Origin of the sequence: Streptomyces sp. NPDC127129 (assembly GCF_042671585.1) — a bacterium.
Classification (GTDB): Bacteria; Actinomycetota; Actinomycetes; order Streptomycetales; family Streptomycetaceae; genus Streptomyces.
In genome coordinates, this window is the sequence record NZ_JBHXTV010000011.1 from 171,498 (window position 1) to 225,467 (window position 53,970).

Consider the following 53,970-nt stretch of genomic DNA (forward strand, 5'->3'; position numbering starts at 1 on the left):
TCATCGCCCGCGAGCGCGGGTTGGAGGTGTGGAAGGTGGCGACGATCGGCCCCGACGCCGCCCAGCAGCTCAGCAGGCCGAGCGAGGGCGACGCCGGCTCGTGGATGTGGATGACGTCGAAGGTGCCGTCGTGCAGCCAGCGCCGTACCCGGGCCGCCGACAGGAAGCCGAAGTTCAGCCGGGCCACCGAGCCGTTGTACGGGACCGGCACGGCGCGGCCCGCCGAGACGACGTACGGCGGTAGGGGCGTCTCGTCGTCGGCGGGGGCGAGCACCGAGACCTCGTGCCCGAGCCGGATGAGGTGCTCGGCGAGGTCGCGGATGTGGAACTGGACGCCGCCGGGCACGTCCCACGAGTAGGGGCAGACGATGCCGATCTTCACGACTGCCGCTCCTCGCCGAGCGGCGGGCGCTCCTCCAGGTCCTTCAGCCACAGTCGCTGCAGCATGTGCCAGTCCTCCGGGTGGTCCGCGATTCCGCCGGCGAAGGCATCGGCCAGCGCCTGTGTCATCACGGACGTCTTCTCGGCCCGCGTACCTGACTCGGGTACGTCGACGGGCGGGTGAACGCGGCCCTTCATGACCGGGGTCTCGTCGTACCAGAGGGTCACCGGCAGCAGCAGCGCGCCCGTCTGCTGGGCGAGCAGCGCGGGCCCGGCCGGCATCCGCGCCGTCTCCCCGAAGAAGGTGACCTCGGTGCCGGAGGCGGACAGGTCGCGGTCGGCGACCAGGCAGATCAGACCGCCGTCGCGCAGCCGTCGCGCGAGCGTCCCGAAGGCGGAGCCGCCGGAGTGCGGGAGGACCTCCATGCCCAGCGACTCGCGGTAGGCGACGAACCGGTCGTACAGCGTCTCGGGATTGAGCCGTTCGGCGACCGTGGTGAACGGCACGCCGAGGGAGCGGGTCACCCACACGCCGGCGAGGTCCCAGTTGGCCAGGTGCGGCAGGGCGAGTATCACCCCTCGGCCGGAGGCGAGGCCGTCCTTCAGGTAGTGGACGTCCTTGATGTCGAAGCCGCTGTCCACCCGCTCCTGGCTCCAGGTCGGCAGCCGGAAGGACTCCATCCAGTACCGCATGTACGAGCGCATGCCGGCCTTCGACAGCTCGCGGAGCCGCTCGGGGCCCGCGTCGGGCACCACGCGCGCGAGGTTGGACTCCAGCCGCAGCACGCTCTTGCCGCGCCGCTTCCAGGCGGTGTCGGCGATCCGCCGGCCGAGCCCGGCCGCCACCGGCTCCGGCAGCCTCTTCACGGTCGCCCAGCCGAGCCCGTACAGGGTGTCGGTCAGCCGGTCCTGCAGCCCGCTCATGACGTCGCCTCGTTCCCCCGCGCACCGGGCGCGTCCGCACCGGGCGCGTCCGCGGCCGCGTCGGCCTCCGCCGATTCCCGCCGTACCGTGACCACCCGCTGGCCGAGGGTCACCGCACTGCCCACCGCCACGATCCAGAGCGCGATCGGCAGCAGGACGTCGACGCCCGGCACACCGAAGCCGTGCAGGCCGGCGAGGCCTGCGGCGACCAGCGAGATCACGAGCCGCTCGGCCCTCTCGACCAGACCGTTGACCGCGACCGGCAGGCCAATCGATTCGCCTCGCGCCTTGGTGTACGAGACGACCTGACCGCTGGCCAGGCAGAAGATCGAGACGGCGCACATCACGTTGTCGTTGCCGCTGCCCGCGTACCAGAGCGCGAAGCCGCCGAAGATGGCGCCGTCGGCGACCCGGTCGAGGGTCGAGTCGAGGAACGCGCCCCAGCGGCTGGAGATCCCCGCCTGCCGGGCCATGTTCCCGTCGACGAGGTCGGAGAAGACGAAGAGGGTGATGACGATCGTGCCCCAGAAGAACTCTCCGCGAGGGAAGAAGACCAGGGCTCCCGCCATCACTCCGGCCGTGCCGATGAGCGTGACCGCGTCGGGGCTGACGCCCCGCCGGAGCAGAAACGCGGCGAACGGTGTGAGGACACGCGTGAAGAATGCACGCGCGTACTTGTTCAGCATGGCCTTCCCGAGGTTCGGTGGGCCGCGCGGCCCCAATGACCACCGGCCCGCCCATCGTAGCCAGCGACGCTGCCGCCGAACCGCCGGGCACCCGCCCGCCGCGTCGCGTACGACGTATGGACGCACCATGACGTCGGTGCAAAGCTCGAAGGACAACCGCGGGCACCGCCGGAGCTGCCCAGCGTCTCCCCCTGCGCCCGCGTCCCGCCTCACCGTGCGAGCGAGCGGTGCAAGCGATCGGGAGGACCCCTCATGGGAGACAAGGCGAACGCACACTCCGGAGCCGCCGGCAGGGCTCCAACGGCCGACCGGCCCTCGGCCGTACGGAACGTGGTGCTGGTCGGCCACAGCGGATCGGGAAAGACGACACTCGTCGAGGCGCTCGCGCTGACGGCGGGGGCGGTCAACCGGGCGGGGCGCGTCGAGGACGGCGGCACGCTCTCCGACCACGACGAGATCGAGCACCGCCAGCAACGTTCCGTACAGCTCTCCCTCGTCCCCCTGGAATGGGACGGGGTCAAGATCAATCTCCTCGACACCCCCGGGTACGCCGACTTCGTCGGGGAGCTGAGGGCCGGTCTGCGCGCGGCGGACGCGGCCCTCTTCGTCGTCTCGGCCGCCCAGGAGGCCGACGCGGTCGCCGGATCGACCCGCATGGTGTGGGAGGAGTGCGCGGCCGTCGGCATGCCCCGCGCCATCGTCGTCACGCATCTGGACACCGCCCGCACCGGCTTCGACGAGCTGACCTCGGTCTGCTCCGCCATCTTCGGCGGCGACGACCCCGACGCCGTACTCCCCCTCTACCTGCCGCTGTCCGGCCCGGAGGCACCGGACGGGCACGCCCCGACGACGGGCCTGGTGGGGCTCCTCTCGGAGCGGATCTTCGACTACTCCACGGGCGCCCGGCAGGAGAACCCGCCGGACGAGAGCCAGCGGCCGCTGCTCGCGGAGGCCCGGAACAGGCTGATCGAGGGGATCATCGCCGAGAGCGAGGACGAGACCCTCATGGACCGCTATCTCGGCGGTGAGGACATCGACATCAAGTCCCTGATCGACGATCTGGAGAAGGCCGTCGCCCGGGGCACCTTCCATCCGGTACTGGCCGCCGCGCCCGCCTCCGACGGCGGCAGGCAGGGGCTCGGCACCGTCGAGCTGCTCGAACTGATCACCCGCGGCTTCCCGACCCCGCTGGAGCGGGAGGCGCCCGCGGTGACCACGCCCGACGGCGTCCCGCGGCCCCCGGTCACCTGTGATCCCGAGGGGCCGCTCGTCGCCGAGGTGGTCAAGACCGCCTCCGACCCCTACGTCGGCCGGATCTCGCTGGTCCGGGTCTTCTCCGGCACCCTGCGGCCGGACGTGACGGTCCATGTCTCCGGCCACGGGCTGACCGACCGCGGGCACGAGGACCACGACGTCGACGAGCGGGTCGGCGCCCTGACCTCGCCCTTCGGCAAGCAGCAGCGCCAGCTGAGCCAGTGCGTCGCGGGCGACCTGGCGTGCGTGGCCAAGCTCGCCCGGGCGGAGACCGGCGACACCCTCTCCAGCAAGGACGATCCGCTCCTGATGGAGCCGTGGACGATGCCCGACCCCCTGCTCCCCCTGGCGATCGAGGCCCACAGCAAGGCCGACGAGGACAGGCTCTCGCAGGGTCTGTCGCGGCTGGTCGCCGAGGACCCGACCATGCGTCTGGAGCAGAACCAGGACACCCATCAGGTCGTCCTGTGGTGTCTGGGCGAGGCGCACATGGACGTGGCGCTCGAGCGGCTGCGCAGCCGGTACGGGGTACAGGTCGACGCGGTCCCGCACAAGGTGGCGCTCCGCGAGACCTTCGGCGGGCCCTCGGCCGGGCGGGGCCGGCACGTCAAGCAGTCCGGCGGCCACGGGCAGTACGCGATCTGTGAGATCGACGTCGAGCCGCTGCCGCCGGGGAGCGGGATCGAGTTCGTCGACAAGGTGGTGGGCGGGGCGGTTCCGCGCCAGTTCATCCCCTCCGTCGAGAAGGGCGTGCGCGCCCAGGCCGCGCGCGGGGTGGCCGCCGGGCATCCGCTGGTGGACGTGCGGATCACCCTGCGCGACGGCAAGGCCCACTCGGTCGACTCCTCCGACGCCGCGTTCCAGACCGCGGGCGCCCTGGCGCTGCGCGAGGCGGCGGCCGAGGCGAGCATCCGGCTCCTGGAGCCGGTCGCCGAGGTCCAGGTCCTCGTCCCGGACGAGTACGTGGGGCCGGTGATGAGCGATCTCTCCGGGCGCCGCGGCCGGGTCGTCGGCACCGAACAGGCCGGTCCCGGGCGGACGTTGGTGCGCGCCGAGGTCCCCGAGATCGAGATCGGACGGTACGCGGTCGAGCTCCGCTCCATCTCGCACGGCACCGGTCGCTTCGACCGCTCGTACGCCCGTCACGAGCCGATGCCGCATCAACTCGCCGAGAAGCTCCGCGAGCAGTCGGGGAAGGGTTCCTAGCCACCCGCACACGGCCGGATGCCGTCCGTCCAACTCCCCTCCGGCGGACGGCATTCGGCCGACCCGTGACGCATCCGCCGGTACCCGGTTACGCTGTGGTGCCCAGCTCAGCAGGTGTGCGGGGCGCGGCAGTCGGGAACAGGCCGCAGTGGGACACGCGGTGAACCACACGGGCGCGCGGCGATGGGGGCATCAGTGACGATCGGCAGTTTCGGACCCGGGGCGCAGGTTCCGCTGCAGGGCTCGGACGGACAGACGGCGGCGACGCATGCCCTGGCCTCCGCCGCGTACCGCGACAGCCCGGTGGAAGCGATCCTGGACGCCAACAACGACTGGCACCAGTCCAAGGTCACCGACGGCAGATGGGCCCGGCTCTTCCGCCCCGACCTGGGTGAGGCCTTCTCCCGCGCGGTCCAGGTGCGGATGCTCGGCGGCGCCCGCAAGGCGCTCATCCAGTCCTTCGGCACCGACCCGCAGCCCGTGGTCGAGCACTGCCTGGCCGCCACCGGCATCCGCAAGCAGCGTGACGTCAGGCTGACCCTGGTCACGTTCGTCTTCGGCGTCCTGTTCCTGCCCGGCCTGCTGCTCTGGCTCGGCGTGATCCAGCTGCGCCGCATGGTCGCCGGATCGGAGAACAGGCGCACCAGCGCGGTGGGCACGGTGATCCTGCTGGTGGCGGCGCTGATCGCGGTGGGCTTCATGATCAAGCTGCCGTTCGGCGGCTTCCTGGGGATCTATCTCCGGGCGATGATCGTCGCGCCGGTCATCGGCTGGTTCCTCGCCAAGCGGATCTGCGAGTCCACGGCCAGGGACCTGCGGGAACGCTGGACCGCGCTGCTGAGCGGCGGCGGCATCGGCGCCAAGATCCCCGAGGCGGTCCCCGGAGACCCCGCCGAGAAGTCCGCCGAGGAGCTCCGCCAGAACCTGGAGAAGCTCTCCGCCGAGCAGCAGTCCAACATCGTCTTCTACGCGGGCCCCAAGGGAATACTGGGCATGGGTACGCGCTGGGGCAGCTGGACGCTCGCCGAGGAGCTGGTCCCCAAGGACGGCCGCGAGATCCACGACTTCCGCGCCTGGGACGTCGTACGGAAGATCCACGACCAGCTCACGATGCTGGAGCGGGGTTCCCTGAAGACCGGCTTCCCCAAGCCGACCGTCAAGCACTGGATCGTCTCGCCGGTGGGCGAGGGGGCCGACGAGGTCGCCCGGCCCGACGGCGACAACATCGTCCACTTCCAGGTCAAGCCGCACGAGATACAGCGCATCTGCAACGACCAGCAGTTCGGCGCCGGCAACCGGCACTACCTCGGTGTGCAGTTCACGCTCTGGGACGGCCAGCTCGTCCTGACGATGATGATCACGGTGACCTCGCTCCACCGCACGCTGCGCGTGGAGGTCACCGGACACGCGCTCGGCCCGGTCCACTCGCTCTTCACCACCAAGCCCAAGGCGAAGACGAAGGAGGTCTCCAAGACGGTCCGCTTCTGGGAGACCAGGGAGGTCCAGCTGCCGCTCCTGGCGACGGACGAGATCGTCCGCAAGGCGGTCCGTGCCCCGTTGACCTGGTTCCCGGCGATCCTGGACTTCCTCGGCGGCAAGCTCGTCCTGCCGGAGCCCTTCGGACTGCGCCACGCGTGGGCCGCCCAGCCGTGGCGGCACCGCTTCATGGCCGACGACGCGATCCGCGCCGCGACGCCGGTGATGCGCGCGGTCCACGCGGCGACCATCGAGGTGCTCGACGATCACGGCGTGGACACGGAGCGCTTCACCAACCGCTCGCTGATCCTGAGCGGCGCCGTCCAGGACCCGGGCCCGAAGAAGGCGGACGCGTACGACGCGTAGGGGTCAGGCGAGTTCCGACGTGGCCGGCCAGGCGGCGGCGAGCATCGCACGGGTGTCGGCGAGGAGCTGCGGCAGCACCTTCGTGTGGCCGACGACCGGCATGAAGTTGGTGTCGCCGCCCCAGCGGGGCACGATGTGCTGGTGCAGGTGGGCGGCGATGCCGGCACCCGCGACCGCGCCCTGGTTCATGCCGATGTTGAAGCCGTGCGCTCCGGACGCGGTGCGCAGGGCGATCATGGCCCGCTTGGTGAACTCGCCGAGTTCGGCGGTCTCCGGCGCGTCCAGATCCGTGTAGTCGGCGACGTGACGGTACGGGACCACCATCAGGTGCCCGCCGTTGTACGGGTAGAGATTGAGCACGGCGTAGACGTTCTCGCCCCGTGCTATCACGAGGCCGTCCTCGTCCGACTTCGACGGGATCACGCAGAACGGACAGCCGTCCTCGGCCCCCGGCCCGGTCGGCTTGTTCTCGCCCTGGATGTACGCCATCCGGTGAGGCGTCCACAGGCGCTGGAACGCGTCCTGCGTCCCGACTCCGATCTGCTGCTCCGGCTCAATCGTCATGCTGTGCAGCATATTGCTTCGCCCGTTCGGAACGTGTCGCCGGGGCGCTCGTCCTCGACTCCCGGAGATGCTGATCCGATGGACGAGAGGCCGGAGAATCAACAACGCTGGGACCGCCGCATGGAGACACCGCTCGCCGTGGCGTCCGTGCTCTACCTCACCGGGTACGCGGTGCGGGTGCTGGCCCACGGCATGGACCAGATCTGGCTGGACCTCTGTCTCGCGGTCACGCTGTCGGCCTGGTCCGTCTTCATCGTCGACTACGCGGTGCGGGTCCGCCTCAGCGGTCTCAAGCCGCTGCGCTTCGTCCGCGCGCACCTGCTGGGCACGGTGGTCCTGATCCTTCCGCTGCTGCGGCCGCTGCAGATGGTGAAGATCTACGAGCAGATCCAGCGCCGCCGTGACCAGCCGCGCCTCACCCTGTACGCCCGGGTCATGGCGTACTCCAGCCTCACGGTCGCGCTGCTGGGTTTCGCGGGCGCGCTCGCCGTCCTCCAGCACGAGCGCGGGGCGCCGGACGCCACGATCCGTACCTTCGGCGACTCCCTCTGGTGGGCGGCGGAGACCCTGACGACGGTCGGGTACGGGGACGTGACCCCGGTGACGCCGACCGGGAGGGTCATCGCGGTGGGCATGATGGCGTGCGGAGTCGCCCTGCTCGGCGCCGTCACCGGTTCGTTCTCGTCCTGGCTGATCCAGACGTTCACGCGGGAGGACGAGAAGGGGCCCCCGGGAAACTCCCCGGGGGCCCCTTGAGCACCTGTGCCGCCAGGGTCAGACCTGGACGCGCTCCTCGACGACCTTGGCGATCTTGGCGATGGCCTCGTCGACGGGGATGCCGTTCTCCTGCGAACCATCGCGGTAGCGGAAGGAGACGGCGCCGTTGGCCATGTCCTCGTCGCCCGCGATGATCATGAACGGGACCTTCTGCTTCTGAGCGTTGCGGATCTTCTTCTGCATCCGGTCCGAGGAGGCGTCGACCTCGACCCGCAGCCCCTGCTTCTTCGCCTTGGCGGCGAACTCCTGGAGGTACGGGATGTGCGCGTCGCCGATCGGGATGCCGGTCGCCTGGACGGGGGCCAGCCACGGCGGCATGGCGCCCGCGTAGTGCTCCAGGAGCACGGCGAAGAAGCGCTCGATCGAGCCGAACAGCGCGCGGTGGATCATGACCGGACGCTGCTTGGTGCCGTCGGGACCGGTGTACTCCAGGTCGAAGCGCTCCGGCAGGTTGAAGTCCAGCTGCACGGTCGACATCTGCCAGGTACGGCCGATGGCGTCCCGCGCCTGCACGGAGATCTTCGGGCCGTAGAACGCGGCGCCGCCCGGGTCGGGGGTGAGCGGGAGGCCCTGCTTCTCGGCCACCTGCTGGAGGACCGCGGTGGCCTCCTCCCAGACCTCGTCCGAGCCGACGAACTTCTCCGGGTCCTTGGTGGACAGCTCCAGGTAGAAGTCGGTCAGACCGTAGTCGCGCAGCAGGTTGAGGACGAAGGTGAGCGTCTTGTCGAGCTCCTCCGCCATCTGCTCGCGGGTGCAGTAGATGTGCGCGTCGTCCTGGGTGAAGCCCCGGGCTCGGGTCAGGCCGTGCACGACGCCCGACTTCTCGTACCGGTACACGGTGCCGAACTCGAAGAGACGGAGCGGAAGTTCACGGTAGGAACGTCCGCGCGCGTCGAAGATCAGGTTGTGCATCGGGCAGTTCATGGGCTTGAGGTAGTAGTCCACGCCCTCGTCGAGCTGCATGGGGGGGTACATGCCCTCGGCGTACCAGTCGAGGTGGCCCGACTTCTCGAACAGCTTGCCCTTGGTGGCGTGCGGCGAGTAGACGAACTCGTAGCCCTCCTCCTCGTGGCGCTTGCGCGAGTAGTCCTCCATGACCCGGCGGATGATGCCGCCCTTGGGGTGGAAGACGGCGAGGCCGGAGCCGATCTCGTCCGGAACGGAGAAGAGGTCGAGCTCGTTGCCGAGCTTGCGGTGGTCGCGCTTCTCGGCCTCGGCGAGGAAGTCGAGGTGGGCCTTCAGCTCGTCCTTCGACGGCCAGGCGGTGCCGTAGATGCGCTGGAGCATCGGGTTCTTCTCGCTGCCGCGCCAGTAGGCGGCGGCGTTCCGCATCAGCTTGAACGCGGGGATGTTCCGGGTGGTGGGCAGGTGGGGGCCTCGGCAGAGGTCCTTCCAGCACAGGTCGCCGGTCTTGGCGTCCAGGTTGTCGTAGATGGTCAGCTCGCCGCCGCCGACCTCGACGCTGGCGCCGTCGTCGGTCGACGCGGAGCCCTTGATGCCGATGAGCTCCAGCTTGTACGGCTCGTCCGCGAGCTCCTCGCGGGCGGCCTCGTCGGTCACGACGCGACGGGAGAAGCGCTGCCCGCGCTTCTGGATCTCCTGCATCTTCTTCTCGACGGCCTTGAGATCCTCGGGCGTGAACGGCTTCTCGACGTCGAAGTCGTAGTAGAAGCCGTCCCGGACCGGCGGGCCGATGCCGAGCTTCGCCTCGGGGAAGAGCTCCTGCACGGCCTGGGCCATGACGTGCGCGGTGGAGTGGCGCAGGATGTCGAGACCGTCCGGGGAGGAGATCTCGACCGGCTCGACGACGTCGCCCTCGGCGACGACGTAGGTGAGGTCCTTCAGCTCACCGCCGACGCGGGCGGCGATCACGGACCGGTCGTCGGCGAACAGCGCGCCGGCGGTCGTGCCCGCGCTCACCGCCCGATCCTCGGCTCCTGAGGCGGACTGGACGGTCACACGGACATCAGACACGGATGCTCTTTCCATAAGGGCGCAGGCAGACACGATGTGCCGGCGTCGACGGCGCGCGACAGAGACGAGGTGCCGCACCCCTGAATCCTACGGGCTCGGTTCGCCTCCGCACGCTTCGCGCCTCACTCGCCCGGGCCGCAGGCCTCCTCGAAGAAGTCGAGGTTCTCGTGGAGCGACTTCATGAGACGGTCCCGCTCCGCCTCGTCCACCTGGACCGGTACGACGCCCGAGGCGTCCGTCAGCCGGCGGAAGCCGCCGCGGCTCTCCAGCCGGCCCACCACCCGGATCGGCAGCCCGACCAGATGCGCGTGGCCGGCCGTGCGGTACGACTCCTCGTCCAGGGTCACCCGGACGTGCGGCACCTCGGCGCCGCCGAGCACCCGCAGCCGTACGGTTCCCTCGCCGCGCGGACCGGAGCGGCGCATGCGGACGACGGCGCCCGTGATCCGTACCGGTACGGACGGCTCGTCCGTCATGTAGCGCGCGCTCGCCTCGCGCAGGGCGGGCAGGTCGCCCGCCGAGAACTCGACGGGCTCGGGCCGGGCCGCGCACCCGGCGGGCGTTCCGGCGGCGGGGGCCCACTCCAGCGCGATCCTGGCCCCCTCCGTGCCGCGCACCAGCGCGACGAGCGCCTCGGTCAGCTCGCGGCTCACCCCCGCCTCGACCGCCGCGTCGAAGGCCTCCATCCCGCCCGTGGCGCGCTGGTAGTCGGTGGCCTCACGCGCCGCGTACAGCGCGTGGTACAGCCGTACGGCGATGGCCCGGCCCGAGTCGACGGGGACGAACGCGGTCAGGCCCCGGCCGCCCGGTGCCGCGCCCACGACCACCGCCTCCAGGGACGCCTGGGCCTGGCGCCGGTGCCGGGCACCGTAGTACCCGGCGCGCCCGCGCACGGCCAGCGCCCCGGCGAGGAGCAGCTGGCGTGCGGCCGACCTCAGCTGTTCCTGGACGGTCCAGGGAACCGTGCCCGCGGGGCCGGGCGGCACATCGCGCCACCAGCGGATCTCGTCGCTCGGCACGGTCAGGCCGACCAGGACCTCCCGTGCCGACGGCGCCGCGCTGTGCTGGAGGGCGGTGAGCGCCTCCCCCAGCAGGTCCTCGCAGTCGGGAAATGCCCGGCTCTCGGGTACGAGCAGGCTCGTACCCGAGACGGTGCCGGATCCCGGCGGTGTCCAGCGGCTGTAGCGGCCCGCGGCGCCGCCGCGGCGCCGCCAGCCGTGCCGGGCGAGCAGCGCGCCGAGGACCAGCGGATCGACGCGTCCGGGGTCGGGCGAACCCTCGGCGTCGGCCCAGGGGCCGCCGGGGAGGTCGCCGTGCGGGGGATGGGGGCGGAACGGTGGCAGAACGGGGCCGTAGCCGGCCCCGTCCTCCTGTTCGCCGATCGGCCGGTGCATCAAGGTCTCCCTCCCACGCCGACCCGGGTCATGATCTCGCACAGAGCCCGGTCGTCGAAGATCCGCGCCGTCGGTATGCGCACGGTCGTCCGCCGTCGCCCCGTCACCGGGTGGCCGGCCAGGTTGATCCAGTAGCAGCAGTGCCGCAGGTCCAGTCGGTCGTGCCCGGCCCGCAGCCAGTCCTCCTGATCGCGCGGCACGATCATCACGACCAGGATCTTGTGCACCGAGACCGGGGTCCGCGCCAGCTTCACCAGATGGTCGTTGTCCAGGGTGAAGGAGAACGCGGGGCCCGGCGGTCGCGGCGGCAGCTGGTAGGTGCACTTCAGCTGCACCTTGATGGTCACTTCGTCGTCGACGGTATGGCCGGGAGCGCTGTGGCTCACATGCCAGTCGATGCCGTTGTCCGGAAACGGCTGCGACAGCGAACAGCCCGCCGCCGCCGCGACCGCGTGGAGATATCCCACCTGGAGCGTCTCCATGCAGGCGGTGGTGGCGAGTGAGCCGCGCAACGGTGCTGCCCGCTGAGGCGGCAGCCCTCCCGATTCGGGCTGGGCGAGCGCCATGTCAATTCCCTTCCCCGTCATCTGTGTTGTCACCGGTCCGCGTACGGGGCAAACAGCCCGGGTATCACCGATTCGGGCAGGGGGATAGCCATCTGCCGCATATGTGCGAGGAGTTCGGGGATGACGCACTGGTATGAGGGGCCCCTGGCCGCATTCGACACGGAAACCACGGGAGTTGACGTCGAGCAGGACCGAATCGTCTCGGCCGCGCTCGTCGTCCAGGACACGGCCGGCGGGCGTCCGCGGGTCACGCGCTGGCTGGTCAACCCCGGGATTCCGGTGCCCTCTGCGGCCACGGAGGTCCATGGCCTGACGGACGATCATCTGCAGCGGAACGGGCGCTGGCCCGCGCCCGTGATGGAGGAGTTGGGGCGGGCGCTGGCCGAGCAGTGTGCCGCCGGCCGGCCGCTGGTGGTGATGAACGCGCCCTTCGATCTGACGATCCTGGACCGCGAGCTGCGCCGCCACCGCGCTTCCTCGCTGGGCCGCTATCTGGAGAGCACGCCGCTGTGCGTGCTGGATCCGCGGGTGCTGGACAAGCACCTGGACCGCTACCGGAAGGGCCGCCGGACGCTGACGGATCTCTGCGCGCAGTACGGCGTGGAGCTGGACGGCGCGCACGACGCGGCGGCGGACGCGACGGCGGCTCTGGACGTCGTACGGGCGGTGGCGCGGCGATTCGCGGCACGGCTCGAACGACTGTCGCCCGCGGAGCTGCACACCCTGCAGGCGGTCTGGCACGCGGCGCAGGCGCGCGGGCTGCAGGCGTGGTTCACCCGCAACGGGACGCCGGAGACGGTGGATCCGGCGTGGCCGCTCCGCCCGGAACTGCGGACCGCCGCCTGAGGCGGGCGGCACGAGGCCGGAGCGGGCCGGGAATGCGGAAGGCCGGTCCGTCTTTCGACGGACCGGCCTCTCCCGGTGGGCGATACTGGGATCGAACCAGTGACCCCTTCGGTGTGAACGAAGTGCTCTCCCGCTGAGCTAATCGCCCGGGAACGGGTTGAACCATACAGGTTTCCGCGGGCTTCCTTCAAACCGCGCGCAGATGGGCCCTGAGTCCTCGTCGTCCCGCGCGCATCATGAGGGCGTGGTTGGCGCGGAAGACGGGCCGCCCGGGTATGGCGAGCCGGCGCATCAGAGGGCTGGTCACCTCGACCTCCTGGTCGTAGACCGCGCGGGTGCCTGAGCCCGCGACCGGGGCGAGGGTCCAGCGCGCCCAGCCCTCCAGGTCGCCGTGGAGCGCGATCTCCAGGACGTGGGCGACGGGGTCACGGCGCCTGGCCTCGGCGGTGACGACGAGGTCGTACGGGAGGAAGGAACGGAACCGGGCGGTGCCGGTCACGTCGTCGACGGGGACGACCTCCCGGACCTGGGGCCACCAGCTCGGGTACTCCTCGGCGCGTTCGAGCACGGCGTAGACGGCGTCGGGCGGGGCGGCGAGCTGCCAGACGCTGCGGAAGCGGTAGCGACACCAGTCCATGACCCCAGTGTGTACGTACTCAGGCCCGGAGATGAGTACCCGCGCGCATGGTTCCGGACTGTGGTCCGGAGCACACTCCGGGCATGGACAACGCACTCCCGCCCGCCGACGAGCTGGTGCTCGTCGACCGCGAGCTGGCCCGACTCGACGCCCGCCGGTCCCAGTTGCTGACCCGCCGGGCCTGGCTGTTGCACGTACTGCGCGCTGCGGAGGCGTTCCCGGCCCCGCCGCGGGCCGCGGCCGCCGGGCCGGTCGGGGACTCGACGCCGCGCAGCGCGCAGAACGTGCTGCTCACCCTGGGCGGGGTGCTGCTGACGATCGCCGCGCTGGCCTTCACCCTGGTCAGCTGGGGTTCGATGGGGATCGGCGGCCGTGCGGCGGTGCTCGCCGTGGTGACGTCCGCCGCGCTGGTGGTGCCGGTGGTGCTGCTGCGCCGCGGGCTCGGCTCGACGGCGGAGGCGGTCGCCGCCCTGGGGCTCGTACTGATGGTCCTGGACGCGTACGCCCTGCACAGGGTGGCGCTCGCGGACACGGACGGAGCGGCCTTCGCGGCCGTGGCGTCGGCGGTGCTCGCGGGGGCGTGGACGGCGTACGGTGCGGCGCTCGGGAGACTGCGGATCCCCCTGCCGGCGGCGGTGGTGACGGCCCAACTCCCGCTGCCTCTGGCCGTCCTGGCCACGGACGGCGGTCCGCTCGCGCTGGGCTGGGCCGCGCTGGCGACGGCGGCCCTGGATCTGGCCGTGGTGCTCCGGGCGAAGCCGGCGGCGGTACGGGTGACGGCGGCCGTGGGGGCGGGCGTCCTGGGCGCCTGGGCGCTGCTCGCGGGCGGCGGGCTGTCGCTCTCCTCGCCGGTGCCCGCGGGCGCGCTGCTGGTCGCCGGTTCGGCGGTGGCGCTGGCCGTGGCGTGGAAGGCACCCCGTGCGGCGGTGGCCGCGTCGGTGGTGGCGGGGCTCGCGGTGGTCGCGGCGGCGGGCGGTGTGCTGCGCCCGGTGCTTCCGGGCGACTGGGAGGTCCCGGGATACGTGCTGTGTGCGGTGGCGCTGGCGGGCGCACTGCGGTCGGCGGCCCCGCGCGGGGTACGGACGGGGCTGGCCGGGGCGGGCTCCGGGGTGCTGGCCCTGGGCGTGCTCTGGGCCCTCCCGCCCGTCGCCGCGGCGCTGCTCGGTCCCATGGCGCGGACGGCTCCGGTCTGGTCGGGTGCCCACGCGGACCGTGTTCTCGCCTGGTACCCGTCGACCGCGCCGGTGGTCCTGCTCGTCGCGGCCGCTGCCTTCGCCGCGCTGCCGCGCCTCTGGTCCCGTTGCGCGGCGCTCTTCCTGGCCTGGGCGGCCCTGACCGCGCTCCCGCTCTCCCTGGAACTCCCGTACGGGACCACACTGGCTCTCCAGCTCGTGACGACCACGGCGGCCCTCGCCCTGGCGTACCGCCCGGCGCCCCTCACCCGCGGCCTGCCGACACCGGCCCGGGGCGCCGCGCGACCGGACGGCGAAGCCGCCGGGGCCACCGCCCCGACGTCCGGCGACGCCGAGCAGGCCGGGGAGCGCCCGGACGCGGTCGGCCCCGAGGTCCCGTGGCCCGGGTGGGGGCCGGTGCGCCCGGTGGCCGTCCCCGCGGCCGTGCCGCCCGGTGAGGTGCTCGGGTGGAGTGCGTTCGGGTGTGCGCTCGCCTCCGCCCTGAGCGCGGTCGCCGTGGCCCTGGACACGCGGGGAGCGACCTTCGGGGCGCTCGGCGTGCTCCTCGGACTCTTCGTGGCGGGGGCGTTCCTCTCCGAGGGCGCCCGGCGAGCCGTCGCCGCCTGCGCGGCGGTCGTCGTGGCGACGGGCCTGGTCTCCGCCGGCTCCGCCGCGGCGGAGCTCCCGGCTCCGGAGACCGCCCTGGCCCTGCTCCTGGTCCCCACCGCGACCGCCCTGCTCGGGGCGCGCCTCCGGCGCCATCCGCTCGCACCGCCGGTGGAGCTCACCGGTGCCGCCGTGGCGCTGCTCGCGGTCACCACGGCGGCGGCCTCCCGGCCGGCCGTCCTCGCGCTCGTCCTCGCCCTCGTCGGGGTGATCGCCGCCGGTACGGCCGTCAGGCCCGAGCGCCGTCCGCTCGCCTCGTGGATCGCAGGGGCCCTGTTCCTGCTGGCGACCTGGGTGCGTCTGGCCGCCTGGGACGTGACGACACCGGAGGCGTACACGCTGCCCGTCACCGTGCCCGCCCTCGTCGTCGGTGCGCTCCGCCGGCGCCGCGACCCGGAGGCCTCGTCCTGGGTGGCGTACGGTCCCGGTCTCGCCGCCACGCTGGTGCCCAGCCTCTTCGCCGCCTGGGCGGACCCGGACTGGCCGCGCCCGCTGCTGCTCGGCGTCGCCGCGCTCGTCGTGACCCTGCTGGGCGCACGGTTCCGGCTCCAGGCCCTGCTGGTGCTCGGCGGTACGGTCCTCGCCCTCGACGGGCTGCACGAGCTGGCCCCGTACGTCGTCCAGGCCGTCGGCGCGCTCCCCCGCTGGCTGCCGCCGGCGCTCGCCGGTCTGCTGCTCCTGGCCGTCGGGGCGACCTACGAACAGCGGCTGCGGGACGCCCGCCGGCTCCGGGAACGGCTCGGCCGCATGCGGTGACCCGGCGAGCACCGCGCCGGGGGGACGCCGAAGGCCCGGAGACTGGATCCAGTCTCCGGGCCTTCGGTCCGGGTGGTGGGCGATACTGGGTTCGAACCAGTGACCTCTTCGGTGTGAACGAAGCGCTCTCCCACTGAGCTAATCGCCCGGGCGCACCGCAAACATTACCGCATGTCAGCCGGTGCCTTGACCGTCTCCAGGGTCAGTCGTTGATCTTCCACGGCATGACGAAGCCGTACTTCCAGAGGTAGAAACCGAGCAGCGCTCCGACGATGACCAGACCGATGGTCGTCAGGATGATGTTGCGCCGCCGGACCTTCGGGTCGAGCGCGCGCTGTGCCGCCTCGGTGACCTTCCGTTTCGTCCAGCGGAGGACGAGCTGTGCCCAGACGAACTCGGTGGCCCAGATCGCCATGCCGCCGAAGATCACCAGCCAGCCGGGGCCCGGCAGGGGCAGCATGACGACGCCCGCGCCGACCACCGCCAGTCCCACGATGAAGACGCCGACCTGCCAACTCATGTGCAGGGTCCGCCGGGCCTTGATGAACTCGGGGGCCCTGGATCCCAGCTCGGATTCCCCGTCGGCCGCGGACTCCCCGGTGCGCTCGTCACTCTCCGCATTCATGGTCCCAACTTACCGGACCGAGCGACCTCACCCATATGGCGGTATTACCGAAAGTCACACGCCCCCATACGAGCTACCTGAACGATCACAAAACAGACAGAGGGGTTTACAACGGCACCGTAGGTGGCATGTCGATTTCGCCGACGTGCGAATCCCCGAGCGCACACTGAGCGAAAGGCCCTGGCGCTTATGAACACCACGGTCAGCTGCGAGCTGCACCTGCGCCTCGTTGTGTCGAGCGAGTCCTCACTGCCTGTACCCGCGGGCCTGCGGTATGACACGGCCGATCCGTATGCCGTGCACGCCACCTTCCACACCGGAGCCGAAGAGACGGTCGAGTGGGTCTTCGCCCGCGACCTTCTCGCCGAGGGGCTGCACCGGCCCACCGGCACCGGCGACGTCAGAGTCTGGCCGTCCCGCAGTCACGGTCAGGGCGTCGTCTGCATCGCGTTGAGCTCCCCCGAGGGCGAAGCCCTGCTCGAGGCCCCGGCGAGGGCCCTGGAGTCGTTCCTGAAGCGGACCGACGCCGCGGTCCCGCCCGGCACCGAGCACCGCCACTTCGATCTCGACACGGAGCTCTCGCACATCCTGGCCGACAGCTGAGCCAGGCCGAGAGCCGCACGGCGCCGTCCGACTCGGGGCGACGGCGCCGCGCGGACAACCGCATACGGCAGACATCGGCGTCCTCACCGCGCAGCCGGCGCGGAGGAGGGCGCCGACGCCCGTTCCGGGGCCGCTGACCGCGGGCCACGATCCCGGGCACACGGCCGGAGCGGGGTTTCGGTCCCGTACCGGCCCGCTTTCGGACCTCTCCCGGCGCCGCGCGGCGAAGCCGCTAGAGTCAGCGCATATGTGCGGGCACCCGTCCGCAGCCGGCCAGGGAGCGAATCGTGCTGATTCCCCACGACACCCGGATCGCCCTCGACACCGTCGTCGATCTGATGAACACCGCGCCCCAGGGCGACCGCGAGGACGAACTCCTGGACGTCCCGGCGCTGCGCACCTTCGTGCGGGCCCACGACATCAGCGACGTGCGCGAGCTCGACGAGGACGACCTGAAGGCCGTCCAGGGCCTACGGGCCCGGTTCGCGGCGATCTTCGCCGCGCCTGACGCCCGGATCGCGACCACGCTGATCAACCAGCTCGTCGCCGCCGCCGGCACGACGCCGCAGCTCACCAACCACGACGGCTACGACTGGCACGTGCACTACTTCGCGCCCGGCGCCTCGGTCGCCGACCACCTCGGCGCGGACTGCGGCATGGCCCTGGCGTTCATCATCGTGGCGGGTGAGCAGGAACGGCTGCGGCGCTGCGAGGCGCCCGACTGCGGCCGGGCCTTCGTCGACCTCTCCCGCAACCGTTCGCGCCGCTACTGCGACAGCCGGACCTGCGGTAACCGTCTCCACGTCGCCGCGTACCGGGCGCGCCGCAAGGAAGCGGCCGGCTGAGCGGCCGCGTGCCGCCTCACAGCAGGAACAGGTCGTGCACGGCGGCCGTCAGGAGCAGAAAGCCGATCACCGCGAGGAAGATCATCAGCGGTGGCTGGGAGAGCGCGAACAGGCAACCGCGCGGCTCTTCGGTGGGGGCGGGGGCGTGATCCCGCGAGGTATCGAGCATCTCGGGGGCGATCATGGCGCAGCGCCCCGCGGGACGGCCCGCAACACGCCCCTCGTAAGGGGGAGTTCATCACATCCCGTGGATGCGGCGACTCTCAGATGCCGTGCTTCTTCAGAATCGCCTCGATGTCGCTGAAGTCGTCCGCCGGAGCCGAGCCCTGCGGCTTCGGGGTCGCGCCGCGCTGCCCGCGGCCGAGCGAGGGCGCCGAGGCGGCCGGAGCGACGACGCCGGGCTCGGTCTTCCCGTTCTTCTCGACCTCCTGGCGCCCCGCCCTGCGCCGCTCGACCGCCCGCGTGGAGACGAAGAGCAGCCAGGCCGCGCCGAGCACGCCGAATCCGGCCCAGGCGGTCGGGCTGAAGGCCGTGTCGAAGGCCCACTCCACCGCCCCGGTCATCACCAGGCCGATGGGCACCAGGGAGTACGCCGCGATCCGCGCCGCGGCGAGGAAACGCTTGCGGTACGCCGTGATCGCGGCGATGCCCAGGCCCGCCACGGACACCGCGGAAAAGATGGTCTCGGCGAGCATGCGATCCTCCAGCGCCTGGTGCGATACGTCCCTTCCATCCTGCACCGCCGAGGTGGCCCACGGCCACGTCGGCGGGCGGACCTCAGGGAGATCTCCGGGTCGCCCCGGCCGGATCTCCTCCCCAGGTCCCGGTTGGGCCGTGCCGACCGGGGCTGGAAGACTGCCCCCATGAGCGACTCCACCACCCCGTCCGCCTCCCCCGTCACCGTGGAGGCCTGGTTCGACCTCCAGTGCCCCGACTGCTTCGCCGCACTCGACGACGTGCGCGCGCTGCGCGAGAAGTACGGCGACCGGATCGACGTGCAGCTGCGGCACTTCCCGCTGGAGAAGCACAAGCACGCCTATGCCGCCGCGCAGGCCGCGGAGGAGGCCGCCGAGCAGGGCAAGGGCTGGCCGTACGCGGAGGCGCTGCTGGCCAGGACCGCGGAGCTGGGCGAGCGCGGCGAGCCGGTCCTCCTGGACGTGGCCCGCGAACTGGGCCTGGACGCCGAGGAGTTCGACACCGCCCTGATCGACGGACGGCATCTGCTGACCGTCGACGCCGATCAGGCGGAGGGCAAGGCGATCAAGGTCACCGGCACCCCGACCTATGTCGTCGGCGGTGAGCGCCTGGACGGCGGCCAGAGCCAGGACGGTCTGCGCGCGCGCATCGAGGAGATCGCCGACCGCCTGCTCGCCGGCTGACGGACCGGCGCCGGAACGCCCGAGGGTCCGGCGGACCCCCGCCGGGACTCCCGGGGGGGTGTCCCGGCAGGGGTCCGGCGGGACACCCCTAGAGCAACGCCTTGTAGCTGTTGACGTGCGTCGTCCGGTAGCCGAGCGACTCGTAGAGCCGGATCGCCGGGGTGTTGCCCGTGAAGACGTGGAGTCCGAGCCGGTTCTCCCCGGCACCGAGCGTGTCCCGCTCGGCGAGCAGCATCAGGGCGCGGCCGTAGCCGTTGCCCCGGTGGCTCTCGGCGACCTCGACGCCGTAGACGTACCTGCCGTGGACACCCGGCTCCAGCTCGCGGGCGCCCGTCCACACGTGGCCGACGGTCTCCCCGTCCCGTACCGCCACGCTGATCGCCGTCCCGGGTGAGCGCAGGCCCTGCGGCAGCAGCTCGCGGTGGCTGGCGTCGGCCTTGGCCCGGGCCTGCTCCTCGGGAACACCCCGCTTCATCCAGCTCTGCGCGAAGCCCTCCTGGGCCTCCGCCCTCCACGGCCCGAACTCCGCCTCCGTCATGGGGCGGACCTCAAGACCCGGCGGCAGCGCGGGAGGCTCCGCAGGGAGCTCCTTGACCATGTTCCGGCTGCGCTCGGTGTAGCCGAGGGCCACCGCCATCCGCAGCGCCGCCTCCGCCCGCGCCGGTACGGAGATCTGGACCTCGCGGCAGCCCCAGCCGCGCAGGACCTCCTCCGCGGCGAGCGCGGCGACCGTGCCCCGGCCGCGACGGCGGTCCTTCTCGTCGATGCCGAGGTCCTCGATCACTCCGGCACCGGCTCCGAAGCCGGGGGCGGTGGTGAGGCGCACGGAGCCGACACGGCGGCTGTTCACACAGACGTCGTAGACGCGTGCGCGCCCGCCGCCGGGGGTCTGCTGAAGCGGCTCGGCCGGCCGCAGGGTGGTGGTCATCATGGGTGTTCTACCCACCCGGGCGGCCGTCCGTCATCCCCTTATCGCGCGTGCGGGTCCTTGTCGGCCGCCGCGTGCTCGTCGAAGATCCTCATCGCCTTCGCCGTGACCGGCCCCGGCGCCGGGGACAGTTCGCGGTCGTCGACCCGGTGCACGGCCTGGATGTCGCGGAGAGTCGAGGTCAGGAAGATCTCCTGGGCGCTCTCCAGGACGTCCAGCGGCAGGTCGGCCTCCACCGCACCGGTCCACTCGACCGCGAGGGCGCGGGTGATGCCGGCGAGGCAGCCGGAGGAGACGGGCGGGGTGTGGATGCGGCCGTCGATCACGACGAACACGTTGGAGCCGGTGCCCTCGCAGAGCTGCCCGACCGTGTTGGCGAACAGTGCCTCGGAGGCACCGTGTTCGCGCGCCCTGGCGAGGGCGACGACGTTCTCGGCGTACGAGGTGGTCTTCAGGCCCGTCAGCGCGCCACGCTCGTTACGGGTCCAGGGGACGGTGATCACGGCGGTGGAGTCCGGGCGGCGGCCGGTCTCGCCGAGGGCCACGACGAGGCTGGCACCCGCGTCCCCGCGCTCGGAGCCGAGCGGGGAGAGACCGCCGGTGTACGTGATGCGGAGCCGGCCGAGCTCCATCGGGTTGGCCTCCAGGACCGCGGCGCAGGCGCGGCGGACCTCGTCGAGGTCGGGGTCGGGGAGCCCCAGTCCTCGCGCCGAGCGGCTGAGGCGCTCCAGGTGGAGGGTGAGGGCGAAGGTCTCGCCGCGGACGGCCTTGACCGTTTCGAAGACGCCGTCGCCGACCGTCAGCCCGTGGTCCAGGACGGACACCCGGGCTTCCTCCGCGTCGCGCAGTCCTCCGTTGACCCAGAGTTTCATCGAGAAATGGCCTTTCCGCTCGCCTCGTACGCGCCCGACGCTACCGCCAGCAGCCGGGACGCCTTCAACTCGGTCTCCGCCCACTCGCGCTCGGGGTCCGAGCCCCAGGTGATGCCGGCGCCGGTGCCGAACCGGAGCACGCCCCCGGGGCGGTCGATCCAGAAGGTCCGTATGCCGACCGCCAGCTCGGCGGTACGGCGGTCGGCGTCGACCCAGCCGATGCCTCCGCAGTACGGGCCACGGGGCGCGGTCTCCAGGGCCTCGATGATCCGCAGGGCGCTCGACTTGGGTGCCCCGGTGACCGAGCCGGGCGGGAACGTGGCGGCGAGCAGCTCCGGCCAGCCCGTCTTCTCGCCCAGTTCGCCGCGGACGGTGGAGACGAGGTGGACCAGGCCCGGGTGGGGCTCGACGGCGCAGAGCTGGGGAACGGTGACCGAGCCGGTGGCGCAGACCCGGCCCAGGTCGTTCCGTACGAGGTCCACGATCATCACGTTCTCGGCGTGGTCCTTCTCCAGCAGGTCGTCGGCGGTGCGGCCGGTGCCCTTGATCGGGCCGGACTCGACGGTGGCGCCCGTGCGGCGCAGGTAGAGCTCGGGGGACGCGGTGGCGATCTCCACCCCGTGGGCGGGCAGCCGAATCGTTCCGGCGTACGGCGCGGGGTTGCCGCGCGCGAGGAGCGCGGTGAGGGCGTCGACGTCGGCCGCGTCGGGGTCGGGCAGCGGCGCGGTCATCACGCGGCACAGGTTCGCCTGGTAGACCTCGCCGCGCGCGATGTGCTCACGGACACGACGGACGCCCGCGGTGTACGCGGCGTGGTCGAGGGACGACGTCCAGTCGTCGGCGGCGGGCCCGCGCCAGGCGCCCGGGACGGGGGCGGGGACGGGATCGACCCGTACGTCACCGAAGCGGGCACAGGTCAGACGGCCCTCGAAGTCCGCGGAGACGGCCCAGAAGCCGGCGGAGTCCAGGGCCGCGGGGTCGCTGGTGACGTCCCGCAGATCGGTCGCGACGAGGCCGCCGAAGCGGGCCAGGGGAGCAAGGTCGTGCACGAATCGAGTCTAGGCGGGCGGGAGGGGGCGGCGGGGCTCCGGCGTGAACGCCGGTGGTGGACACCCATGCGAGGCGGCTGCGCGCCACCTCGGGGACACGGGGAGTGAACGTCGCGCGAACGCTCTCGGCCACCCGGCTCCGTGCGCAGCTCAGCACGCTGCGGAAACGCGTTTTTGTGCTGGCCCAGGAATCCGCTAGAGTTCAACACGTCGCCGGGACGCGCAAGCGGAACGGAAACGACAAGCGGACGTGGCTCAGTTGGTAGAGCATCACCTTGCCAAGGTGAGGGTCGCGAGTTCGAATCTCGTCGTCCGCTCGATGTGGGGGATCTTCCCGAACCCCCGTATTCACTCCTGGTGGAGTGGCCGAGAGGCGAGGCAACGGCCTGCAAAGCCGTCTACACGGGTTCAAATCCCGTCTCCACCTCCAAGCGCGATTAGCTCAGCGGGAGAGCGCTTCCCTGACACGGAAGAGGTCACTGGTTCAATCCCAGTATCGCGCACGCAGAACAACCGAAGATCCGGTCCGCATGGACCGACCCGCGCGATTAGCTCAGCGGGAGAGCGCTTCCCTGACACGGAAGAGGTCACTGGTTCAATCCCAGTATCGCGCACGCAGTACGCAGTAACCCCTGGTCCTGTATGGTTTGGGACCGGCCCGCGCGATTAGCTCAGCGGGAGAGCGCTTCCCTGACACGGAAGAGGTCACTGGTTCAATCCCAGTATCGCGCACCATACGTCGGAGCCCCCGGTCGCCACTCGCGACCGGGGGCTTCGTCGTGCCCGTCAGTGCTCAGGAGGAGAAGAGCATCCGGCCGAAGCCACGCTGGTGGTGGTGGCCGCCGTGGTGGCCGCCGTGGTGCGGGGCTCCCCAAGCGGGGGCGGCGGGGGCACCGTGCGCCGGGTAGGCCTGCGGGGCGGGCGCGGGCGGAGCCTGCTGCACCCACTGGGACTCGAGCCGGGTCAGGGCCTCCAGCTCGCCGTAGTCCAGGAATATCCCCCGGCATCCGCTGCACTGCTCGATCTGGACGCCGTTGCGGTTGTACGTGTGCATCGCTGCGTGGCACTTGGGACACTGCATGGTCGGCTCAACTCCCTGCCGTTCGGATGGTGCTTTCAGCTTAGGGGGACGCAGGCCGGGCCAACTCGGTTCGGAGTGAGCCGATTCGGGCACACGTGTCGATCATCACGCCCTCCACCTCGTCGAGGGGCCGCCGTTCGGCGGTGGACTTGGCGAGGGCGAGCGCCGCCGTCTGGACGGTCAGGGCGCGGGCGGGGACGTCCAGTTGGCCCCAGGGGTCGTGGGCGGCGACGGCGGGGCCCCCGGCCCGCACGTACGCGTCGAGGAAACGGGACCAGACGTCCGGGGGCAGCAGGCCGGCGGCGAACCAGGCCGCGGGGCGGGCCAGGTCCCAGGCGGGGTCGCCGATGCCGAGGTCGTCGACGTCGATGAGGACCCAGGGACGGCCGGAGGTACGGGGGTCGCGCACGAGCTGGCCGAGGTGGAAGTCGCCGTGGCAGAGGAGGCGACCGGCCGTCGGTTTCCCGGGGAGGGTGCGCCAGGCGCTCAGCACGGCCTCCACCGCGGTGCGGGGCGCGCCGTCGGCCCGGCGCATCCGCTCGACGGCGAGCGCGGCCTTGGCGGGGGCCCGCATGGCCGGGAGCCCGGGAGGCGGCGGGGTGCGGTGCAGCCGGGCGAGGAGCCGGGCGGCGTCCTCCCAGGGCGCCGCGTCGGGGTCGTCGGGGTCGACGGGGGCGCCGTAGGGCCACGCGGTGAGCGGCCTGTCGGCGACGTACGGAGTGGGGTGGGCGTGAGGCGGGAGCAGGACGCCGTCCAGGGCCTCGAGAGCGGCGACGGCGATCCGGGCCGCGTGCTCCTCCGGGTCGATGCCGGGGGCGTGGGCCTTGACGACGACCGCTCCGTGACGGACGACCGTGCCGTCGTCCCGGTCGGCGAGGACGGTACGGGTGTGCGAGGCGCACGGGCAGGACGCGTCGGCCCGGTGCGCGGCGTCGCGCGCGAGGGCGCCCAGTCGTTCGAGTTCGGCGTGCTCCACGCGGGGAGCGTACGCGTCGCCGTCGTGGCCGGGCAGGCTCGGGGCCCCAGCGCCCCAGGAAAGCGCGAGGGCCGGTCAGCTCCCCAGCTGACCGGCCACACGCTGCCGTCCGCCGCACCCCCGTCCCCACGGGGCTGTTGGCCGGATGTCCCCGACCCGGGCCGCTCTCCCGGGTCCGGGGCGCTCGCTCAGCGCCCCAGCATCACGCCCACGGACGACGCCTGGGTGACCACTGCGTCCCAGCCGCCGAAGGCGACGACCAGCAGGGTCGCGAGAGGGAGGACCATGGCGGTCGCCACCAGGGGGTGACGGCGGGCCGAAGGTCGGGTGCTGATCCGCGGTGCCGAATACGCCATGGGTCCTCTCCTGTCGTGTCTGGCAGCGGCGGGTGTTGACCTCGGGGGACGAGTGCTGCCACCCGCCGCTTGACTTCAACACTAGGGATCGGACACCGCCCGGACGTCATGCCCGCGTACCGATCTCCGGGCCTCCCGGAGGATGACGAGCCACGTTCGGCGTACTCCCCTGGGTGGAGGGCCCGGGCTAGGACTGAGGGTCTTCCCTGAGAGGGACCGGCTGCTCGACCAGTGCCAGGACCCGGCTGGCCATGAATCGGGCCGTCCGGACGACCACCCCTGTACGCGTGACTTCGCTCACTTCCACGACCCCCCGCCGTACGGCCGTCTCCACCCTCCGACCTGCCCGGGATGCCACCACTTCGTACGTCCGTGTCGTGTCCCCCGCGTCCACGACTATCTCCACACGATCACCCTTCATCGTCCGAATCCCCCTTCTGCGATTGGATGTTGGAGAATCCCGTGGCTCGGACGGGCCTCGGCGCCGCCGTCCTGACCACCCCTCAAGTGTCCTCCCCAGCACTGACAATCGATCCCCGCGCGAGGGCGCGGCCTATGAGCACACCGGGTCGTCACTACGTAAGCTGTGCCAGGTCGAACGGACGAGGGGACGGACATGGCGATGATGCGGCTCCGGCGCGAGGATCCGCGGATCGTCGGGTCGTTCCGGCTCCACCGCCGGCTCGGGGCCGGCGGGATGGGGGTCGTGTACCTGGGCTCCGACCGGCGCGGGCAGCGGGTGGCGCTGAAGGTGATCCGGCCCGATCTGGCCGAGGACCAGGAGTTCCGGTCGCGCTTCGCGCGCGAGGTCTCCGCTGCCCGCCGGATCCGGGGCGGCTGCACGGCCCGGCTCGTCGCCGCCGACCTGGAGGCCGACCGCCCCTGGTTCGCCACCCAGTACGTGCCCGGCCCGTCACTGCACGACCGGGTCGCCGAGGAGGGACCGCTGCGGGCCGCCGACGTGGCCGCGATCGGGGCGGCGCTCTCGGAGGGCCTGGTCGCCGTCCACGAGGCCGGGGTCGTCCACCGGGACCTCAAGCCCTCGAACATCCTGCTGTCCCCCAAGGGTCCCCGGATCATCGACTTCGGCATCGCCTGGGCCACCGGCGCCAGCACCCTCACCCACGTGGGCACGGCCGTCGGCTCCCCCGGCTTCCTCGCGCCGGAGCAGGTGCGCGGCGCGGCCGTCACCCCGGCCACGGACGTCTTCTCGCTCGGCGCCACCCTGGCGTACGCGGCGATGGCGGACTCTCCGTTCGGCCATGGCAGTTCGGAGGTCATGCTCTACCGGGTGGTCCACGAGGAGCCGCAGCTCGGCGGCGTACCGGACGCGCTGGCCCCGCTCGTGCGGGCGTGTCTGGCCAAGGATCCCGAGGACCGGCCGAGCACGCTCCAGCTCTCCATGCGGCTCAAGGAGATCGCCGCCCGCGAGGCGCAGGGGCTGCCCGCGGGCCGTCCGCCGGTGCAGCGGGAGCGTACGGAGCAGTCGACCGGCAGCCGGCCGACGGAGCGGTACACCGAGCGCACGACGCAGGGGCGGGACCAGGGCGGCTCCGCCGCACGCCCGTCCGCGCCCCGCACGGGCGGCGGTTCCGCGCGCGCCTCGCAGTCCCGGCCGAACGGGCGCCCCGCGCCCTCCCGCCCCGGCGGGGCGCGCACGACCTCGACGGGCCGCCGCCCGGCCAACCCGCGACTGCTGCGGCAGCGGCTCTTCGTGTTCGTCGTGGTGACGCTGGTCGTCGCCCTGGGAATCGCGGCCGCGCAGGCGCTCCAGGGTTAGCGCGGGCTCGCGGTCAGTCCTGGGGGCGGCCGCTCGCCACCGCGTAGAAGGCCACGGCCGCGGCCGCGCCCACGTTGAGCGAGTCGACGCCGTGCGCCATCGGGATGCGCACCCATTCGTCCGCCGCCCGCAGCGCCTGCGTGGAGAGGCCGTCGCCCTCGGCGCCGAGCATCAGCGCCGCCCGTTCGAGCTTGTGCGGGGCCGCCACGTCGATCGGGGAGGCCTTCTCGTCCGGGGTGAGGGCGAGCAGCTTGAAGCCCGCCTCCCGTACCGCCTCCAGGCCGCGCGGCCAGGTGTCCAGCCGGGCGTACGGGACGGAGAAGACCGCGCCCATGGAGACCTTCACGGACCGGCGGTACAGCGGGTCCGCGCAGTCCGGCGACAGCAGCACCGCGTCCATGCCGAGAGCGGCCGCGCTGCGGAAGATGGCGCCGATGTTGGTGTGGTCGTTGACCGACTCCATGACGGCGACCCGGCGGGTGGTACGGAGCAGGTCCTCGGCGCTCGGCAACGGCTTGCGCTGCATGGAGGCGAGGGCCCCGCGGTGCACGTGGTAGCCGGTGACGCGCTCGGCGAGCTCCGGCTGCACCGCGTACACGGGCGCCGGGACCTCGTCGATGACGTCCCGCATGACGTCGACCCACTTGGCGGAGAGCAGCATCGACCGCATCTCGTACCCGGCCTGCCGGGCCCGGCGGATGACCTTCTCGCCCTCGGCGATGAACAGCCCCTCGGCGGGCTCGCGCCTGCGGCGCAGCTCCACATCGGTCAGGCCGGTGTAGTCGCGCAGGCGCGGGTCGTCGGGATCGTCGATCGTGATGAGTTCGGCCACGAGGTGATACTGCCTTGTCCGGGGTGCGGTGCCAATGTGTGCGACGAGGGGTTCGATCACCCCCGGCCGCGGGTTACTTCACGAGCTTGTCGGGGCTCTCCGTGACCACGTCGCCGATGACGATGACGGCCGGCGGGCGGACCTCCTGGGTCTTCACCGTCTCCGCGACCGTGGCGAGCGTCGCGTCCACGCGGCGCTGGGTGGCCGTGGTGCCCTCCTGGACGAGGGCGAGCGGGGTCTCGGGGGACTTGCCGTGGGCGACGAGCGCCTCGGCGATCTTCCCGATCTTGTCGACGCCCATCAGGATCACCAGCGTGCCGGTGAGCTTGGCGAGCGAGGCCCAGTCGACGAGGGAGCGCGGGTCGTCGGGCGCCACGTGGCCGCTGACGACGGTGAACTCGTGGGCCACTCCACGGTGCGTGACCGGGATGCCGGCCGCGCCGGGGACGGAGATCGAGCTGGAGATGCCGGGCACGACGGTGCAGGGGATGCCCTCCGCCGCCAGCGCCTGGGCCTCCTCCATGCCGCGGCCGAAGACGAACGGGTCGCCGCCCTTGAGCCGCACGACCGACTTCCCGGCCTTGGCGTGCTCGATGAGCGCGTTGTTGATGGCCTCCTGCGCCATGAACCTGCCGTACGGGATCTTGGCCGCGTCGATCACCTCGACGTGCGGGGGCAGCTCGTCGAGCAGGTCACGGGGGCCGAGGCGGTCGGCGATGACCACGTCGGCCTCGGCGAGAAGCCGCCGGCCGCGGACCGTGATCAGGTCGGGGTCGCCGGGGCCGCCGCCCACGAGCGCCACGAAGGGGGTACGGGAACGGTGCTGCGGGGCCGCGAGGGAACCGTCCCGCAGTCCCTCGACGATGGCGTCCCGCACGGCGGCGGAGCGGCGGGGGTCGTGGCCGGTGAGCACGGCGACGGTCACGCCCTCGCTGCGGCCGGTGGCCGGGGTCCAGGCCGTGGCCGCGTCGGCGTCGTCGGACCGCACGCACCAGGTCTTGGTCCGCTCGGCCTCCTCGGAGGCGGCGGCGTTGGCGACGGGGTCGCTGGTCGCCACGAGGGCGTACCAGGCGTCGGCCATGTCCCCGTCCTCGTACCGGCGCCGGACCCAGGTGATCTCGCCGGTCTCGGCCATCGCCTCGACGGACGGGGTCGCGGACGGGGAGATCAGCGTGACGTCCGCGCCGGCCGCGATGAGGGCGGGCAGCCGGCGCTGGGCGACCTGGCCGCCGCCGAACACGACGACCCTCCTGCCGGAGAGGCGGAGGCCGACGGGGTAGGCGGGGTACGCGGCGGTCTCGACGGGGTCGGCCATGGGTGTGCGGCTCCTCGGAGAGGCGGGGTACGGGGGCCGCTGCGGCGGTGAAGCGGCTGGTGGGACGCGGTGCGGTGATCGGTGCCCACGATATCGGTCACCGGGGACGGGCGGCCTGTGACGGATGTCCCTGCCCGTGGAGCCCCAGGGCGTGGACGCGCACCGGGCCGTGGCGGTGTGCCCACCCGTTCCGCGGCGCGGGACGGGTGGGCACGACGGTCACGGCGCGGTGGCTACTTCTCCGTCACGCCCGCGGAGTCGAACGTCGCCACCTCGTGCATCGCGCGGGCCGCGCTCTGGACGATCGGGAGGGCGAGCAGCGCGCCGGTGCCCTCGCCGAGACGGAGGTCGAGGTCGACCAGCGGGCGCAGGCCCAGCTTGTTGAGGGCCGCCACATGGCCCGGCTCCGCGCTGCGGTGGCCCGCGATGCAGGCCGCCAGGGACTCGGGCGCGATCGCCCGGGCCACGAGCGCCGCCGCGCCCGTCGAGACGCCGTCCAGGACGACCGGCGTACGCAGCGAGGCCGCGCCGAGGATCAGGCCGACGAGCGCCGCGTGCTCCAGACCGCCGACCGCCGAGAGGACGCCGATCGGGTCCGCCGGGTCCGGCTTGTGGAGGTCGAGGGCGCGCCGCACCACGTCGACCTTGCGTGCGTGCATCTCGTCGTTGATGCCGGTGCCGCGACCGGTGACCTCGACCGGGTCGACCCCCGTGTACACGGAGATCAGCGCCGCGGACGCGGTGGTGTTCGCGATGCCCATCTCGCCCGTCAGCAGGGCCTTGTTGCCCGCCGCCACGAGATCACGGGCGGTCTCGATGCCCACCTCGATCGCGCCGAGCACCTCCTCGCGGGTCATCGCGGGACCGGTCGTGAAGTCCCCCGTACCGGCGCGGACCTTGCGCGGCAGCAGGCCGGGCGTGGCCGGCAGGTCGGAGGCGACACCGACGTCGATCACACAGACCTCGGCGCCCACCTGGTTCGCGAAGGCGTTGCAGACCGCTCCCCCGCCGAGGAAGTTCGCGACCATCTGGCCGGTCACCTCCTGGGGCCAGGCGGTGACGCCCTGGGCGTGCACGCCGTGGTCGCCGGCGAAGATCGCGACGGCCGCGGGCTCCGGGACCGGCGGCGGGCACATCCGGGAGAGCCCGGAGAGCTGCGCGGCGATGATCTCCAGCATGCCGAGGGCCCCCGCGGGCTTCGTCATGCGCTTCTGCCGCTCCCACGACTCGCCGAGCGCCTTGGCGTCCAGCGGGCGGATGTTGGCGACGGTCTCCTGGAGCAGGTCGTGCGGCTCCTCGCCGGGCAGCGCCCTGCGGCCGTACGTCTCCTCGTGGACGACCCAGGACAGCGGGCGGCGCTTGGACCAGCCCGCCTGCATCAGCTCGGGCTCCTCGGGGAACTCGTCGACGTAGCCGACGCACAGGTACGCGACCACTTCGAGGTGCTCGGGCAGGCCGAGGGACCGCACCATCTCGCGCTCGTCGAAGAAGCTGACCCAGCCGACGCCGAGGCCCTCGGCACGGGCGGCGAGCCAGAGGTTCTCGACCGCGAGCGCGGAGGAGTACGGCGCCATCTGCGGCTGCGTGTAGCGGCCGAGGGTGTGCCGGCCGCCCCGCGTGGGGTCGGCGGTCACGACGATGTTGACCGGGGTGTCGAGGATGGCCTCGATCTTCAGTTCCTTGAACTGCTTGGCCCGGGCCTTCGGCAGCGACTTGGCATAGGCCTCGCGCTGGCGCTGGGCGAGTTCGTGCATGCTCCGGCGGGTCTCGGCGGAGCGGATGACGACGAAGTCCCAGGGCTGGGAGTGGCCGACGCTGGGTGCCGTGTGGGCGGCCTCCAGGACGCGCAGCAGCACCTCGTGCGGGATCGGGTCGGAGCGGAAGCCGTTGCGGATGTCGCGGCGCTCGCGCATGACACGGAGCACGGCCTCGCGCTCGGCGTCGGCGTACCCGGGCGCCGGCGCGCCGACGGGCTCTTCGGCGTCCGCCGGCTCGGCCTCCACCGTCTCGATGTCCGCCGCGTCGATCTCGGCCGATTCGATCGCGACCGCGTCGATCTCGGCGGCCTCGTCGTCCGGCGCATCCGCGGGCGTCCGGTCGGCGGGGGTCTCGTCCGTGCCCTGCTGCTCGTCCGCGTTCTCGAGGGCGGCGGGCTCCTGGACCACGGGCTCCTCGGCGACCGGGGCCGCCTCTTCGGACGGCGCCTCCGCGACGGGCTCCTGCGCCTGGGGCTCCTCGACCGGCTCGGCGTGCTCGATCGGCTCGGCCGACTCGATCGGCTCGGCCGACTCGACCGCCTCGACCGACTCCGCCTGCTCGACGACCGGCTCCGCCGCGGGCTCCTCCGCGACCGGCTCCTCCGCGACGGGCTCGTGCGCGACGGGCTCGGCGGCGGCCTCGGGCTCGGGGTTCTGCGCCGCCTCGACGGCGGCTTCCTCGGCCTGCGGTACGGGTACGGCGGCGGCCGGGCCGCCGTCACGCGGCGCGGGGACGGCCACGAGGACCTCCTCCACGGGGGCCTCGACCGGAGCGGCCTCGTCCACGGGCGCCTCGGCGACCGGGGCGGCCTCGGCCACGACGGACGCCTCGTCCACGACGGGCGTCTCCGCCTCGACCGGGGCGGCCTCGGCCACGACCGGAGTCTCGGCCACGGGCTCCTCGGCGACGGGGGCCTCGGCCGCCGGCTGCTCGGCGGCCGGCTGCTCGGCGGCCTGCGTCGGGGCGAGGTGCGGGGTCGTCGGAACCGTCCCCTCCACCTGGACGAACTGGCCGACCGTTTCTGCGGGCATCGGCTGCTGCACGGGCACCTGCGGCTGCGGGTCCCACGGAACGGCGCCCTGCGGCGGCGTCTCGCCGAGCTGTGCGGCGACCGGGGCGACCGGCTGCTCCTGGGGAACGTCGAGGTACTCGGGGCCGGTGGTCGGCGGACCCGCGACCCGGCTGGGGACCGGGGTGGGCGCCGCCGCGGCGACGGGGGCCGGGACGGGCGCGGCCATGGGCGCGGGCGCCGGAACGGCGGAGGCGGGCCCGCGGTCGGCGAGGGACCGTACGACTCCCCCGTTGTTCTCCGGCACGAGCGGGCCCATGTGCAGAGGACGGCGGGCGGGCGGCGGGGTCGGCGCGGAGGTCGTCGGCGGCACGCGGACGCCGCTGAGGTCCACCGAACCGGAGTCGCGGCCCGCGGCCTCGTGGGCGCCGGTGTCCAGGATCCCGGGCTCGTAGCCGTGATCGGTCACGACCTCGGCGCCGTACGGCTCCTGGGGCGCGACGGGCACACCGTGCGCGGGGGTCGAGACGCCGTGGTGGACGTTCTCGGGCGCCACCGGCATGCCGTGGGCGGCTTCCGGGGCCGTCGGGACACCGTGCGCGGGGGTGGAGACGGCCTCGTGCGCGAGCATGGCGACGGGGGCGGCCTGAGGAGCCGGTGCGGCCATGGGCGTCTGGGCGGCCAGGGCGTCGGCGATCGGTCCCGCCAGCGGGTCGGTCAGCGGGTCGCCGAGCGGCGGCAGCTGGCCGGGCATCATGCCCTGCGCGGGCACCTGGGCGGGGACCGCGACGGGCGGCGCGGGCACGGAGCCGGGCTGGTGCTCGCTCCACGCGCCCTGCGCACCCGGCATCAGGAGCAGATCGTCGTCGTCGGCTGCGCTCTCGGAGGGGTCCAGGAAGGTGTACGCGCCCGGAGCGGGGATGCCCGGCTGCTCGACCATGCCTGCGTTCTCCGGCAGCCCCTCGCCCGGGACCTGGCCGGTGTCCGTCATGCGTACCCCTCGCCCATCGGTTGTGCTCCTTCAGACCTTCGCCCGTCAACAAGAACGAGCGTGCGCGCCGTGCGGCACGAATGACGCGCGGACACCCCAGCATTGTCGCGGCCAACGGCCGTCATGACAGGCGGATCCGGCACGGTTTGCTGTGGACTGCGCCACGTCGCGCGTCCCCCGGTTGCTCCGTACCACATCAGCGACCGGAAGCGGCCACTACGTCCGGACATTGACGAACAAAAGGCCGACGGTCCGGGTGCGGTACGACGATCGGCCAGCCTACCTGGCCGGGCGGGGCGGCTCGGTCAGGGGTGGGCCTCGCTCCAGCGGGACTAGAGGGGGGCCGACCTGCGTCCGGAGAGCAGGAAGACGACGGAGCGGTCGCGTTCCGACCAGTCGCCGGGGTCCAGGTCGACGCTCTGCAGCAGGGCGCATTCGACGGTGTAGCCGCCCTCGGTGAGCGCGGCACCGATGGCCTCTGCCTCGTCCCGGGTGGAGGCGTGGGCGACGATCCGCTCGGGCCTGCGGTCGGTGCAGGCGGTGACGACGGGGACGCCGCCGCCCCCGATCCGCACGACATCGGGTTCGGGGAGGCGCTCCAGGACGTGCGGGGCGCGGCCCTGTACGGCCTGGAGCTGGACGCCGTGGCGGCGGGCGGCGGCCTCGGTGCGGGCGCAGGCGTCCGGGTCGGCGTCGACGGCGATGACCGCGGCGCCGAAGCGGGCGGCCTCGACGGCGAGCGCTCCGCCGCCGCAGCCGATGTCCCAGACGAGGTCGCCGACGCGGGGGCCGAGGCGGGCCAGCTGGGCTGCGCGCAGCGTGGGGTCCTCGCCGCTGCGGCGGGCGGCGGCGGGGTCTTCCGGGGGCAGGGCCCAGCCCCGTACGGCAGAGGTCTCCTGGCCCATCAGCCAGCCTCCGGGCGGGGCGCCTGCCGTGCCGCCGATGACGATGACGACGTTGGGGTCGCGCCAGGCGTGGTCGGCGGCCTTGTCGGAGGTGAGGACGGTGACCTGCTCGCGGTCGGTGCCCAGCTCCTCGCAGATGACGAAGGTGCGGTGGACGCCGTCGAGGAGGAGGGCGAGTTCGGCGGGCCCGGCACCGGGCGAGGTGAGGACGGCGACCTTGGGGTGGGCGCGGCAGACGTTGACGGCGCGGCGCAGGGTGCGCTGATGGGCGACGACGATCCGGGCGTCGTCCCAGGGCATGCCGGCGCGGGCGAAGGCGGCGGCGACCGAGGACACGGCGGGGACGACCTCGACCTCCAGGCCGTGCTCGGGGGCGCGCAGGGTGCGGACGACGCCGAAGAAGCCGGGGTCGCCGTCGGCGAGGACGACGGCGGTGCCGCGGTGGAGGGCGATGCGGCGGGCGGCGAGGTCGACGCTGCCGAGGCGGATCCGCTCGGCTCCTCGCGGGACCTCGGGCAGGGCGAGGTGGTGCGCGGCGCCGGCCACGAGCGTGGCGGCGGAGAGCGCGGACCGGGCCGCTTCGGTGAGGGGCGAGCCGTCCCAGCCGATCACCGTGACCCGGTCGGCCATCGTCGTCTGTCTCCTGAGGTCTTGTCGCAGGTCGGGGGGTGTCGAGGGTACCCGGCTTCGGTTGCGGGCTCAGCTCCAGTCGGTGAAGGAGGAGTAGCCGGCCTCCGCCATCTGGTCGGCGACGCCTTCCAGGTCCTCGGGGAGCAGTCCCCAGACGATGAAGTCCGTGCGGAGGTCGGCCCAGGTGCCGTCCTCGGTGCGGGTGCGGGCTATGCAGGCGCCGCGCAGAACGCCCTCGCTGATGCAGCCGATCTTCTGGGCGACCTGCTGGGAGGCGGTGTTGTCGGCCGCGGTGCGCAGCTCGATCCGTTCGATCCCCTGGTCGCCGAAGAGCCACTGGGCGGTGGCGAGGGCGGCTTCGGAGGCGTATCCCTCGCCGCGGGCCCAGGGCGCGACGATGTACGACATCTCGGTGGACCTGACGTGCCAGTTGGTCCTGCCCAGCTGGACGATGCCGACGAGTCGCTGGGTGAGGAACTCGGTGACGGCGAGGTCGAGGCCCCGGCCGGCCTCGCGCTCGGCGGGAGCGTACTCGGTGATCCAGCGGAGCGCGGCGTCCTCGGTGAAGGGCTGGGGGACGGCCGTCCAGGCCGCGACCATCTCGTCGTTCATCATCTCGGCGAGGGCGGGCGCGTCCGCCTCTTCGAGCGCGCGCAGCACCAACCGGTCCGTGTTGATGGAGATGTCCGGAAAGGTGGTAGTCATGCGCAGCTCCATGCCGTGGACCGTCCGAATCGACCGTGAACGCACAGCATGCAGCATGCAGTCGTCGGTGCGCATCGCCGGGTCCGATGTGGCGTCAGATACGGGCGGGATACGGCGAAGGCCCCGCGCACCGGACGGGGTGCGGGGGCCTTCGTCACAAGAACTGTACTGCGGGCCTTACTTGGCGACGGCGCCGAAGGCCGGAACGACCGCACCGTTCTTGTAGGTGTCCTCGATGTACTTCTTCACCTCGGGCGAGTTGAGGAGCTTGACGAGCTTCTGCACGCGCGCGTCCTTCTCGTTGCCCTCCTTGACGGCGAGGAAGTTGGCGTAGGGGTTGCCTTCCGTCTTCTCCAGCGCGATGGCGTCCTCGGCGGGCGAGAGCTTGGCTTCGATGGCGTAGTTGCCGTTGATGACCGCGGCGTCCACGTCGTTCAGGGCGCGGGGCACGGTGGCGGCCTCCAGCTCCTTGAACTCCAGACCCTTCTTGTCCGCGATGTCGGAGAGCTTGCCGTTGGAACCGACGCCGTCCTTGAGGGTGATGAGCCCGTTGTCGGCGAGCAGCTTGAGCGCGCGGCCGCCGTTGGTGGTGTCGTTGGGGACGGCGATGGTCTGGCCGGCCTTGATGTCGGAGAGGGCCTTGACCTTCTTGGAGTAGAGGCCGAGGGGCTCCAGGTGGACGTTGACCACCGGGACGATGTGGGTGTTGTTCTTCTTGTTGAAGTCGTCGAGGTACGGCTTGTGCTGGAAGAAGTTGGCGTCGACCTGGCCGGACTCGGTGGCGGTGTTCGGCAGGACGTAGTCCGTGAACTCCTTCACCTCCAGCTTCAGGCCCTCCTTCGCGGCGAGGTTGTCCTTGACGTAGTTCAGGATGTCGGCGTGCGGCGTCGGGGACGCGGCGACGACGAGCGGCTTGTCGGCGGAGCCGGCCGCGTCCTTGGCGGAGGACGGGTCCGACGCGGTGCCGCAGGCGGTGAGGCCGAGGGCGAGCGCGGCGGTGGCGGCGATACCGGCGGTGAGCTTGATGTTCTTACGCACGAAGAGTGCCTCTTTCCGGTGGTGCGGTGGACGCCTGGACAACAAGTCCGGGCTCTTCTTCGAAGGACGAAGTCTGGGGTGGCGCGCCTGGGTCAGGCGGTGCGTCCTCGGCGGGCGAGGAGACGGACGGCGAGGTCGCCGATCAGCTGGACCACGGTGACGATCGCGATCAGGACGACGACGGTGACCAGCATGAACTGGGTGTCGAAGCGCTGGTATCCGTAGGTGATGGCCTTGGAGCCGAGGCCTTCGCCGCCGACCGCGCCGGCCATCGCGGAGTAGCCGATGAGCACGATGACGGTGGTGGTGACGGCGGAGACCAGCGAGGGCAGGGCCTGGGGCAGCAGCACCTTGCGGATGATCGTCGTCACGGAGCCGCCCATGGACTGGACGGCCTCGACCAGGCCGTGGTCGACCTCGCGGATCGCGGTCTCGACGAGGCGCGCGAAGAACGGGATGGCGCCGATGGCGAGCGGCACGATCATCGCGGTGGGGCCGATGAAGGTGCCGACCACGAAGGTCGTGAAGGGGATCAGGGCGATCAGCAGGATGATGAACGGCAGCGAGCGGCCGATGTTCACGATCACGCCGACGACCTTGTTGACGACGGCGTTCTGCAGCAGGCCGCCCTTGTCCGTGAGGACGAGGAGGATGCCGAGCGGCAGTCCGCCGGCGATCGTGACCAGCGTGGCCCACAGGACCATGTAGAGGGTGTCGACCGTGCCCTGCTCCAGGAGGGGCTGCATCTCCGACCAGGTCACTTGGCACCTTCCTTGACGAGCGCCGGCGCCGCCTCGGGCGCGGTCTCCTCTTCGACGACGTCGACCTGGAGGCCCTGCTCACGCAGGAAGCCGACGGGGACGACGTTGTCCTCGTAACGGCCGGGCAGTTCGATCCGCATCCGGCCGATCTGCTTGCCGCCCACGGTGTCCATGGCGGCGCCGAGGATCGAGATGTCGATGTTGTACGTACGGGAGAGCTGGGAGATCACCGGCTGCGTGGCCGCCTCGCCGTGGAAGGTCACGTCGACGACGGTGCGGTCGGGTCCGGTGGCGGCGCCGCTGACCGGGAAGAGTTCGGCGGCGAGTTCGGAGCCGGGGGTGGCGAGCAGTTCGCTCACGGTGCCGGACTCGACGATCCGGCCCTTCTGCATCAGCGCGGCCGAGTCGCAGATCGTCTTGACGACGTCCATCTCGTGCGTGATGAGCAGGACGGTCAGGCCGAGCTGCCGGTTGAGGTCGCGCAGCAGCTGGAGGATGGAGCGGGTGGTCTCCGGGTCGAGCGCGCTGGTGGCCTCGTCGGAGAGCAGGACCTTGGGGTTGCCGGCCAGGGCGCGGGCTATGCCGACGCGCTGCTTCTGGCCGCCGGAGAGCTGGCCGGGGTAGGCCTTCGCCTTGTCGGCGAGGCCGACGAGGTCGAGGAGTTCCAGCGCGCGGCGGGAGCGCTCGGCGCCGGAGACGCCGAGGATCTCCAGGGGGAGTTCGATGTTGTCCTTGACCGTGCGGGAGGACAGCAGGTTGAAGTGCTGGAAGACCATGCCGATGCTGCTGCGGGCGCGGCGCAGGTCCTTGCCGGCGCGGCGGCCCGTGGCGCCGAGCGCGGTGAGGTCGACGCCGTCCACGGTCACGGTGCCGGAGGTGGGGCGCTCCAGAAGGTTGACGCAGCGGATGAGCGAGGACTTGCCGGCGCCGCTCTGGCCGATCACGCCGTACACCTCGCCCTCGCGGACGTGGAGGTCGACGCCGTCCAGAGCGGTGACCTGGCGGCCTCGCGACTCGTAGACCTTGGTCAGGCCCGAAGTGGTGATCACAGGGGTTTCCGTCACTGTCGAGTGCGCGGCGCGGGGTCCGCCGGGCACGGGGCATTCGTCGTTCGGACAGTCAGGCGCAGACGGCACGGCTTCGGCGGGATGGCCGGAAGGCGACGCGTGCGCGGGGCGGGCACGGTCCGGCGCCGGTTTCGGCGGGCGGATCGGCTCGGCCGTCGGGGTCTCGCTTCGGGGCGCGAGTCTCGGCGGGGGCCCTCAGAAGGCGCACATTCGACACATACAACGAGCACCGGGCGTCGTGATCGCCTCGGTCGCAAGGGTGCGGCTGCTCGTCGTGGTCATGTCTGCAAGTAAAGCACGCACCTGTTCCGCCGAATCGGGGGTGTCCGAATAGCGGACGTCGTTGAGACATCATGCGGACAACCCCGCCCGGCCGTCACACCCCGGCGGCGTTCTCCGGTCCCCCGTCGGTGGCCTGCGCGGATACCGCCGGCAGGCCGGTCACGACGACATCGGCGTCGGGCTCCGGCAGGTCGTGGGCTGTGGCCAAGGCCACGGTCCGCAGCCTCCTGGGGCTCGGCCCCACGGGCCGGGTGGGGGGCGAGCGCATCGGGCCTTTTGGCCCGTAATACCCTCGGGCCCATGCTTGACGCCCTGACGGTCGCGGTCTCGGTGGCCGCGCTCGCCCTCGCCGCCTGGTGCGGCTTCGCCTTCACCCGCGACCAGCCGACCAAGGACTGGCACTTCATCGGCATGGCCGTGGTGACGTTCCTCGCGCTGGTGCAGCTGATCGTCGGCATCGTGCAGCTGTCGCGGGGCGAGAAGGCCGAGGAAGGCGGGACGATCTTCGTCGCCTATCTCCTGGGCTCGCTGTGCGCGGTACCCGCGGCCGCGTTCATGTCGCTCAGCGAGCGGAGCCGGTGGGGCTCGGCGACGGTGGCGGCGAGCGGTGTCGTCCTCGCGGTTCTCGAGGTACGCCTCTTCGACATCTGGACGGTGGGCTGATGAGCGCGACCGAGGGAGCCGGCCGTCTGGTCAAGGGCCCCGGCATGCTGCTGGTGTGGCTGTACGGCGTGATGTCGGTCGGCGCGGTCTCGCGCTCGATCTACCAGATCGCGACCGAGTTCGACCGGGCGCCGCTCGCGTACGCGCTCTCGGCGGTGGCGGCCGTGGTGTACGCCTTCATCACGTACACCCTGGTCAGAGGCGGGGAGACGGCCCGCAGGGCGGCGCTGGTGTGCTGCGCCGCCGAGCTGGTGGGCGTGCTGACCGTGGGGACCTGGACGCTCGTCGAACCGTCCGCGTTCCCCGACGCCACGGTCTGGTCGGACTACGGCTACGGCTACATCTTCATCCCGGTGCTCCTGCCGCTGACCGGGATCTGGTGGCTGCGGCGCTCGCGGGCGAGCGCCTAGACACCGGCCCGGGACCGGATACCGGCCCCGGCGTCAGGCGGCCTTCTCCAGGGTCACGAGCGTGAGCCGGGGGCCGATCTCGCGCGCCGCGACCTGTTCGTACCCCTTGCTGCGGTAGAGCCGCAGGTTGCCCTCGCTGCGGTGGCCGGTGAAGAGCTGGTAGCGCTTGGCGGCGGGGGCGGGGTCGCCGGCGAACCGGCCCTCGATGGCGTCGAGCAGCCGGCCGCCGAGACCGTGGCGCTGCATGCGCGGGTGGACGATGAGCTTGGCGATCCGTACGGTGCCCGCCTCGTCGGCCCGTGCGCGTACGGAGGCGACGATCTCGTCGCCGAGGCGTGCCACGAGCGCGTGTCCCTGGGCCAGTTCGGCCCGGAGGGCGTCCAGGGTCTGGGTGAGGGGCTCGATCGAGTAGTCGCCGTAGAGCTCCGCCTCGCTCTGGTAGCAGAGGTACTGCAGCTTGAGTATGTGCTCCGCGTCCTGTGCGTCCGCGGCTGAGATGGTCACGCTCATGCCCATGTGTGCATGCCTCCCGCTCACCTGGTCCATCGGTCGGTCTCCCGCACCCTTCCCCTCGGGGTCGTCGCAGGAACCTCTGAGGCCAGCATTCTGCGCAGGCATCCCAGGCACCGGGAACGCATCGGCCCCAGACTGCCCTGTGAGATACCCAACTCCCCTGCGATTTCCCGGTAGGTGGGGTCGGCCGGATCGAGCATCGCGGCGAGCAGGCGCGGGCAGTGGCCGGGGGTACGGCGCACGGCGGCGCGCACGGCGCGGCGGCGTTCCGTCGTCAGGGCGGTGCTCTCGGGCGAGTCGTGCGGCTCCCCGGCCTCCTCGCCGAGGTACGGGCGTTCCCGCAGGGCGGCGCGCCGGGCGCGGCGGGCCTCGGCGCGGACGGCTCGGCGGAGCCAGTCGGCAGGGTGCCTGGGCGCCTGGTCGTCCTGGAGACGTTCGAGGAGCTTGAGCCAGACGGCCTGTTCGAGGTCGCTCGCCTCGACGCCGGCGGCCGGGGCCTCGGCGTCCGACTCGGCGGCGAGCAGCGGGGCGAGGGTGCGCAGGAGCTGAGGGTCGAGGTGGGGGTCGGGGAGGGTCATGTCCGGCACGATGCCGGTCGCGGGCGGGGCGGTTGCGGTCCTGTGCCCAAACCACCCGCGTGGGTGCGATTCCCGTGGTCCGGGCCCAGGGTCCTGGGCCGAACGGACCACGGGAGGGGCGCCGCCCCTTCGTCACATCGGCCGGTCGGCCACCGCCAGCAGGGCCGTGTCCGGGTTGTCGGAGAAGATGCCGTCGATGCCCGTCGCCAGGTAGGTCTTCAGCGCGCCGAAGACGTCCCCGTAGGCGTTCGGGTCCGTACCGCGGCGGAACTCGGCCGGCAGGAAGCTGTTCTCGTTGCGCTGGGTGTACGGGTGGAGGATCAGGCCCTGCGCGTGCGCGTCGCGCACCAGGGTGGTCGGGGTGCCGAGCCGTCCGCTCGCGTCGCGCGGGATGACCAGGTCCAGGGTGGGGCCGATGCCCTGCGCGTACGAGGCGATCCAGCGCAGGCCCGTGGGCGTGACCAGGTCGGAGACGGTGCGCGGGTCGCCCGCCTGGACGAAGTCCCAGGGGCGGCTGCCCGCGGCCGAGAGGAGCACGACGCGCGGGGAGTTCACCAGCTTCGCCAGGCGCTGGATGCTGCTGGGCTCGAAGGACTGCAGGAAGACCGGGGAGTCGGCGCGGTGGCGTCCGTACCGGCGCAGCAGCGTCGCGAGGCGCTCCTCCAGGCCGAGGCCGAGGGAGCGGAAGTAGGTGGGGTGCTTGGTCTCGACGTGCAGCCAGACGTCACGGCCACGACGGCGGCCCTCACGGTCGGCCCAGCGCAGCACCTCCTCGAAGGTCGGGATCTGCCAGCGGCCGTCGTACAGCGTGTTCCTCTGGCGGGTGCCCGGAATGCGCTCCTTGGCGCGGAGCGTCTTGAGCTCGGCGAGCGTGAAGTCCTCGGTGAACCAGCCGGTGTACGAGACGCCGTCGACGGACTTGGTGGTCCTGCGGGAGGCGAACTCGGGGTGGTCGGCGACATCGGTCGTACCGGTGATGTCGTTCTCGTGACGGCAGACCAGGTGACCGTCCTTGGTGGGGACGAGGTCCTGCTCGATCACGTGCGCGCCGAGGTCGAGGGCGAGCTGGTAGGAGCCGAGGGTGTGCTCGGGGCGGTAGCCGCTCGCGCCCCGGTGGGCGATGACGGTGGGGACGGGGAGGGAGCGGTGGCCGTGCCCGCGGCCCGCGTCGCTCGGCTGGGCTGCCTGGGCGGTCCCGGCGGCGAGGACCGAGGAGGCCCCGAGGACGGCGGCTCCCGCCACGCCCGTGACCGCCGCGCCCGCCGCTCCGAGAACCGTCCGCCGAGCCGGGCTGCCGTGCTCACCCTGTGTCATGAAGGCTCCTTCGATGTGATGTCCCGCACCTGTCAAACGACGCTCCGACCGTAGGCAGTCGCGCCCTCCGCGCGGCAGACGCTGGTAGAACATGGCGGAAACACACGTCAACACTGTGTATCCACTCGATGAACCCGATGTGCGCACGACCGTGACCCGCGAGTATCGTCCTCACCTGCACGGCCCCCGTACGACGCCGCCCGTTCCCGACACCGGAGGAACCGTTGTCCCGTCTCGCACTCATCAAGGCAGTGCTCGGACCGATCCTGCGTCTGATGTTCCGGCCACGTGTGGAAGGCGTCGAGAACATCCCCGGGACGGGTCCGGTGATCCTGGCGGGCAACCACCTCACGTTCATCGACTCGATGATCATGCCGATCTGCACGGACCGCCCGGTCTTCTTCATCGGCAAGGACGAGTACGTGACGGGCAAGGGCTTCAAGGGCCGCCTGATGGCCTGGTTCTTCACCAGCGTCGGCATGATCCCGGTGGACCGCGACGGCGGCCGGGGCGGTGTCGCGGCCCTGATGACCGGCCGACGCGTCCTGGAGGAGGGAAAGATCTTCTCCATCTACCCGGAGGGCACCCGCTCCCCCGACGGCCGGCTCTACCGGGGCCGTACCGGCATCGCGCGGCTGACGCTGATGACCGGCGCGCCGGTGGTGCCGTTCGCGATGATCGGTACCGACAAGATCCAGCCGGGCGGGGCGGGGCTGCCCCGGCCGGGCCGGGTCACGGTCCGCTTCGGCGAGCCGATGGAGTTCTCGCGGTACGAGGGCATGGACCGGGACCGCTATGTGCTGCGGGCCGTGACGGACTCGGTCATGTCCGAGGTGATGCGGCTGTCGGGCCAGGAGTACGTGGACATGTACGCCACGAAGGCGAAGGCCGCGTAGCCGTCACGACGTGAACGAGGGGCCCCGCTCGGCGAATCGCCGAGCGGGGCCCCTCGTGCGTGACCGGCGCCCACGGGTGCACGTCAGTGCTCGATGCCGTCCTCCAGCCGCTGGCCCTTCAGGAGGAACCAGGCCGCGGCCGCCGTCGCGAGGAGGACCGCCGCGCCGACGCCCGCCGCGATGTTCAGGCCGTCGACGAAGGCGTCCTGGGCGGTGGAGACGAGGCCGCCGGCCGTGGCGGGGTCGAGGCCGGCGGAGGCCTCGAACGCGCCGCCGAGCGAGTCGTGGGCCGCGGCCGCGGCGTCCGCGGGGACACCCGCCGGGGCCGTGAAGCCCTGGTAGACACCGGTGACGATCGAGCCGAGGAGCGCGATGCCGAGCGCCGCGCCCAGTTCGTACGCCGTCTCGGAGACGGCGGAGGCCGAACCCGCCTGCTCCTTGGGCACGCTGGAGAGGATCACGTCGGCGGTGACGGTGAACGAGAATCCGGCGCCGAGGCCGACGACGAGCAGGGCCGCGCCGAGCAGCGGATAGCCGGTCTCCTTGTGGACCAGGGTGATCGCCGCGAGCGCGAGTCCGATCGCGCCGAGACCGCCGGTGACCACGCCTCGTACGGAGAACCGCCGGGCGTACCGGCCGGCGACCAGACCCGTGACCACCGCGCCGATGGCGGCGGGCAGTTCGGCGAGGCCGGCCTCCAGCGGGTCGCGTCCCTGGACGAGCTGGAGGAACTGGGAGAGGAAGAAGACCAGTCCGGAGAGTCCGAAGACGGTGAGCAGATCCGCGAGGACGGCGCCCGAGAAGCCGCGGTGCTTGAAGAGCCGCATGTCGAGCAGGGGCGCGGTCAGCGTGTGCTGCCGCCGGACGAAGGCGTACAGGGCCGCGGCGCCGACGACGGCGGACGCGCCGACCTCCCACGTCAGGCCGTGCGAGGCGACCTCCTTGATGGCGTACACGACTCCGATGACTCCGACGAGCGAGAGCCCGACGCTGACGAGGTCCCAGGGGCCGGCGACCGGATTCCTGGACTCGGGCAGCAGCTTGATGCCGACGAGGACCAGGACGGCCATGACGGGCAGGTTGATGAGGAAGACCGAGCCCCAGTAGAAGTGCTGGAGCAGTGCTCCGCCGACGACCGGGCCGACGGCCGCACCGGCCGAGGCGGTGGCGCCCCAGATGCCGATGGCGAGGCTGCGCTCCTTGGGGTCGTGGAAGATGTTCCGGATCAGCGCCAGCGTCGACGGCATCAGGGTCGCGCCGGCGACACCGAGGAGCGCGCGGGCGACGATCATCATCTCGGGACTGGTGGCGTACGCGTTGAGCACCGAGACGGCGCCGAAGGCGGTCGCACCGATCAGGAGCAGCTTCTTGCGGCCGATCCGGTCGCCGAGGGAGCCCATGGAGACCAGCAGACCGGCGATCACGAACGAGTAGATGTCGCCGATCCACAGCAACTGCGTACCGGACGGCTTGAGGTCCTCGCTGAGCGAGGGCGTCGCGAGACCGAGTACGGTGGCGTCCACCGCGACCAGCAGGACGGCCAGGACGAGCACCGAGAGTGCGAGCCAGCGGCCGGGGCTCTTCACCTCCGTCCCCGTCGTCGGGCTCGTCTGCAGGGTCCTGCTCATTTCTCCACGCTCCGTCGTGCGCCGCCGAGCAGCAGCTCGGTGATCATGTACTGAAAGTCGTTGCCGGCGACCCGCCCGTCCATCACGGACCAGGCACAGGCCGATACGAGGCCGTAGAGGGCCTCGGTGAGCCACGCGGGGCTCAGGTCGATACGGAAGGTGCCTTCCTCCTGGCCGCGTCTGAAGAGCGCGCTGACCCTGGCGTCGAGCCGGGACCAGCCCTCGTCGACGTCGTCGCCCTCGAAGAGCTGGTTCTCGGTGACGAGGAAGGCCAGCAGCGGGGCGTTGGGCTCGGTCTCGGCGACGAGCCGCCGCAGCGCCTCGTCGGCCGGGCCCTCGTCGAGCCGTGCGGCGTCGCACGCCGCCTCGAACTCCACCAGACCCATCGCTTCCAGGGCCCTGACCAGCGCGTCCCGCCCGGCGAAGTGCCGGTGCAGGGTGGCGCGGCCGATCCCCGCGGCCCGGGCGACCTCGTCCATGGTGGCGGTCGATTTCCGGGAAAGCAGGGCGGCAGCGGAACGGAGCACCTGGGTGCGGTCGACTGACATGAGACGACCATACACCGAATGAGACGTCAGTGTCTCATTCGATAAATCAACGCCTCACCTTGAGGCGGGAGGGAATGCTGTGGACATGACGAAGCCGCTGCTGCTGATCGATGTGGACGGCCCGCTGAACCCGTATGCGGCCCAGCGCGAACGCCGTCCGGCGGGCTACACCACGCACCGGATGCGTCCGAGCGGCTGGACCGACCCGAAGCCGCTGCGGGTGTGGCTGAACCCCGCGCACGGGGGCGAGCTGCTCGCGCTCGCGGAGGCGTACGAGCTGGTGTGGGCGACGACCTGGAAGGGCGAGGCGAACGACTGGATCGGGCCGCGGGTCGGGCTGCCGGAGCTGCCCTTCGTCGACTGGCCCCAGATGCACGGAAAGGCCCCTCGCGGGACCTTCTGGAAGACGCAGTACATCCTGGAGTACGCGGCGGGGCGGCCGTTCGCCTGGATCGACGACGACATCACGTCGTACGACCGCGAGTACGTGGAGCAGAACCACCTCGCCGCCGCCCTGTTGCTGCACGTCGACGAGCGGATCGGGCTGACCCGGCCGGACTTCGACGCGCTCGCGGAGTGGGCGGCGGCGCTGTGATGCTTCTACGGGCTACTTCTTGGCGGCGGCCCAGGCGTGCTGGATCACCAGATCGGCCTTGACCTCGACCAGCTGCGCGGCGACCGCCGACGGGGCCGTACCGCCCCGGCCGTCACGGGAGGCCAGCGCACCCGGCACGTCGAGGACCGTGCGGACCTCGGGGGTCAGGTGCTCCGAGATCTTCACGAACTGGTCGTCCGTGAGCTCGTCCAGCTCCTTGCCCTCCGCCTCGGCGACCTTCACGCACTCGCCGGCCACCTCGTGCGCCACCCGGAACGGCACGCCCTGCTTGACCAGCCACTCGGCGATGTCGGTCGCGAGCGAGAAGCCGGCCGGGGCCAGCTCCTCCATGCGCTCCCGGTTGACGGTGAGCGTGGCCATCATGCCGGTGAACGCGGGGAGCAGGACCTCCAGCTGGTCGCAGGAGTCGAAGACCGGCTCCTTGTCCTCCTGGAGGTCGCGGTTGTAGGCGAGCGGCAGGGCCTTGAGCGTGGCCATCAGCCCGCTGAGGTTGCCGATGAGGCGTCCGGACTTGCCCCGGGCCAGCTCGGCGATGTCCGGGTTCTTCTTCTGCGGCATGATCGACGAACCGGTGGAGAAGGCGTCGTGCAGGGTGACGAAGGAGAACTCCTTCGTGTTCCAGATGATGATCTCCTCCGCGATACGGGAGAGGTTGACCCCGATCATCGCGGTGATGAAGGCGAACTCGGCGACGAAGTCACGCGAGGCCGTGCCGTCGATGGAGTTGCCCGCCGAGCCCCGCTCGAAGCCGAGGTCCTTGGCGACCGCCTCCGGGTCGAGCCCGAGGGAGGAGCCGGCCAGGGCGCCGGAGCCGTAGGGGGAGACCGCCGTACGGGTGTCCCACTGCCGCAGCCGCTCGGCGTCCCGGGAGAGGGACTGGACGTGGGCGAGGACATGGTGGGCGAAGAGCACCGGCTGGGCGTGCTGGAGGTGGGTACGGCCCGGCATCGCGACGTCCGGGTGCGCCTCGGCGAGGCCGACGAGGGCGTCCTGGAGGTCGGCGACGAGCCCGCCGATGATCCGCGCGTGGTCGCGCAGGTACATCCGGAAGAGGGTGGCGACCTGGTCGTTGCGGGACCGGCCGGCGCGCAGCTTGCCGCCGAGGTCGGGGCCGAGGCGCTCCAGGAGGCCCCGCTCCAGGGCGGTGTGGACGTCCTCGTCGGCGATGGTGCCGACGAAGGAGCCGTCGGCGACATCGGCCTCCAGCCGGTCGAGGCCGGCGAGCATGCGCGTCAACTCGTCCTCGGTGAGCAGCCCCGCCTTGTGGAGCACGCGCGCGTGGGCGCGGGAACCGGCGATGTCGTAGGGGGCAAGCCGCCAGTCGAAGTGGACCGACGCGGACAGCTTCGCGAGGGCCTCGGCCGGCCCGTCGGCGAAACGGCCGCCCCAGAGCCGGACGTCACCGTTGTTGCTGCTCACAGCTACTGCTCCTCAGGAGGTGGATAACAGGCCGCCTCCCCGGTCCCTGCGGTGGGGAGGCGGCTGTGGAACGAATCGTGGTCAGGCGAGGTCACGCCGTGCGGCGATCTTCGCGGAGAGAGCGAAGATGTCGATGAATCCCTGCGCCTTGGACTGGTCGAACGTGTCGCCCGAGTCGTACGTCGCGAGGTTGAAGTCGTACAGCGACTCCTCGGACCTCCGGCCGGTGACGACGGCACGGCCGCCGTGCAGGGTCATCCGGATGTCGCCGGTGACGTGCTGATTGGCTTCCTGGATGAAACCGTCGAGCGCGCGCTTGAGCGGGGAGAACCACAGGCCGTCGTAGACCAGCTCGCCCCAGCGCTGCTCGACCTGCCGCTTGTAGCGGGCGAGCTCCCGCTCGACGGTGACGTTCTCGAGCTCCTGGTGGGCGGTGATCAGGGCGATCGCGCCGGGAGCCTCGTAGACCTCACGGGACTTGATGCCGACGAGCCGGTCCTCGACCATGTCGATCCGGCCGACGCCCTGGGCGCCTGCGCGCTCGTTGAGCTGCTGGACGGCCTGGAGGACGGTGACGGGCGTGCCGTCGAGCGCGACCGGGACGCCCTCCTTGAAGGAGATGACGACCTCGTCGGCCTCGCGCGGGGTGGCGGGGTTCGCGGTGTACTCGTAGATGTCCTCGATCGGCGCGTTCCAGATGTCCTCCAGGAACCCGGTCTCGACGGCGCGCCCGAAGACGTTCTGGTCGATGGAGTACGGGGACTTCTTGGTGGTCGCGATCGGGAGCTGCGCCTTCTCCGCGAAGGCGATGGCCTTGTCGCGGGTCATGGCGTAGTCGCGGACCGGGGCGATGCACGTCAGGTCGGGGCCGAGGGCCTGGATGCCGGCCTCGAAGCGGACCTGGTCGTTGCCCTTGCCGGTGCAGCCGTGGGCGACGATGCCGGCCCCGTGCTTCCTGGCGGCGGCCACGAGGTGCTTGACGATGGCGGGGCGGGAGAGGGCGGAGACCAGCGGATACCGGTCCATGTAGAGGGCGTTGGCCTTGATCGCCGGGAGGCAGTACTCGTCGGCGAACTCGTCCTTGGCGTCGGCGACCTCGGCCTCGACGGCGCCGCAGTCGAGGGCGCGCTTGCGGATGACGTCCAGGTCCTCGCCACCCTGGCCGACGTCGACGGCGACGGCGATGACCTCGGCACCGGTCTCCTCGGCGATCCAGCCGATGGCGACGGAGGTGTCCAGGCCGCCGGAGTAGGCGAGTACGACACGCTCGGTCACGGGCTTCTCCTTACCTTCGAGCACTGACAGGCCAAGCACTGATAGGCATAACTATGCAGTGCTCCGTATGTTTTGTCAATGCGACCGGAAAGGTACCGGTCGGAAAGGCGCTGGTCGGAGAGACCGGGCGGGGGTGGGCGTCCGACGTACAGGCGTTCGGAGACAATGCCCGGCATGGGAAAGACGCATGAACGCATCGACGGACGACTCCGCGCCTTCATCGAGGCGCAGCCGGTCTTCTTCACCGCCACCGCCCCGCTCGACTCCGAGGGCACGGTCAACCTCTCCCCCAAGGGCGTCTCCGGCTCCTTCGCCGTCCTCGACGAACGGACCGTCGCCTACCTCGACTTCGCCGGCTCCACCGCCGAGACCGTCGCCCATCTGCGGGAGAACGGCCGGATCACCCTCATGTGGTGCGCCTTCCAGGGCCCCCCGAACATCGTCCGGGTGCACGGTCGCGGCGAGCCGGTGTTCCGCGACGACCCCCGGTGGGAGGCGCTCGTGGCGCACTTCCCCGGCGTCGACGTCACGCAGCACGGCCTGCGCGCGATCGTCGTCGTCACGGCCGGGACGATCCGGGACTCCTGCGGGTACGGGGTGCCGTTCATGACGTACGACGAGGACCGCGACCTGCACGCGAAGCGGTTCGCGCGGGAGGACGACGCCTCGCTGAGCGCGTACTTCGGGAAGAAGGAGCACATCGCGACCAGCATGGACGGGCTCCCGGGGCTGCCGCTCCCGTTGCCGCCGCTGCCGGGTCACTGAGGCCACGCGCACGTCGCCGCCGGCACGAGGATCGTGCCGGCGGCGACGGGTCGCTTTTCCCTGACCGCTAGCGGTCGTTCTGGGCCAGCCTCAGCAGATGGTCGGCGAGCGCCTGGCCGCCCAGCGGATCGCGGGAGATCAGGAGCAAGGTGTCGTCGCCCGCGATCGTGCCGAGGATCGCGCGGAGTTCGGCCTGGTCGATGGCCGACGCGAGGAACTGGGCCGCGCCCGGCGGGGTTCTGAGGACCACCAGATTGGCGGAGGCCTCGGCGGAGATCAGCAGCTCGCCGGAGAGACGCCGCATGCGCTCCTCCTTGGCGGACTCGCCGAGCGGCGCCTGCGGGGTGCGGAAGCCGCCCTCGCTGGGGACCGCGTAGATCAGCTCGCCGCCCGTGTTGCGGATCTTCACCGCGCCGAGCTCGTCGAGGTCGCGGGAGAGCGTCGCCTGGGTGACGCTCAGCCCGTCGTCCGCGAGGAGCTTGGCGAGCTGGCTCTGTGAGCGGACCGGCTGCCGGTTGAGGATGTCGACGATCCTGCGGTGGCGTGCGGTACGGGTCTGCGGAACGGACGGTCCTCCCCCGGGCTCCGCCTGGGGGGACGCCCAGTGCTCGGTTTCCTGCGCGTCGGTCATCGTCGTCTCATTCTCCGGTTCGTCCTTCCCCGTTCACCGCTCCGTCGAGGACACCGGGGAGGGCCGCGAGGAACGCGTCCACTTCAGTGTCTCCGATGATCAGCGCCGGCATGAGCCGTACGACATCGGGGGCGGGCGCGTTCACCAGGAGACCGGCGTCCTGAGCCGCCTGCTGCACCTGGGGCGCGAGGGACTCGGTGAGCACGATACCCAGCAGGAGGCCCGCCCCACGGACGTGGGAGACCAGAGGGTGGCCCAGTCCCTCGATTCCGCTGCGCAGCTTCTCGCCGAGCCGCTTCACCTCGTCCAGGGTTCCGTGGGCCGCGAGGGTGTCGACGACGGCCAGTCCGGCGGCGCAGGCGACCGGGTTGCCGCCGAAGGTCGTGCCGTGGTGGCCGGGCTCGAAGAGCGCGGCCGTCTCACCGAAGGCGACCGTCGCGCCGAGCGGCAGACCGCCGCCGAGGCCCTTGGCCAGGGTCACGACGTCGGGCTCGACGCCCTCGTGGGCCTGGTACTCGAACCAGTGGCCGGTCCGCCCGATGCCCGTCTGGACCTCGTCGAGGACGAGCAGGGTGCCGGTGGCGCGGGTGATCTCGCGGGCGGCCCGGAGATAGCCGACGGGCGGCACGACGACACCGTTCTCGCCCTGGATCGGCTCGATGATCACCAGGGCGGTCTCCTCGGTGACCGCGGCGCGCAGGGCCTCGACGTCTCCGTACGGGACGTGTGTGACGTCGCCGGGGAGCGGCAGGAACGGGGTCTGCTTGCCGGGCTGCCCGGTGAGGGCGAGCGAGCCCATGGTCCGGCCGTGGAAGCCGCCCTGGGTGGCGACCATGTGGGTCCGGCCGGTCAGCCGGCCGATCTTGAAGGCGCCCTCGTTGGCCTCGGCGCCGGAGTTGCAGAAGAAGACCCGGCCCGGCCGGCCGAAGAGCTGCAGCAGCCGCTCGGCGAGCGCCACGGGCGGTTCGGCGACGAAGAGGTTGGAGACGTGGCCGAGGGTCGCGATCTGCCGCGTCACCGCCTCGACGATCGCCGGATGGGCGTGGCCGAGCGCATTGACGGCGATGCCTCCGACGAGGTCGAGGTACTCGGCTCCGTCGGCGTCCCAGACCTTGACGCCCTCGCCGCGCACCAGGGACAGCTTCGGCGTGCCGTAGTTGTCCATGAGCGAGCCCTGCCACCGCCGGCTCAGTTCCGCGTTGCCCGGTCCGGTGCCGTTCGGTTCCGTGCCGTTCGGTTCCGTGTCGCTCATTTCGTGCCCCCCGTCGTCTCGTCGGGCACGACCATCGTGCCGATGCCCGAGTCGGTGAAGATCTCCAGCAGGATCGAGTGCTGGACGCGCCCGTCGATCACCCGCGCCGTGGTGACCCCGTTCCGTACCGCGTGCAGACAGCCCTCCATCTTGGGGACCATGCCGCTGGACAGCTCGGGAAGGAGCTTCTCCAGCTGGCTCGCGGTGAGCCGGCTGATGACCTCGTCGCTGTTCGGCCAGTCCTCGTAGAGACCCTCGACGTCGGTCAGGACCATCAGGGTCTCGGCGTCCAGCGCCGCAGCGAGAGCCGCAGCCGCCGTATCAGCATTGACGTTGTAGACATGTCCGTCGTCCTCGGAGCGGGCGATGGAGGAGATGACCGGGATCCGGCCGTCCTCCAGGAGCGCCTCGATGGCGCCCGTGTCGATGGCGGTGATCTCGCCGACCCGGCCGATGTCGATCTGCTCGCCCTCGATCAGCGGCTGGTGCCGGGTGGCGCTGATGGTGTGCGCGTCCTCGCCGGTCATGCCGACGGCGAACGGTCCGTGCTGGTTGAGCAGGCCGACGAGCTCGCGCTGGACCTGGCCCGCCAGGACCATCCGTACGACGTCCATGGCGTCCTCGGTGGTGACGCGCAGGCCGGCCTTGAACTCGCTCACGATGCCGTGCCGGTCCAGCGCGGCGCTGATCTGCGGGCCGCCGCCGTGCACGACGACGGGCTTGAGGCCGGCGTGGCGCAGGAAGACGACGTCCTGGGCGAAGGCCGCCTTGAGCTCGTCGTCGATCATGGCGTTGCCGCCGAACTTGATGACGACCGTCTTGCCGTGGTGGCGGGTCAGCCAGGGCAGGGCCTCGATGAGGATCTCGGCCTTGGGGAGCGCGGTGTGCTTACGGGTTCCGGTCATGACGAGTAGGCGCTGTTCTCGTGGACGTAGTCGGCGGTGAGGTCGTTGGCCCAGATGACGGCGGTCTCGGAGCCGGCGGCGAGGTCGGCGGTGATCGTGACCTCCCGGAAGCGCATGTCGACGAGGTCGCGGTCCTCGCCGACCGAGCCGTTCCTGCAGACCCAGACGCCGTTGATGGCGACGTTCAGCCGGTCCGGGTCGAAGGCGGCGGCCGTCGTGCCGATGGCGGAGAGCACCCGGCCCCAGTTGGGGTCCTCGCCGTGGATGGCGCACTTGAGGAGGTTGTTACGGGCGATGGAGCGGCCCACCTCGACGGCGTCGTCCTCGGTCGCGGCGTTGATCACCTCGATACGGATGTCCTTGCTCGCGCCCTCGGCGTCACCGATGAGCTGACGGGCGAGGTCGTCGCAGACGGCCGTCACGGCCTCGGCGAACTCCTCCTGGGCGGGCGTGATGCCCGAGGCGCCGGAGGCGAGCAGGAGGACGGTGTCGTTGGTGGACATGCAGCCGTCGGAGTCGACCCGGTCGAAGGTGACCCTGGTGGACCGGCGCAGCGCGGCGTCGAGGTCCTTGCTCTCGACGTCGGCGTCGGTCGTGAGGACGACGAGCATGGTGGCGAGGCCGGGGGCGAGCATGCCCGCACCCTTGGCCATGCCGCCGACCGTCCAGCCGTCCTTCGCGACGACGGAGGTCTTGTGCACGGTGTCGGTGGTCTTGATGGCGATGGCGGCCTTCTCGCCGCCGTACTCGGAGAGCTCTCCCGCGGCCTTCTCGACACCGGCCAGGACCTTGCCCATGGGGAGGAGCAGACCGATGAGGCCGGTCGAGGCGACGGCGACCTCACCGGCGCCGATCTCCCTGCCCTGCGCACCGAGGACCTCGGCGACCTTCTCGGCCGTCGCGTGGGTGTCCTGGAAGCCCTGCGGGCCCGTACAGGCGTTGGCGCCACCGGAGTTGAGGACGACGGCTGCGAGCTCGCCGCCGGTCAGGACCTGCTGCGACCACAGGACGGGCGCGGCCTTGACGCGGTTGGAGGTGAAGACGCCCGCGGCGGCGCGGCGGGGCCCGTCGTTGACCACGAGGGCCAGGTCCGGGTTGCCGTTCTCCTTGATTCCGGCGGCGATGCCCGCTGCCGTGAATCCCTTCGCTGCGGTGACGCTCATGGAGCGACTCCAATCGTGGAAAGTCCGGTGTCCTCAGGGAGCCCGAGGGCGATGTTCATGCTCTGCACCGCCCCGCCGGCGGTGCCCTTGGCCAGGTTGTCGATGGCGCTGATCGCGATGATCCGGTGGGTCGCCGGGTCGTGGGCGACCTGGACCTGAACGGCGTTGGAACCGTATACGGACGCCGTGGCGGGCCACTGTCCCTCGGGGAGCAGATGGACGAAGGGCTCGTCCGCGTAGGCCTTCTCGTACGCGGCGCGCACGCTCTCGGCGCTGACGCCCGGCTTCGCCTTGGCGGAGCAGGTGGCGAGGATGCCGCGGGACATGGGGGCGAGGGTCGGCGTGAAGGAGACCTCCACCCGTTCGCCGGCCACGGCGCTGAGGTTCTGGATCATCTCGGGGGTGTGCCGGTGGCCGCCGCCGACGCCGTACGGGGACATCGAGCCCATGACCTCGCTGCCGAGCAGGTGCGGCTTGAGGGCCTTGCCCGCGCCGGAGGTGCCGGTGGCGGCGACGATCACCGCCTCGGGCTCGGCGAGGCCGCTCCCGTACGCGGGGAAGAGCGCGAGGGAGACGGCGGTGGGGTAGCAGCCGGGCACCGCGATGCGCTTGGACCCCTCCAGCGCGGAGCGGGCACCCGGCAGTTCCGGGAGGCCGTAGGGCCAGGTGCCGGCGTGCGGGGAACCGTAGAAGGTCTCCCAGTCGGCGGAGTCCTCCAGCCGGAAGTCGGCGCCCATGTCGACGGCGAGGACGTCCGGACCGAGCTGCTCGGCGACGGCTGCGGACTGCCCGTGCGGAAGCGCGAGGAAGACGACATCGTGCCCGGCGAGCGCCTCGGGAGTGGTCGGCGCGAGGACGCGGTCGGCGAGCGGCACCAGATGCGGCTGAAGCGCGCCGAGCCGCTGACCGGCGTTGGAGTGCCCGGTCAGGGTCCCGATCTCGATGTGGGGGTGGGCGAGGAGCAGGCGCAGAAGCTCGCCACCCGCGTACCCGCTCGCGCCTGCCACTGCTGCTCGTACCGTCATCGGAACCCTCCTCCATCGATGGCATGACTATACGCATCTACGCAGTTTTATGCAAAGCTGGTCACCGTCCCGTCAGAGCGCTTTGCCCCCCTTGCACGGATAGTCTGAGAAGCGTGATCGAGTCTGGACGGCTGCGGCTCCCTCGGCGCTCCGGCCGGGGGAGGTTTGTGCGGCTGTCGCCGGTCATTCTGACCGTCGTGATCGCCAGCCTGGCCTACGCCACTCCGCCGGAGATGGCCTTCAGCCGCCTCCTGCCCGCGGCGCCGGCCCTCGCCGCGTCCATGTGGCCGGTCCTGCCCACCGTGCTGCTCGGGACGGCCTGCCTCCTGCTGATGATCGGCCTCAGCCTCGTCTTCCCCGACCTCGGCACGTGGTGGACGTGCGCCGGGATCGTCGGGGTCACCGTGGCCGCCGCGTACGGGAGCCACGTCCGGCTCCAGCGGGAGCGCACCCTCTTCCAGGTGCGGCTGGTCGCCGACGCGGCGCAGCAGGTGGTGCTGAGCCCCATGCCGCGGCGCTTCGCGAACGTCGAGATCGAGTCGCTGTACCTCGCGGCCGCGGCGGAGGCCCGTATCGGCGGGGACTTCTACGAGGTGGTCGACACGCCGTTCGGGGTCAGGATGCTCATCGGGGACGTACGGGGCAAGGGCCTGCCGGCCGTCGGGGCGGCCGCGGCGATCGTGAACGCCTTCCGGGAGGCGGCGTACGGCGAACCCGACATGGTCGACGTCGCACGCAGGATGGACGCCAGCAGCAGCCGCTACAACGCCGCCTTCCCTCCCGACGGGTCGCTGGAACGCTTCGCCACCGCCCTGCTCGTGCAGGTCCCGCACGAGGGGCGCCGTATCGACATCCTCAACTGCGGGCACCCGCCGCCACTGCTCCTGAACCGGGCGCGACTCCGCGTCCTCGAGTCCGCCGCCCCCTCGCCCCTGCT

At 71.9% G+C, this 53,970-nt stretch carries 53 protein-coding genes and 7 tRNA genes (2 of these 60 running past the window's edge); 20 read left to right on the forward strand and 40 right to left on the reverse strand.

Annotated elements, in window-relative coordinates; genetic code table 11:
* The 3 genes in view from ACFVGW_RS22095 to pgsA are tightly spaced (each overlapping or abutting the next) and all read right to left on the reverse strand, a layout consistent with a single transcriptional unit that may run on beyond the window.
* Window positions 1-382, reverse strand: partial view of a glycosyltransferase family 4 protein gene (locus ACFVGW_RS22095; protein ID WP_383224922.1) — the 5' portion only. 782 nt of this gene lie to the left of the window's left edge; only the first 382 of its 1,164 coding nucleotides appear in the window; it begins with the start codon at window positions 380-382; its stop codon lies off the left edge, out of view.
* A complete protein-coding gene (locus ACFVGW_RS22100; protein WP_385853193.1) occupies window positions 379-1,305 on the reverse strand; it encodes a phosphatidylinositol mannoside acyltransferase in 927 nt (308 codons plus the stop codon). The genes ACFVGW_RS22095 and ACFVGW_RS22100 overlap by 4 nt, the downstream gene beginning before the upstream one ends.
* The gene (gene pgsA, locus ACFVGW_RS22105) at window positions 1,302-1,991 is read right to left on the reverse strand and encodes a phosphatidylinositol phosphate synthase (RefSeq protein WP_385853194.1); all 690 of its coding nucleotides are present in this window, start codon (window positions 1,989-1,991) and stop codon (window positions 1,302-1,304) included. Before pgsA ends, ACFVGW_RS22100 begins: the two co-directional genes overlap by 4 nt.
* A gap of 252 nt (window positions 1,992-2,243) precedes the next feature.
* Between pgsA and ACFVGW_RS22110 the strand changes: the two genes are divergently transcribed.
* On the forward strand, window positions 2,244-4,451 hold the full coding sequence (locus tag ACFVGW_RS22110) for an elongation factor G-like protein EF-G2 (RefSeq protein WP_385853195.1): 2,208 nt from the start codon (window positions 2,244-2,246) through the stop codon (window positions 4,449-4,451).
* A 183-nt stretch (window positions 4,452-4,634) separates the two neighbouring features.
* The gene (locus tag ACFVGW_RS22115; protein WP_352186520.1) at window positions 4,635-6,293 is read left to right on the forward strand and encodes a hypothetical protein; all 1,659 of its coding nucleotides are present in this window, start codon (window positions 4,635-4,637) and stop codon (window positions 6,291-6,293) included.
* Window positions 6,294-6,296: 3 nt separating this feature from the next.
* Here the strand turns inward: ACFVGW_RS22115 and ACFVGW_RS22120 are convergent, their stop codons facing one another.
* Entirely contained in the window at window positions 6,297-6,869 is a 573-nt protein-coding gene (locus ACFVGW_RS22120; RefSeq protein WP_352186519.1) for an HIT domain-containing protein, read from the reverse strand.
* 108 nt (window positions 6,870-6,977) lie between these two features.
* Here ACFVGW_RS22120 and ACFVGW_RS22125 point away from each other — a divergent pair, with 108 nt between their 5' ends.
* A complete protein-coding gene (locus ACFVGW_RS22125) occupies window positions 6,978-7,613 on the forward strand; it encodes a potassium channel family protein (protein WP_385853196.1) in 636 nt (211 codons plus the stop codon).
* Between the two features lie 18 nt (window positions 7,614-7,631).
* On the opposite strand, the gene thrS is transcribed toward ACFVGW_RS22125, so the two are convergent.
* The 3 genes from thrS to ACFVGW_RS22140 all read right to left on the reverse strand — a co-directional run bounded on the left by thrS (window position 7,632) and on the right by ACFVGW_RS22140 (window position 11,568).
* A complete protein-coding gene (gene thrS, locus ACFVGW_RS22130) occupies window positions 7,632-9,608 on the reverse strand; it encodes a threonine--tRNA ligase (RefSeq protein WP_383224911.1) in 1,977 nt (658 codons plus the stop codon).
* Window positions 9,609-9,730: 122 nt separating this feature from the next.
* Complete coding sequence (locus tag ACFVGW_RS22135; protein WP_385853197.1) at window positions 9,731-11,002, reverse strand: hypothetical protein; 1,272 nt, start codon at window positions 11,000-11,002, stop codon at window positions 9,731-9,733.
* Complete coding sequence (locus ACFVGW_RS22140) at window positions 11,002-11,568, reverse strand: DUF4365 domain-containing protein (RefSeq protein ID WP_352186515.1); 567 nt, start codon at window positions 11,566-11,568, stop codon at window positions 11,002-11,004. The genes ACFVGW_RS22135 and ACFVGW_RS22140 overlap by 1 nt, the downstream gene beginning before the upstream one ends.
* Window positions 11,569-11,688: 120 nt before the next feature.
* On the opposite strand from ACFVGW_RS22140, the gene ACFVGW_RS22145 reads away from it, so the two are divergent.
* Window positions 11,689-12,414 (forward strand): exonuclease domain-containing protein, encoded by a 726-nt coding sequence (locus ACFVGW_RS22145; protein ID WP_352186514.1) that lies wholly within the window; start codon window positions 11,689-11,691, stop codon window positions 12,412-12,414.
* Window positions 12,415-12,490: 76 nt separating this feature from the next.
* On the opposite strand, the gene ACFVGW_RS22150 is transcribed toward ACFVGW_RS22145, so the two are convergent.
* Both ACFVGW_RS22150 and ACFVGW_RS22155 read right to left on the reverse strand, forming a co-directional pair.
* Window positions 12,491-12,562, reverse strand: a tRNA-Val gene (locus ACFVGW_RS22150).
* Window positions 12,563-12,601: 39 nt separating this feature from the next.
* Window positions 12,602-13,051 (reverse strand): SRPBCC family protein, encoded by a 450-nt coding sequence (locus ACFVGW_RS22155; protein WP_385853198.1) that lies wholly within the window; start codon window positions 13,049-13,051, stop codon window positions 12,602-12,604.
* An 83-nt stretch (window positions 13,052-13,134) separates the two neighbouring features.
* Here ACFVGW_RS22155 and ACFVGW_RS22160 point away from each other — a divergent pair, with 83 nt between their 5' ends.
* Window positions 13,135-15,645: an SCO7613 C-terminal domain-containing membrane protein gene (locus tag ACFVGW_RS22160; protein WP_385853199.1), complete on the forward strand. Its 2,511-nt coding sequence runs from the start codon at window positions 13,135-13,137 to the stop codon at window positions 15,643-15,645.
* A gap of 73 nt (window positions 15,646-15,718) precedes the next feature.
* On the opposite strand, the gene ACFVGW_RS22165 is transcribed toward ACFVGW_RS22160, so the two are convergent.
* Window positions 15,719-15,793, reverse strand: a tRNA-Val gene (locus tag ACFVGW_RS22165).
* A gap of 54 nt (window positions 15,794-15,847) precedes the next feature.
* Entirely contained in the window at window positions 15,848-16,270 is a 423-nt protein-coding gene (locus ACFVGW_RS22170; RefSeq protein WP_352186511.1) for a TIGR02611 family protein, read from the reverse strand.
* A 189-nt stretch (window positions 16,271-16,459) separates the two neighbouring features.
* Between ACFVGW_RS22170 and ACFVGW_RS22175 the strand changes: the two genes are divergently transcribed.
* Both ACFVGW_RS22175 and ACFVGW_RS22180 read left to right on the forward strand, forming a co-directional pair.
* Window positions 16,460-16,873 carry an SsgA family sporulation/cell division regulator gene (locus ACFVGW_RS22175; RefSeq protein ID WP_015032345.1) on the forward strand — a complete coding sequence of 138 codons (414 nt, stop codon included), beginning with the start codon at window positions 16,460-16,462 and terminating at the stop codon, window positions 16,871-16,873.
* 287 nt (window positions 16,874-17,160) lie between these two features.
* Window positions 17,161-17,718, forward strand: coding sequence for a CGNR zinc finger domain-containing protein (locus ACFVGW_RS22180; RefSeq protein WP_383224901.1), 558 nt, complete (start codon window positions 17,161-17,163; stop codon window positions 17,716-17,718).
* A gap of 16 nt (window positions 17,719-17,734) precedes the next feature.
* Here ACFVGW_RS22180 and ACFVGW_RS22185 read toward each other — a convergent pair whose 3' ends face one another.
* Entirely contained in the window at window positions 17,735-17,902 is a 168-nt protein-coding gene (locus ACFVGW_RS22185; protein WP_352186628.1) for a hypothetical protein, read from the reverse strand.
* A 79-nt stretch (window positions 17,903-17,981) separates the two neighbouring features.
* Entirely contained in the window at window positions 17,982-18,413 is a 432-nt protein-coding gene (locus ACFVGW_RS22190; protein ID WP_383224898.1) for a hypothetical protein, read from the reverse strand.
* 168 nt (window positions 18,414-18,581) lie between these two features.
* Here ACFVGW_RS22190 and ACFVGW_RS22195 point away from each other — a divergent pair, with 168 nt between their 5' ends.
* Window positions 18,582-19,097, forward strand: a complete 516-nt coding sequence (locus ACFVGW_RS22195; protein ID WP_352186508.1) for a DsbA family protein — start codon at window positions 18,582-18,584, stop codon at window positions 19,095-19,097.
* Window positions 19,098-19,185: 88 nt separating this feature from the next.
* On the opposite strand, the gene ACFVGW_RS22200 is transcribed toward ACFVGW_RS22195, so the two are convergent.
* From ACFVGW_RS22200 to ACFVGW_RS22210, 3 genes are read right to left on the reverse strand one after another with little or no spacing between them, the layout of a single operon-like run.
* Complete coding sequence (locus ACFVGW_RS22200; RefSeq protein WP_385853281.1) at window positions 19,186-20,025, reverse strand: GNAT family N-acetyltransferase; 840 nt, start codon at window positions 20,023-20,025, stop codon at window positions 19,186-19,188.
* Window positions 20,026-20,066: 41 nt separating this feature from the next.
* Complete coding sequence (locus tag ACFVGW_RS22205) at window positions 20,067-20,897, reverse strand: aminotransferase class IV (RefSeq protein WP_385853200.1); 831 nt, start codon at window positions 20,895-20,897, stop codon at window positions 20,067-20,069.
* Window positions 20,894-21,946, reverse strand: coding sequence for a chorismate-binding protein (locus tag ACFVGW_RS22210; RefSeq protein WP_385853201.1), 1,053 nt, complete (start codon window positions 21,944-21,946; stop codon window positions 20,894-20,896). The genes ACFVGW_RS22205 and ACFVGW_RS22210 overlap by 4 nt, the downstream gene beginning before the upstream one ends.
* Before the next feature lie 244 nt (window positions 21,947-22,190).
* On the opposite strand from ACFVGW_RS22210, the gene ACFVGW_RS22215 reads away from it, so the two are divergent.
* The 5 genes from ACFVGW_RS22215 (at window position 22,191) to ACFVGW_RS22235 (ending at window position 22,681) form a co-directional block, all read left to right on the forward strand.
* A tRNA-Gly gene (locus ACFVGW_RS22215) sits at window positions 22,191-22,263 on the forward strand.
* A gap of 39 nt (window positions 22,264-22,302) precedes the next feature.
* Window positions 22,303-22,376: transfer RNA gene (locus ACFVGW_RS22220), tRNA-Cys, on the forward strand.
* Between the two features lies 1 nt (window position 22,377).
* Window positions 22,378-22,449 (forward strand) — tRNA-Val (locus tag ACFVGW_RS22225).
* A gap of 39 nt (window positions 22,450-22,488) precedes the next feature.
* Window positions 22,489-22,560 (forward strand) — tRNA-Val (locus ACFVGW_RS22230).
* Between the two features lie 46 nt (window positions 22,561-22,606).
* Window positions 22,607-22,681 (forward strand) — tRNA-Val (locus ACFVGW_RS22235).
* Between the two features lie 58 nt (window positions 22,682-22,739).
* On the opposite strand, the gene ACFVGW_RS22240 is transcribed toward ACFVGW_RS22235, so the two are convergent.
* The 4 genes from ACFVGW_RS22240 to ACFVGW_RS22255 all read right to left on the reverse strand — a co-directional run bounded on the left by ACFVGW_RS22240 (window position 22,740) and on the right by ACFVGW_RS22255 (window position 24,780).
* Window positions 22,740-23,027, reverse strand: a complete 288-nt coding sequence (locus tag ACFVGW_RS22240) for a zf-TFIIB domain-containing protein (RefSeq protein ID WP_383224889.1) — start codon at window positions 23,025-23,027, stop codon at window positions 22,740-22,742.
* Window positions 23,028-23,067: 40 nt separating this feature from the next.
* Window positions 23,068-24,003, reverse strand: a complete 936-nt coding sequence (locus ACFVGW_RS22245; protein ID WP_385853202.1) for a phosphotransferase family protein — start codon at window positions 24,001-24,003, stop codon at window positions 23,068-23,070.
* Window positions 24,004-24,191: 188 nt separating this feature from the next.
* The gene (locus tag ACFVGW_RS22250; RefSeq protein ID WP_352186502.1) at window positions 24,192-24,359 is read right to left on the reverse strand and encodes a hypothetical protein; all 168 of its coding nucleotides are present in this window, start codon (window positions 24,357-24,359) and stop codon (window positions 24,192-24,194) included.
* Between the two features lie 187 nt (window positions 24,360-24,546).
* On the reverse strand, window positions 24,547-24,780 hold the full coding sequence (locus tag ACFVGW_RS22255; protein ID WP_137990476.1) for a hypothetical protein: 234 nt from the start codon (window positions 24,778-24,780) through the stop codon (window positions 24,547-24,549).
* Between the two features lie 195 nt (window positions 24,781-24,975).
* On the opposite strand from ACFVGW_RS22255, the gene ACFVGW_RS22260 reads away from it, so the two are divergent.
* Complete coding sequence (locus ACFVGW_RS22260) at window positions 24,976-26,139, forward strand: serine/threonine-protein kinase (protein ID WP_383224884.1); 1,164 nt, start codon at window positions 24,976-24,978, stop codon at window positions 26,137-26,139.
* A 13-nt stretch (window positions 26,140-26,152) separates the two neighbouring features.
* Here the strand turns inward: ACFVGW_RS22260 and ACFVGW_RS22265 are convergent, their stop codons facing one another.
* From ACFVGW_RS22265 to ACFVGW_RS22300, 8 genes are all read right to left on the reverse strand, one after another.
* On the reverse strand, window positions 26,153-26,971 hold the full coding sequence (locus ACFVGW_RS22265) for an RNA methyltransferase (protein WP_260230355.1): 819 nt from the start codon (window positions 26,969-26,971) through the stop codon (window positions 26,153-26,155).
* 73 nt (window positions 26,972-27,044) lie between these two features.
* A complete protein-coding gene (gene cobA / locus ACFVGW_RS22270) occupies window positions 27,045-28,286 on the reverse strand; it encodes a uroporphyrinogen-III C-methyltransferase (RefSeq protein ID WP_385853203.1) in 1,242 nt (413 codons plus the stop codon).
* A gap of 233 nt (window positions 28,287-28,519) precedes the next feature.
* Window positions 28,520-32,044: a nicotinate-nucleotide--dimethylbenzimidazole phosphoribosyltransferase gene (cobT, locus tag ACFVGW_RS22275; RefSeq protein WP_385853204.1), complete on the reverse strand. Its 3,525-nt coding sequence runs from the start codon at window positions 32,042-32,044 to the stop codon at window positions 28,520-28,522.
* A gap of 332 nt (window positions 32,045-32,376) precedes the next feature.
* Window positions 32,377-33,579 (reverse strand): precorrin-6y C5,15-methyltransferase (decarboxylating) subunit CbiE, encoded by a 1,203-nt coding sequence (gene cbiE / locus ACFVGW_RS22280; RefSeq protein ID WP_385853205.1) that lies wholly within the window; start codon window positions 33,577-33,579, stop codon window positions 32,377-32,379.
* Window positions 33,580-33,648: 69 nt separating this feature from the next.
* Window positions 33,649-34,284: a GNAT family N-acetyltransferase gene (locus ACFVGW_RS22285; protein ID WP_352186498.1), complete on the reverse strand. Its 636-nt coding sequence runs from the start codon at window positions 34,282-34,284 to the stop codon at window positions 33,649-33,651.
* Between the two features lie 177 nt (window positions 34,285-34,461).
* A complete protein-coding gene (locus tag ACFVGW_RS22290; protein ID WP_352186497.1) occupies window positions 34,462-35,322 on the reverse strand; it encodes a MetQ/NlpA family ABC transporter substrate-binding protein in 861 nt (286 codons plus the stop codon).
* A gap of 92 nt (window positions 35,323-35,414) precedes the next feature.
* Window positions 35,415-36,083, reverse strand: coding sequence for a methionine ABC transporter permease (locus ACFVGW_RS22295; RefSeq protein WP_352186496.1), 669 nt, complete (start codon window positions 36,081-36,083; stop codon window positions 35,415-35,417).
* Window positions 36,080-37,180 carry a methionine ABC transporter ATP-binding protein gene (locus ACFVGW_RS22300; RefSeq protein ID WP_383224873.1) on the reverse strand — a complete coding sequence of 367 codons (1,101 nt, stop codon included), beginning with the start codon at window positions 37,178-37,180 and terminating at the stop codon, window positions 36,080-36,082. The genes ACFVGW_RS22295 and ACFVGW_RS22300 overlap by 4 nt, the downstream gene beginning before the upstream one ends.
* A 552-nt stretch (window positions 37,181-37,732) precedes the next feature.
* On the opposite strand from ACFVGW_RS22300, the gene ACFVGW_RS22305 reads away from it, so the two are divergent.
* Both ACFVGW_RS22305 and ACFVGW_RS22310 read left to right on the forward strand, forming a co-directional pair.
* Entirely contained in the window at window positions 37,733-38,095 is a 363-nt protein-coding gene (locus ACFVGW_RS22305; protein WP_352186494.1) for a hypothetical protein, read from the forward strand.
* Window positions 38,095-38,505, forward strand: a complete 411-nt coding sequence (locus tag ACFVGW_RS22310) for a hypothetical protein (RefSeq protein WP_383224871.1) — start codon at window positions 38,095-38,097, stop codon at window positions 38,503-38,505. The genes ACFVGW_RS22305 and ACFVGW_RS22310 overlap by 1 nt, the downstream gene beginning before the upstream one ends.
* Window positions 38,506-38,538: 33 nt before the next feature.
* On the opposite strand, the gene ACFVGW_RS22315 is transcribed toward ACFVGW_RS22310, so the two are convergent.
* The 3 genes from ACFVGW_RS22315 to ACFVGW_RS22325 all read right to left on the reverse strand — a co-directional run bounded on the left by ACFVGW_RS22315 (window position 38,539) and on the right by ACFVGW_RS22325 (window position 40,910).
* Window positions 38,539-39,021: a GNAT family N-acetyltransferase gene (locus ACFVGW_RS22315; RefSeq protein ID WP_383294730.1), complete on the reverse strand. Its 483-nt coding sequence runs from the start codon at window positions 39,019-39,021 to the stop codon at window positions 38,539-38,541.
* Between the two features lie 17 nt (window positions 39,022-39,038).
* On the reverse strand, window positions 39,039-39,596 hold the full coding sequence (locus ACFVGW_RS22320; protein ID WP_383224867.1) for a sigma-70 family RNA polymerase sigma factor: 558 nt from the start codon (window positions 39,594-39,596) through the stop codon (window positions 39,039-39,041).
* Between the two features lie 132 nt (window positions 39,597-39,728).
* On the reverse strand, window positions 39,729-40,910 hold the full coding sequence (locus ACFVGW_RS22325; protein ID WP_385853206.1) for a glycerophosphodiester phosphodiesterase: 1,182 nt from the start codon (window positions 40,908-40,910) through the stop codon (window positions 39,729-39,731).
* 224 nt (window positions 40,911-41,134) lie between these two features.
* Here ACFVGW_RS22325 and ACFVGW_RS22330 point away from each other — a divergent pair, with 224 nt between their 5' ends.
* On the forward strand, window positions 41,135-41,806 hold the full coding sequence (locus tag ACFVGW_RS22330; RefSeq protein ID WP_352186489.1) for a lysophospholipid acyltransferase family protein: 672 nt from the start codon (window positions 41,135-41,137) through the stop codon (window positions 41,804-41,806).
* An 83-nt stretch (window positions 41,807-41,889) separates the two neighbouring features.
* On the opposite strand, the gene ACFVGW_RS22335 is transcribed toward ACFVGW_RS22330, so the two are convergent.
* The gene (locus ACFVGW_RS22335; RefSeq protein WP_385853207.1) at window positions 41,890-43,434 is read right to left on the reverse strand and encodes an MFS transporter; all 1,545 of its coding nucleotides are present in this window, start codon (window positions 43,432-43,434) and stop codon (window positions 41,890-41,892) included.
* The gene (locus ACFVGW_RS22340; protein ID WP_352186487.1) at window positions 43,431-43,982 is read right to left on the reverse strand and encodes a helix-turn-helix domain-containing protein; all 552 of its coding nucleotides are present in this window, start codon (window positions 43,980-43,982) and stop codon (window positions 43,431-43,433) included. The genes ACFVGW_RS22335 and ACFVGW_RS22340 overlap by 4 nt, the downstream gene beginning before the upstream one ends.
* A gap of 85 nt (window positions 43,983-44,067) precedes the next feature.
* Here ACFVGW_RS22340 and ACFVGW_RS22345 point away from each other — a divergent pair, with 85 nt between their 5' ends.
* Window positions 44,068-44,577 (forward strand): HAD domain-containing protein, encoded by a 510-nt coding sequence (locus tag ACFVGW_RS22345; protein WP_385853208.1) that lies wholly within the window; start codon window positions 44,068-44,070, stop codon window positions 44,575-44,577.
* 12 nt (window positions 44,578-44,589) lie between these two features.
* On the opposite strand, the gene argH is transcribed toward ACFVGW_RS22345, so the two are convergent.
* Window positions 44,590-46,017 carry an argininosuccinate lyase gene (gene argH / locus ACFVGW_RS22350; protein WP_385853209.1) on the reverse strand — a complete coding sequence of 476 codons (1,428 nt, stop codon included), beginning with the start codon at window positions 46,015-46,017 and terminating at the stop codon, window positions 44,590-44,592.
* Window positions 46,018-46,098: 81 nt separating this feature from the next.
* The gene (locus ACFVGW_RS22355; RefSeq protein ID WP_385853210.1) at window positions 46,099-47,292 is read right to left on the reverse strand and encodes an argininosuccinate synthase; all 1,194 of its coding nucleotides are present in this window, start codon (window positions 47,290-47,292) and stop codon (window positions 46,099-46,101) included.
* A 174-nt stretch (window positions 47,293-47,466) separates the two neighbouring features.
* Here ACFVGW_RS22355 and ACFVGW_RS22360 point away from each other — a divergent pair, with 174 nt between their 5' ends.
* The gene (locus ACFVGW_RS22360; RefSeq protein ID WP_385853211.1) at window positions 47,467-48,057 is read left to right on the forward strand and encodes a pyridoxamine 5'-phosphate oxidase family protein; all 591 of its coding nucleotides are present in this window, start codon (window positions 47,467-47,469) and stop codon (window positions 48,055-48,057) included.
* A 67-nt stretch (window positions 48,058-48,124) separates the two neighbouring features.
* Here the strand turns inward: ACFVGW_RS22360 and ACFVGW_RS22365 are convergent, their stop codons facing one another.
* The 5 genes from ACFVGW_RS22365 to argC are packed head-to-tail and all read right to left on the reverse strand — an operon-like array spanning window position 48,125 to window position 53,033.
* Entirely contained in the window at window positions 48,125-48,688 is a 564-nt protein-coding gene (locus tag ACFVGW_RS22365; protein WP_352186482.1) for an arginine repressor, read from the reverse strand.
* 7 nt (window positions 48,689-48,695) lie between these two features.
* Window positions 48,696-49,940 (reverse strand): acetylornithine transaminase, encoded by a 1,245-nt coding sequence (locus ACFVGW_RS22370; protein ID WP_385853212.1) that lies wholly within the window; start codon window positions 49,938-49,940, stop codon window positions 48,696-48,698.
* The gene (argB, locus tag ACFVGW_RS22375) at window positions 49,937-50,845 is read right to left on the reverse strand and encodes an acetylglutamate kinase (RefSeq protein ID WP_385853213.1); all 909 of its coding nucleotides are present in this window, start codon (window positions 50,843-50,845) and stop codon (window positions 49,937-49,939) included. Before argB ends, ACFVGW_RS22370 begins: the two co-directional genes overlap by 4 nt.
* Complete coding sequence (gene argJ / locus ACFVGW_RS22380) at window positions 50,842-52,008, reverse strand: bifunctional glutamate N-acetyltransferase/amino-acid acetyltransferase ArgJ (protein ID WP_385853214.1); 1,167 nt, start codon at window positions 52,006-52,008, stop codon at window positions 50,842-50,844. The genes argB and argJ overlap by 4 nt, the downstream gene beginning before the upstream one ends.
* Window positions 52,005-53,033 carry an N-acetyl-gamma-glutamyl-phosphate reductase gene (gene argC / locus ACFVGW_RS22385; RefSeq protein WP_385853215.1) on the reverse strand — a complete coding sequence of 343 codons (1,029 nt, stop codon included), beginning with the start codon at window positions 53,031-53,033 and terminating at the stop codon, window positions 52,005-52,007. Before argC ends, argJ begins: the two co-directional genes overlap by 4 nt.
* A gap of 113 nt (window positions 53,034-53,146) precedes the next feature.
* Here argC and ACFVGW_RS22390 point away from each other — a divergent pair, with 113 nt between their 5' ends.
* Window positions 53,147-53,970, forward strand: the 5' portion of a protein-coding gene (locus ACFVGW_RS22390) for a PP2C family protein-serine/threonine phosphatase (protein ID WP_383224849.1). The gene runs 301 nt beyond the window's last position; 824 of the gene's 1,125 nt are visible here — the first part of the coding sequence; the start codon lies at window positions 53,147-53,149; its stop codon lies off the right edge, out of view.

Excerpts from the sequence above, each read along its gene's own strand:
- ACFVGW_RS22100 (WP_385853193.1), bottom strand. The coding sequence starts at position 1,305 with ATGAGCGGGCTGCAGGACCGGCTGACCGACACCCTGTACGGGCTCGGC.
- pgsA (WP_385853194.1), bottom strand. The coding sequence starts at position 1,991 with ATGCTGAACAAGTACGCGCGTGCATTCTTCACGCGTGTCCTCACACCG.
- ACFVGW_RS22110 (WP_385853195.1), top strand. The coding sequence starts at position 2,244 with ATGGGAGACAAGGCGAACGCACACTCCGGAGCCGCCGGCAGGGCTCCA.
- ACFVGW_RS22115 (WP_352186520.1), top strand. The coding sequence starts at position 4,635 with ATGGGGGCATCAGTGACGATCGGCAGTTTCGGACCCGGGGCGCAGGTT.
- ACFVGW_RS22120 (WP_352186519.1), bottom strand. The coding sequence starts at position 6,869 with ATGCTGCACAGCATGACGATTGAGCCGGAGCAGCAGATCGGAGTCGGG.
- ACFVGW_RS22125 (WP_385853196.1), top strand. The coding sequence starts at position 6,978 with ATGGAGACACCGCTCGCCGTGGCGTCCGTGCTCTACCTCACCGGGTAC.
- ACFVGW_RS22135 (WP_385853197.1), bottom strand. The coding sequence starts at position 11,002 with ATGCACCGGCCGATCGGCGAACAGGAGGACGGGGCCGGCTACGGCCCC.
- ACFVGW_RS22140 (WP_352186515.1), bottom strand. The coding sequence starts at position 11,568 with ATGGCGCTCGCCCAGCCCGAATCGGGAGGGCTGCCGCCTCAGCGGGCA.
- ACFVGW_RS22145 (WP_352186514.1), top strand. The coding sequence starts at position 11,689 with ATGACGCACTGGTATGAGGGGCCCCTGGCCGCATTCGACACGGAAACC.
- ACFVGW_RS22155 (WP_385853198.1), bottom strand. The coding sequence starts at position 13,051 with ATGGACTGGTGTCGCTACCGCTTCCGCAGCGTCTGGCAGCTCGCCGCC.
- ACFVGW_RS22160 (WP_385853199.1), top strand. The coding sequence starts at position 13,135 with ATGGACAACGCACTCCCGCCCGCCGACGAGCTGGTGCTCGTCGACCGC.
- ACFVGW_RS22170 (WP_352186511.1), bottom strand. The coding sequence starts at position 16,270 with ATGAATGCGGAGAGTGACGAGCGCACCGGGGAGTCCGCGGCCGACGGG.
- ACFVGW_RS22175 (WP_015032345.1), top strand. The coding sequence starts at position 16,460 with ATGAACACCACGGTCAGCTGCGAGCTGCACCTGCGCCTCGTTGTGTCG.
- ACFVGW_RS22185 (WP_352186628.1), bottom strand. The coding sequence starts at position 17,902 with ATGATCGCCCCCGAGATGCTCGATACCTCGCGGGATCACGCCCCCGCC.
- ACFVGW_RS22190 (WP_383224898.1), bottom strand. The coding sequence starts at position 18,413 with ATGCTCGCCGAGACCATCTTTTCCGCGGTGTCCGTGGCGGGCCTGGGC.
- ACFVGW_RS22195 (WP_352186508.1), top strand. The coding sequence starts at position 18,582 with ATGAGCGACTCCACCACCCCGTCCGCCTCCCCCGTCACCGTGGAGGCC.
- ACFVGW_RS22200 (WP_385853281.1), bottom strand. The coding sequence starts at position 20,025 with ATGACCACCACCCTGCGGCCGGCCGAGCCGCTTCAGCAGACCCCCGGC.
- ACFVGW_RS22205 (WP_385853200.1), bottom strand. The coding sequence starts at position 20,897 with ATGAAACTCTGGGTCAACGGAGGACTGCGCGACGCGGAGGAAGCCCGG.
- ACFVGW_RS22240 (WP_383224889.1), bottom strand. The coding sequence starts at position 23,027 with ATGCAGTGTCCCAAGTGCCACGCAGCGATGCACACGTACAACCGCAAC.
- ACFVGW_RS22250 (WP_352186502.1), bottom strand. The coding sequence starts at position 24,359 with ATGGCGTATTCGGCACCGCGGATCAGCACCCGACCTTCGGCCCGCCGT.
- ACFVGW_RS22255 (WP_137990476.1), bottom strand. The coding sequence starts at position 24,780 with ATGAAGGGTGATCGTGTGGAGATAGTCGTGGACGCGGGGGACACGACA.
- ACFVGW_RS22260 (WP_383224884.1), top strand. The coding sequence starts at position 24,976 with ATGGCGATGATGCGGCTCCGGCGCGAGGATCCGCGGATCGTCGGGTCG.
- cobA (WP_385853203.1), bottom strand. The coding sequence starts at position 28,286 with ATGGCCGACCCCGTCGAGACCGCCGCGTACCCCGCCTACCCCGTCGGC.
- cobT (WP_385853204.1), bottom strand. The coding sequence starts at position 32,044 with ATGACGGACACCGGCCAGGTCCCGGGCGAGGGGCTGCCGGAGAACGCA.
- cbiE (WP_385853205.1), bottom strand. The coding sequence starts at position 33,579 with ATGGCCGACCGGGTCACGGTGATCGGCTGGGACGGCTCGCCCCTCACC.
- ACFVGW_RS22285 (WP_352186498.1), bottom strand. The coding sequence starts at position 34,284 with ATGACTACCACCTTTCCGGACATCTCCATCAACACGGACCGGTTGGTG.
- ACFVGW_RS22305 (WP_352186494.1), top strand. The coding sequence starts at position 37,733 with ATGCTTGACGCCCTGACGGTCGCGGTCTCGGTGGCCGCGCTCGCCCTC.
- ACFVGW_RS22310 (WP_383224871.1), top strand. The coding sequence starts at position 38,095 with ATGAGCGCGACCGAGGGAGCCGGCCGTCTGGTCAAGGGCCCCGGCATG.
- ACFVGW_RS22315 (WP_383294730.1), bottom strand. The coding sequence starts at position 39,021 with ATGGGCATGAGCGTGACCATCTCAGCCGCGGACGCACAGGACGCGGAG.
- ACFVGW_RS22320 (WP_383224867.1), bottom strand. The coding sequence starts at position 39,596 with ATGACCCTCCCCGACCCCCACCTCGACCCTCAGCTCCTGCGCACCCTC.
- ACFVGW_RS22325 (WP_385853206.1), bottom strand. The coding sequence starts at position 40,910 with ATGACACAGGGTGAGCACGGCAGCCCGGCTCGGCGGACGGTTCTCGGA.
- ACFVGW_RS22335 (WP_385853207.1), bottom strand. The coding sequence starts at position 43,434 with ATGAGCAGGACCCTGCAGACGAGCCCGACGACGGGGACGGAGGTGAAG.
- ACFVGW_RS22340 (WP_352186487.1), bottom strand. The coding sequence starts at position 43,982 with ATGTCAGTCGACCGCACCCAGGTGCTCCGTTCCGCTGCCGCCCTGCTT.
- ACFVGW_RS22345 (WP_385853208.1), top strand. The coding sequence starts at position 44,068 with ATGACGAAGCCGCTGCTGCTGATCGATGTGGACGGCCCGCTGAACCCG.
- ACFVGW_RS22360 (WP_385853211.1), top strand. The coding sequence starts at position 47,467 with ATGGGAAAGACGCATGAACGCATCGACGGACGACTCCGCGCCTTCATC.
- ACFVGW_RS22365 (WP_352186482.1), bottom strand. The coding sequence starts at position 48,688 with ATGACCGACGCGCAGGAAACCGAGCACTGGGCGTCCCCCCAGGCGGAG.
- ACFVGW_RS22370 (WP_385853212.1), bottom strand. The coding sequence starts at position 49,940 with ATGAGCGACACGGAACCGAACGGCACGGAACCGAACGGCACCGGACCG.
- argB (WP_385853213.1), bottom strand. The coding sequence starts at position 50,845 with ATGACCGGAACCCGTAAGCACACCGCGCTCCCCAAGGCCGAGATCCTC.
- argJ (WP_385853214.1), bottom strand. The coding sequence starts at position 52,008 with ATGAGCGTCACCGCAGCGAAGGGATTCACGGCAGCGGGCATCGCCGCC.
- argC (WP_385853215.1), bottom strand. The coding sequence starts at position 53,033 with ATGACGGTACGAGCAGCAGTGGCAGGCGCGAGCGGGTACGCGGGTGGC.